The following is a 56,417-nucleotide window of genomic DNA, read 5'->3' as shown; positions in this document are numbered from 1 at the left end:
GACCGCCTGGGCCTCCGCTGACGACAGGAGCACCATGCCCACCGCCCGACTCCTGCCCGGCGCCCCCGTCGCCGAGCGCATCCTCACCGACGTCGCCGCCGGCGTCACCGCCCTACGCGCCGCCGGCATCACCCCCAGCCTCGCCACCATCCTCGTCGGCGACGACGACGCCAGTGCCGGCTACATCCGCATCAAACAGCGCCAGGCCGCCGAACTCGGCTTTGACTCACCCCACATCCACCTGCCCGCCACCGCCACCCAGGCCGACCTGCACCGCGCCATCGCCGACTTCAACACCGCACCCGACGTCCACGGCCTGCTCATCCAACACCCCATCCCCGGCCACCTCGACTACGACCGGGCCCTGCAGACCATGGACCCCGACCTCGACGTCGACGGCATGCACCCGCTCAACATGGGACGACTCGCCCTCGGCCTGCCCGGCCCCCTGCCCTGCACCCCCGCCGGCATCGAAGCCCTGCTCGCCTTCCACGACATCCCCGTCGCCGGCCGCGACGTCGTCATCCTCGGCCGCGGCGCCACCCTCGGCCGCCCCCTCGCCCTGCTGCTCACCCAGAAACGCCCCACCGCCAACGCCGCCGTCACCGTCGTCCACACCGGCGTCCCCAACTGGGCCACCCACACCCGCCGGGCCGACATCCTCATCGCCGCCGCCGGCGTCCCCGGCATCATCCAGCCCGAACACGTCCGCCCCGGCGCCACCGTCATCGGCGGCGGCGTCCGCTACGAAGGACGCCGCCTGCTGCCCGACGTCGACGAGACCTGCGCCGACGTCGCCGGCGCCATCACCCCCCGCGTCGGGGGAGTAGGCCCCACCACCGTCGCCATGCTCTTCCGTAACGCTCTCGACGCCGCCCGCCGCGCCACCGGCCACGCCTGACCCCCGCCGGCCCGGCGGCGAACGCCCTCGACGCCGGGCCGGACACGACGGACCCGTGGTGGACCGGACGCCGCGACCCCGGTCCACCACCCGAGCACCCCCGGGCCGCACCCGGCGCCGGCACCCCGGTTCCCGGATCAGGACGCCGGGGGAGCGGGACGCTCGTCCCGCTCCCCGCAGGCCGCATACACCGGCTCGGTGACCCCGCCGAGACCGGCGAACGCCCGCACGTGCCGGACGATCACGCCCCCTCCCGCGCCGCCGGCGTGATGTCCGCGCTGAAGAAGAACCGGGTCCGCGCCACCTGCGCCGCCACGTCGAACGTGCGCGCCAACCCCGCCAGATGCCCCGCCACCCGGCCCGCCGACCCCCCACCACCGTCCAACAGGTCCAGCACCGCGACATACCGGTCCACCAGGCCGTACGCCGCCAACACCTCCCGCGCCACCACGTACCGCCGCCGCACCGTCGGCTCCACCAGCCCCGCCACCAGCGGCAACACCGCCGTCAACGATGTCGGGAACAACCACCCCGTCACCTGCTCGTGCAACGCCCCCGAGCCGTCCACGCCCCGCAACCCGGCCTCGATCCGCACCGGCACCCCGGCACAACGCCGCCGCACCCACACCGCGTCGGCGAACCCCGCCGACACCCGCGCCCGCAACCACGCCAGCCGCCCCGCCGGATCCAGCAGCCCCCCGTCGCCCCGGAAACACCCCGCGAACACGAACGAGCCCAACACGTCCTCCGGCGACCCCAGGTCCTCCCACGTCACGAACGTGACCTCCAGCAGCACCCCACCCCAGCGGAACTTCCCCAACTTCTCCGCCGGCTCCGACCGCACCACCAGCACGTCCACGTCCGACCACGGCGGCACCACCTCGCCCGCCGCCATACCCAGCACCGACCCGCTGAGCACCGCGCCCTCCACACCCGGCTCCCGCGCCGCGTACGCCCGCACCCACGCCGCCACCGCGCGCGCCGCACCCGCCCTCACGACCCCGCCCCCCGCTCGACCGGGGCCAGCGCCGCCAACGCCCGGTTGGTACGGTTGGACCGCACCGCCTCCCGCTGCTGCCCGGCCGTCACCTCGATGTAGGTCTGCGACGACGCCAGCGACGCGTGCCCCAGCAGCCGCATGATCTCCGCCGCGCTCGCCCCGTCCTCCGCCAACCGTGTCGCGAACGTGTGCCGCAACGCATGCAACCGCGCCCCGCGCGGTACCCGGTCGGTGATGCCGGCCCGCCGGTAGCAGGACTCCACCAGATACTGCAATCCGCCCCGGCGCAGCGGCTCACCCCGGCGGTCCACCAGCAGCGGCGCGTCCGGCCGCACCGTCCGCGACCCGAACCGGCGGGCGCGGCTGTCCAGGTAGTCCGCCAGCACCCGGTCCAGTTCCGGCTCGACCGGCACCACGCGTGGACGCCCGCCCTTGCCGGCAACGTCGACGCGCCGCTCACCCGGGCGACCCGCCAGCGAACCCACCCGCAACGCCAGCAGTTCCGACAGCCGCAGCCCCGCGCACAGCGCCAACGCCAGCACCGCCACGTCCCGCTCCGGCCACGGGTCGCGCTGCCGGCCCTCCTGCCGCGCCACCGAGGCCAGCAGTTGCTCCGGGGTGTCCGCCCCGCGCAGGGGCTTGGGCTGGGGGAGCGGCGCCCGGGGCCGCCCGACCGCCGGCATCGGGTTGCCGGCGACGACGCCGTCGGCGACCAGGAAGGAGAAGAAGCTGTTCCAGGTGGACCAGGCCCGGTGCACCGAGGCGGCCGCCCGGGGAGCGGCGAAGCGGGCGAAGGCCGCCCGCATGACCCGGGGAGTGAGGGCGGTGAGCGGCAACTGGTCGAGGGGGAGGGGAGGGGCGGACTCCTCGGCCGCCAACGCGGCGACGGTGCGCAGGTCCCGCCGGTACGCCTCGAGGGTGTGGGGGGAGGGCTTGCGGGTGGCGCGGGCGGTCAGGAACTCCTCGATCAATCTCAGTACCGATTCGTCCTGTCTGTAATGCATAAGGACTATTATGCATGAATTTCGTGTTCGCCGGCAACGGCGGGAAGAGGGGGAGAGCGTGCAACGGTACGTGCTCACCGGCGCGCCCGGGGCGGGAAAGACGACGCTCGCCGACGCGCTGCGACGTCGCGGGTGGAGCGTCGTCGCCGAGGCGGCCACCGACGTCATCGCCGCGGGGCAGGCACGCGGCGACGACGAACCGTGGCGCGGGGCGGGCTTCGTCGACGCCGTGGCGCGGCTGCAGCGCGAACGACGGGAGGCGGCCGGGTCGCGGGGGCCGGTGCAGGTCCACGACAGATCTCCGCTGTGCACCCTGGCGCTCGCGCGGCACCTGGGCCGCCCCGTCGGGCCGACGCTCGCCGACGAGGTGGAGCGGGTGCTCCGGGAGGGGTCCTACCAGCGTCCGGTGTTCCTCGTCGAGCCGCTCGGCTTCGTGACCCGCACCGCCGCCCGCCGGATCGACTACGCCGAGTCACTGGCGTTCGCCCGCGTCCACGAGCAGGTCTACCGGGAGCACGGCCACGAACTCATCGCCGTCCCGCCCGCCCCGGTGGCGGCGCGGGTCGCGCTGGTGGAGACGCACCTGCGGCGGCTCGCCGGCCTCCCGCAGGGTCCCTGCTGACGGGGCGCCGGGGTATCGGCGTGGCGCGCTCGTGTGCCCGCCCGCCACGGCGATCGGTGGAAGGGGGTGGATTATGCAGGCAGACACCTGCATAATCGGCGAGGGTGAGCGCAGAGGCGGGAGAGATGGACCTGGTCTTCAAGGCACTGGCCGACCCCACCCGACGGCTTCTGCTCGACCGCCTGCGGGAACACAACGGGCAGACGCTGCGGGAGCTCTGCGAGCGCCTCGACATGGCGCGCCAGTCGGCGACCCAGCACCTCGACATCCTCGTCCGGGCCAATCTCGTCACCGTCGTACGGCGCGGACGCGAACGGCTGCACTACCTGAACCCGACGCCGATCCACGAGATCGAGGAGCGCTGGATCTCGGGCTTCGAGAGGCGCCGCCTGCAAGCAATCAGTGCCATCAGAAACCAGGCAGAGGAGCACGCCATGACCCGCGCACCCACGGCCCCGCCGACCTACGTCTACGTCACGTACATCCGCGCCAGCGCCGAACAGGTGTGGCAGTCCCTGACGGACGCGGACCTGACGGCCGCCTACTGGGGACACGCCAACGTCTCCGACTGGCAGCCGGGGTCCACCTGGGAGCACCGGCGCGCCGACGGGTCAGGCGAGGTCGACGTCGTCGGCCGGGTTGTCGAGGCGGAGCCGCCGGCACGCCTGGTGATCACCTTCGCGGCGCCAGGCGACGAGCCGCCCGGAGGCCCGTCGGTCGTCACGTTCCTCGTCGAGCCGCACCATGACTTCGTCCGCCTCACCGTGACCCACGAGAATCTCACCGACCAGGAGATGCACACCGGAATCTCGCAGGGGTGGCCCGCCGTGCTCGCGAACCTCAAGTCGCTGCTCGAAACCGGAGAGGTCCTTTCTCCGGCACCCTGGGAGATGTCCCCGACGAACGCCTGAGACCGCCCTCGCGCCACGCCGCCCTCGCCACCCGTTGCCGAAGGAGACCCTCGTGACCGCATCACCCCCGACCCCGCTCGCCGACAGTGTCGCGCTGTTCCAGCGGTCCGCCGACTACGCGCTCGGAGCGCTGTCGGCCGTCGGCGACGCCGACCTCGACCGGTCGACCCCGTGCGCCGGCTGGGACCTGCGGACGTTGGTGCTGCATCTCGCCGACGCCGCCGACGCCCTCACCGACTTCGCCGCCACGGGAGAACTGATCCTTCCGGCGTCACCCCGGGCGGGCGAGGCCGACCCCGTGGCCGTCGCGCGGAAGCGCACCCAGCGCCTGCTCGACGCCGTTCGTACGGCGGTGCACGACGACGCGCACCCCGCCAAGGCCGCGTGGGTGGGCGGTGCCGCGCGCGGCGGCGCGATCGAGTTCGCGGCGCACGGGTGGGACATCGCCACCGCCTGCGGCGCGGACCGGGAGATCCCCGCCGGGCTGGCCACCGAACTCCTCGCGTTGTCCGCGTCGCTGGTCGGCGAGCAGGCCCGCCAGTCCCGGTTCGGCCCGCCCGTGCCGGTCCCGTCCGGCGCGGCCCCGGGCGACCGCCTCGTCGCCTTCCTCGGCCGGCGCCCTGCCGCGCGTCCGTGAGGTTGCCTCGGTGTCATGAGGGCGGGTGGACGCGGTGGCCGGGGAGGGCGCCACCCAGTCAACTTGACATAATGTGCATTATCGAACCAGTCCGCACCGGCGCGTGACCTCGTCGTTTCTTCTCGTTCATCCTGGGCGTTCTCGGTAAGTTGAGCCGTGGTCAGCAGGCCGCCAAGGCGCGGCGCCGCCTGGCGGTCCTGCGTCACGCCGAGGAAGTTGCGGGCGACGTCGCGTGCGGCACTACGGCATCAGCCGGCAGACGTTCTACAACTGGCCACACCGCTCCAGGGCGAAGCATCACCGGCCTGCGCGACCGCTCGAGCGCTCTGCGTCACTGCCCGAACGCCCCCACACCGACCCAACTCCCGGCCTGCAACACCCTCGTGCGGCTGGGCCTGGACCGGCTACCAGCATCCCGGCGCTACCGATGCCGCGAGAGGTGGATCGATGTGCAGGTGGCCACCGCTCCCCCGTGTCCCAGGCCCCCCGCGCGGTCGGCTTTGATTCCGGCACCTTGCTTGGGCGCCAAGTTCGGCACGTTCTTTGAGCGCCATCGCGTAGTGCAGCGCCCCCTCATGCCTTGTCGTCGATTGGCGTGATCGGCACGTTCTTTCGGCGCCAACCTTGCCCGGCGTTCATGATCGACATGTTCTTCGGGCGCCACGCGGGAAAGGTGGTCGTTCGGCGGCGAAGGTTGCTTACGAAGCTTCGGCCATTACGCCGACCTGTCCCGACGTCCACGCCGACAGCCTGGCCCGACAGATCCACGATGGGTCGACAGATCGTCTCGCAAGCATCGGCGGCGGAGCCGTATGGCCCTGCGGTTGAGCGGGGCACGTCCTCGGTGGCTGGGTGTCGTCCCTACACCGCACGTTGTGACCATGATTGGCGACCACATTGCTGCGATCGATTCCGCCCTCATACTCTGGCGATCCGCACTCCGGTCAGGAGAGACGACATGCGCCGAGTTCTCGTCACCAACGTCACGCAGTATGCCGGGCCGGGTGCCGTGGACAGCTTGTTGCGTGCGGGCTGCGAAGTGCTTTGTCATGATCCGTCGTTTTCCGGCCCGGCCGAGCGGACTCAGTACGAGAGCACGCATGCTGGCGCGCGTTGCCTCGCTGCGCTGGACCCGGAGGAGATCTACGCGGCCGTGATGCAAGGCGGCGGAACGCTCGATGCGCTGGTGTCCAACGACGTCTACCCGATCACCCGTCATGCCATCGAAGACCTTCCGCTCGACGAGTTGAGGGCGACCTTCGAGGCCGTCCTGGTCTTCCCGGTGCGGCTGACGCAACTGTTCCTGCCGTCGATGAAGGCGCGGGGCGGCGGTGCATTCGTCTTTGTCACCTCGGCGCGTCCCCGACGGCCGGAGCCCGGCTTCGCCACTCCGACGACGATCCGGGCGGGCACGACCGCATTCGCTGTGGCGCTGGCCAAGGAGGCAGCGCCTGACGGCATTCAGGTCAACGTCGTGGCTCCGAACTATCTGTACAGCGAGATGTACTACCCTCGCGCCAGGTTCGTCGATGATCCGACCGGCCGGGAACTGATCGCGCAGACCGTGCCGGCAGGCCGGCTTGGCGAGCCAGAGGAAGTCGGCGAGCTCATCACCTTCTTGGCCTCCGGACGTTCGCCGTTCACCACTGGCCAGGTCATCGACTTCACCGGGGGCTGGTCGTAGCCATTCACCCCGTCGCTGGTGACCACGCCACGCGACCACGGGCCGCCGTCACGACCACCCATCCGGCGACGCCATCTCCCGCCCGCACGTGCTCCTACCGGCCGTCGCAGCCCGCTCCACGATTGACACCCCGCTCCAGCTCGAGGCGTTCTTCCGCCACCACGCCAGCAACACCGTCCACGCCGAACTCCGCACGTTCTGCGCCGACCTGGGCTGGCACCCGACATGCGGCGCCGAGACCCTCCTCGACCAGCTCGGCCTGCACGTGCTGCCACTACGCCGAGCGCTCGACACCGCTACACCAGCCGGGACCACCAGCACCGCCCGCGGCACAGCTTTCTGACCGCGCACTGCGGTCAGCCCCGATCAGCACCAGATCACCGCCGGTCCGTTCCGCAACGAAGGCACCGGGCTCTTCGAACCTGCATCGGGAGCAGGCACGAATTCCCGCCCTGGTGCCCAAACATCATGTCGATCATGCACGGCCAACTACTGGCGCCCGAAGAGCCTGACGAACGCCTAATGTGGATGTTCCAAGATCAACCCTGGTGCCGAAAGAACTGAACCTGCTGGTGTCCGATCAAGGTGCCGGAAACAGTCGGCTTCGTTGTCGTTGCATCGTTGACTGTGTCAATCAGGGCAAATGGGAGCGGTCGGAGTCCCGCCGCCCGACGATCGAGCAGTCGGGGCAGGCTCGCTACACCGCAGGGCTGTCAGGCCGCCGACTGGATGGTGATCACAATTCTGATGAGGGCCAGGCGCTGCGGAAGGTGCGACGGTAGGCGTCCGGCGGTACGCCGACGGTGCGGTTGAAGTGTCGGCGTAGCGTCGTGGCGGTTCCCATGCCAGCCGCCTCGGCGATGGCGTCGATGCTGTCGTCGGTGTTCTCCAGCAGCTCCTGGGCCCGACGGATCCGCTGCGTCGACAGCCACTGCAGCGGGGTGGTGCCTGTTGCCGACTTGAAGTGGCGGGCCAGGTTGCGCGAACTCATGTTCGCCTGGCGGGCCAGGTCCTCCACGGTCAGCGGACGGTTCAGCCGTTCCATCGCCCAGGGGAACAGGTCGGCGAGGGGGTGGTCGTCGCGGGCGGGCACCGGGGTGGTGACGAACTGGGCCTGGCCTCCGGCGCGATGCGGCGGCACTACCAGGCGGCGGGCGACGGCGTTGGCGACCGTCGCGCCGTGGTCGCGGCGGATCAGGTGCAGGCACAGGTCGATCGCGGCGGCTTTGCCGGCGGAGGCGAGCACGTTGCCGTTGTCGACGTAGAGCACGTCCGGGTCGACCTGGACCCGGGGGTAGCGGGCGGCCAGCGCCCCGGTGTGGGCCCAGTGGGTGGTTGCGCGCAGCCCGTCCAGCACCCCGGCGGCGGCCAGCACGAACGCTCCGGTGCACAGCGAGACCATCCGAGCGCCCGCCTTGTGGGCCGCGCGGACGGCGTCGAGCAGGTCGGTTGGCACGGCCGCGTCGATGTCTTGCACGCCAGGGATGATCACGGTGTCGGCGCGGGCGAGTCGGTCCAGCCCGTCGTCGGGTTCCATGCGGAATCTGCCGATCCGGACCGGGCTCGGGCCGCAGACCACGAGGTCGTACCACGGGTCTGCCAGGCCGGAGGGGTCGCGGACGAAGACCTCGCAGGCCATGGCGAGCTCGAAGTGCAGCATCGCGTCGGTGGCGGCGAGCGCGACAGTGGCCATGTCCGAAATTGTATGGGGCATGGCGTTCCAGACACTGGTTCGGGGCCGGTCGCTGCCGGGAGGATCTCCTCGGTCGATCTTTGCGGAGCGTGGAGGAACTGCAGATGGGTTCGGGTCAGACGGTGGCGGTGTTCGGTGCGTACGGACACACCGGGCGGTTCGTGGTGACGGAGTTGGGTGATCGCGGGTTCGTCCCGCTTCTCGTCGGTCGCGACGTGGGCAGGCTTCAGGCGCTGGCGGTGTCGCATCCGGGGCTCGAATTCCGGGTGGCGTCGGTCGATGATCCGGTCTCGCTCGACCAGGCGTTGAAGGGCGCTGGCGCGGTCGTCAACTGTGCCGGCCCGTTCGCCTCGACTGCGGCTCCCGTGATCGAGGCCGCCCTGCGCGCCGGGGTCCCGTACGTGGACGTGGCGGCTGAGATCGAGGCCAACCTTGACACGTTCACGCACTTCGCGGACCGCGCCCAGACGGCGGGCGTCGCGGTGGTCCCGGCGATGGCCTTCTTCGGCGGACTCGGCGATCTGCTGGTCACGACGGCGATGGGCGATTGGACGGCGGCCGACGAGGCGCACGTCGCGTACGGGCTGAGCAGTTGGCACCCCACGGCCGGGACCCTCGCCTCCGGCGCCGTCTCCCGGGAACGGCGCGATGGCCGACGGGTCCGCTACACCGGTGGCCGGTTGGAGTATTACGTCGACGAGTGCGACCTGCCGGCTGTGGAATGGGACTTTCCCGCTCCGATGGGCCGCCGGACCGTCCTCGGCGGGTTCACGATGGCTGACGTCGTCACGGTCCCCAGCCATCTGTCCATCCCCGAGGTGCGCACGTACATGACCACCGGAGCGGCCAGGGACCTGGCCGCTCCGGGTGCACCCGCACCGGCTGCGGTCGATGAGTTCGGCCGGTCCGCGCAGACGTTCACCGTCGACGTCGTCGTGTGTGCCGGCGACACCCGGCGACGCGTTGTCGCCAGTGGCCAGGACATCTACGCCGTCAGCGCGCCGCTGGCGGTCGAAGCGGTAGAGCGCATTCTCGGCGGTCGGACGAGGACGAGCGGCGTGGCCTCCGCCGGCGAGATCTTCGACGCGCCCGACTTCCTCCGCGCGCTGTCCGCGCACATCGCGCTCGAACCGTGCCACGAGTCTCGCGCGTCACGGTTCGCCTGATCGCCCGGCCGCAGGTGGCAGTCCGGATCGTTCCCGCTGTCGGCGTGCCGCACCCTGACGAGTCATGGGTTGCGGGAGGTCTTCGGTCAGTTGCCGACGTAGGCCGCCAGGTGCTCGCCGGTGAGGGTGGAGCGTGCGGCGACGAGGTCGGTGGGTGTGCCCGCGAAGACGATCCGGCCGCCGTCGTGGCCGGCGCCGGGACCGAGGTCGATGATCCAGTCGGCGTGCGCCATGACCGCCTGGTGGTGCTCGATGACGATGACCGACTTGCCGGAGTCGACGAGCCGGTCCAGCAGGCCGAGCAGTTGCTCGACGTCGGCGAGGTGTAGACCGGTGGTCGGCTCGTCGAGGACGTAGACGTCTCCCTTCTCTGCCATCTGCGTGGCCAGTTTGAGCCGCTGCCGCTCGCCGCCGGACAGCGTGGTGAGCGGCTGGCCGAGGCTGAGGTAGCCGAGCCCGACGTCCGCGAGCCGGTCGAGGATCTTGTGCGCGGCCGGCGTGCGCGCCTCGCCGTCGGAGAAGAACTCCTCGGCCTCGGTCACCGACATCGCGAGCACCTCGGCGATGTTCCGGCCGCCCAGCGTGTACTCCAGCACCGACGCCTGGAACCGCTTGCCCTCGCACTCCTCGCAGACGGACTCGACGGTGGCCATGACGCCCAGGTCGGTGTAGATGACGCCGGCGCCGTTGCAGGTGGGGCAGGCGCCCTCGGAGTTGGAGCTGAACAGCGCCGGCTTCACGCCGTTGGCCTTCGCGAACGCCTTGCGGATCGGGTCGAGCAGGCCGGTGTACGTCGCCGGGTTGCTCCGTCGCGAACCGCGGATCGCGCCCTGGTCGATGACGACCACGCCGTCGCGGCCGGCGACCGAGCCGTGGATCAGTGAGCTCTTGCCGGAGCCGGCGACGCCCGTGAGCACGCAGAGCACCCCGAGCGGGATGTCGACGTCCACGTCCTGGAGGTTGTGCGTCGACGCGCCGCGGATCTCCAGGGCGCCGGAGGACGAACGCACCGACTTCTTGAGGGTGGCCCGGTCGTCCAGGTGCCGCCCGGTGAGCGTGTCGCTGGCCCGCAGCCCGTCGACGGTTCCCTCGAACACCACCTCGCCGCCCCCGGTGCCGGCCCGCGGGCCCAGGTCCACGACGTGGTCGGCGATCGCGATCACTTCCGGTTTGTGCTCCACGACCAGCACGGTGTTGCCCTTGTTGCGTAGCTGCAGCAGCAGGTCGTTCATCCGCTGGATGTCGTGGGGGTGCAGGCCGATGGTGGGCTCGTCGAAGACGTAGGTGACGTCGGTGAGCGACGAACCGAGGTGGCGGATCATCTTGGTGCGTTGGGCCTCTCCCCCGGACAGGGTGCCGGCCGGCCGGTCGAGCGAGAGATAGCCCAACCCGATCTCCGTGAACGAGTCGAGGAGGTGTTGCAGCCCGGTGAGCAGTGGGGCGACCGACGGCTCGTCGAGGTCTCGGATCCATTCGGCCAGGTCGCTGATCTGCATCGCGCAGAGGTCGGCGATGTTCTTCCCCTTGATCTTCGACGACTGGGCATCCTTGCTGAGCCGGGTGCCGTCGCATTCGGGGCAGGTCGTGAACGTCACCGCCCGCTCCACGAAGGCGCGGACGTGCGGCTGCAGCGAGTCGACGTCCTTGGACAGGTAGGACTTCTGGACCTGCGGGATCAGCCCCAGGTACGTCAGGTTGATCCCGTCGACCTTGATCTTGGTGGGTTCCTTGTGGAGAAGGTCGTCCAGCTCCTTCTTCGTGTACTTGCGGATCGGCTTGTCGGGGTCGAACATGCCACCGTCGCGGAAGATGCGGCCGTACCAGCCGTCCATGCTGTAGCCGGGAACGGTGATAGCGCCCTCGTTGAGGGACTTGCTGTCGTCGTACAGCTGGGTCACGTCGATGTCGTTGACCGAGCCCATGCCCTCGCAGCGCGGGCACATGCCGCCGAGACGGGTGAAGGTCGCCTTCTCGGTCTTCGTCTTGCCGGCGCCCCGCTCGACGGTGATCGCGCCGCTGGCCTTCACCGAGGGGACGTTGAAGGAGTACGCGTTGGGCGGGCCGATGTGCGGCTGCGCGAGCCGGCTGAACAGGATGCGCAGCATCGCGTTCGCGTCGGTGGCGGTGCCGACGGTGGAGCGCGGGTTGGACCCCATCCGTTCCTGGTCGACGATGATCGCGGTCGTCAGCCCTTCCAGCCGGTCGACCTCCGGCCGTGCGAGTGTCGGCATGAAGCCCTGCACGAAGGCGCTGTAGGTCTCGTTGATCATCCGCTGCGACTCCGCGGCGATCGTGTCGAACACCAGGGAGCTCTTGCCCGAGCCGGAGACGCCGGTGAACACCGTGAGCCGGCGTTTCGGGATCTCGACGCTGACGTCCTTGAGGTTGTTCACTCGCGCGCCGTGCACGCGGATCAGGTCGTGGTTGTCGGCAACGTGCGGCGCAGGCGACTGCGTATCCGTCCTCGGGGCCATGCTCATGGTGTCTCCATCTGTTGGGCGGGCCGCCTTCGCGGTCTCCGTCGGCGTCGCCTGGCTCGATCTGACGCGCTTTGAGCAGTGTGTCTGGTTCTCCTTCGTCGGCGCGGTCGCGGCAACGGTCAGGTTGTCTGCCTGATCGTCCGGCTGACGCCGGCCGGAGTCGCGTTCGGCGCACGAACCAAGATATCCACGCCGCTTCGGACCCTGTAGCCTCCGACCGCCCGGCTGAGGTCAGACCAACCTGCGGCCGTCGCGCATCGGCTCGCGGTCGGGCATCTCGCTCACCTCAGCGCAGCTGCTGGATGCGGATCATGTTGCCCGCGGGGTCGCGGAACGCGCAGTCGCGGACGCCGTACGGCTGCTCGGTCGGCTCCTGGACCACCTCGGCGCCGCTGCCCGCCAGCTTGGCGAAGGTGTCGTCGAGGTCGGGGGTGGCCAGGTTGACGCCGAAGTAGCTGCCCTTGGCCATCAGTTCGAGGATGATGCGGCGCTCGTCGTCGGTGATGCCGGGGTTGGCGGTCGGCGGGTGCAGGACGATGGAGGTGTCGGGCTGGTCGGCGGGGCCGACCGTGATCCAGCGCATTCCCCCGTAGCCGACGTCGTTGCGGACCTCGAAGCCGAGGGTGTCGCGGTAGAAGGCCAGGGAGGCGTCCGGGTCGGTGTGTGGGAGGAAGCTCGAGTGAATGGTGACGTTCATGGCAGTCACGCTAGTTGCGGCTCGGGGCGGCGGGCTTCTCGATTCCTGATCGGTCTGGTCACCTGTTTCGCGATGCACGGCGGCATCTCCGCGCTCGCGGGAACTGCCTGGGCCCGATAGGTGCTGGGCGGCACGCCGACCAACTCGGTGAAGCGGGTGCTGAAGGTGCCCAGTGAGGAGCAGCCGACCGCGAAACAGACTTCGGTGACGCTGAGATCGCCACGACGCAGCAGCGCCATCGCGCGCTCGATGCGCCGCGTCATCAGATAGGCGTACGGCGACTCGCCGTACGCGGCCCGGAACTGGCGGCTGAGGTGTCCGGCCGACATGTTCACGCCGCGGGCGAGCGCCTCGACGTCCAGCGGCTGCGCGTACTCCCGGTCGATCCGGTCGCGGACGCGGCGCAGCCGCGCGAGGTCGCGCAGGCGCTGCTCCAAGTCCGGTCTGCCGGTCACATGCGGATCGTACGTCGCGGTCGACACCAGGTCCGCTGGTCGGCGCGGTCGGTGCCGGGTGGGTGGCAGGCGGGCCGTGGCGCCCGGGGGCGACGGCCCATGCTGCGGGTGGGCGGTATGGGCCGGTTGTGGCCGCCGCTGCCCTGCCGGCGTGTCGGTTCCCACCAAAAGATTCGGCGGGGATGCGCCTCGATGTTGACCGCTTGGGATAGCGTGTCGTCGCTCTGTCTGGGGAGATCTCCAGAGTCCTTCGGGGAAAGAAGCTGTCACGTGTCACTTTGGAAGAAGACCACTGTTCTGGCGGTCTCCGCGCTCACGGTACTCGCGGTGACTGCCTGCGGCTCGAAGCCCGGCTCGGACGCGCCGGTGCAGCCCAGCGTGCTGGAGTTGCTCGCCAGTGATCTCAAGGGTTCGTTGCAGAAGACGATTGACGCCACCGGCAAGAGCGAGTCGGTGACCGTGACGATGCAGGGCACGGCGGGCGGCGAGAAGATCTCGGTGAAGGGCGTGGTCGATCTGGGCGACCCGGTCAAGGCCGAGATGACGATGGCGGGCCCGGATGGCACCCCGACCACCGTCCGGATGATCAGCAGCGTGTTCTACGTCGAGATCCCGGCGAAGGACCGCGCGAGCATCGGTGGGAAGCGCTGGATGAAGCTGGACCTGGCCGCGGCCGGCGAGCAGGCGGGGATGGACTTCACCAAGCAGTTCGAGGACGTCGACCCGACCAAGCAGGTCAAGACGCTGCTCGCCCTCGAGGGTGTCACGGTCGTCGGCGAGGAGACGGTGAACGGGGCGCGCACGGTCCACTACACCGTCACTGCTCCGGTGGCGACCTACCTCGGGCAGCTCGACGCCGAGTTGCGGTCGGGCGTCGAGCAGCAGTACGCCAAGCAGGGCGTCAAGGAGCTCACGATCGACCTCTGGGTCGACGAGCAGTACCGGCCGCGCCGGGCGGGCTTGGACATGGGCAAGATGGGCGACATGACGGTCGACTACACCGACTACGGCAAGGCCGTGAACGTCGAGACGCCGCCTGCGGCGGAGACCGCCGACTTCGCCGAGATGCTGCAGGGCCTGAAGGGCGCTGCCGGCAACTGACCAGAGCCAGAATGCTGCCCGGCCGGTGGTCTCTCCGGCCGGGCAGTGCCGTCTCAAGAGGACGTCGTGCCGGCTCCAGGCGCGACCAGAAGGCGCACTCGTGGCGGCGCCGAGTGAACGGCCGCCAGCCACCCGCGCGGCGAGCGTGCGGAAGCGGCCGACAGCGCCGGAGGCGCCGTGCGACTGACGTTCTCAGCGAGGGCCGACCCGGCGGTTGCCGGTGACGTCGGCGTCGGGGGTCAGATGAGCACGCTCCACGTGACGGGGCCGACGATGCCGTCGGCGACGAGGCCGTTGCGGCTCTGGAAGCCGCGTACGGCGTTGGCGGTGACCGCGCCGAAGGAGCCGTCGACGAGGAGGTTGGCGCCGCGGGCGTTGAGGGCGGTCTGGAGGCCGCGTACGAGGTCGCCGGAGTTGCCTTCGAGCAGGGGCAGGATGAGGGCGGTCCAGGTGATCGGGCCGACGATGCCGTCGGCGTAGAGGCCGCGGCTGGTCTGGAACGACCTGACGGCGGAGGTGCAGGCCGGTCCGAAGACGCCGTCGACGACGACGGAGATGCCGCGGGCCCGCAGGAGGTACTGGATGGTGCGGGGCACCCATCCGGAGGCGCCCTGGCTGACGCTCGGGTAGCCGGTGCTGCCGACGGGGGCCGTCGCGCCGAGGGTGATGCCGCGGTTGGCGAGGAAGATCCGGGGGTCGGTGGAGGTCAGTCGGGGGCGATGGATCTCGAAGTGCAGGTGCGGGCCGCTGGAGTTGCCGGTGTTGCCCATGAGGCCGATCAGTTGTCCGCAGCTGACCCGCTGGCCGACGCTGACCAGGACGCGGTGGAGGTGGCCGTAGTAGGAGAAGTAGCTGTCGGCGTGGTTGAGGTGGACGCTGTTGCCGGTGCGTCCGGGCAGGGGCCCGCTGGTGGTGTCGCCGGGGTACGAGTTGGTCTTGATGTCGCGGACCGTGCCGTCGGCGGTGGCGTAGACGGGGGTGCCCTGGTTGTTGGCGACGTCCCAGCCGGTGTGGGTGGGACGGCTGGGGGTCTTGTAGCCGGAGGTCAGGGTGCCGAGGGTGGGGTTGCTCCAGCCGGCGACCGCCGCCATGGCGGGGCTCGGCATGCCGACGACGCCGATGCCGATGCCGGTGCCCAGTGCGGTGAGGAGGGTGCGGCGCCGGGCGGGCGTGTCGAGCAGGCGGCGTGTTTCCAGGTCGTCGCTCATCGGGTCTCCCCTGTTCGGGCCCGTGGTGTCCCCGGGCACCCGGTCGAGTGATGGGCGTCGATCGTAATGATTTGTATCGGTCGGGGCAATCGGTGAAACTTTCCTACCGATCGGGTGGCCGCGCCCCTGCCCGGACGCCTCCGCTCACGAGCCCGCGTCGACGAGCCGGGGACGGCGGTCGAGGACGAGGGTGGTGCGCAGGCGCAGCACCGCGACGGCTACAGGCCGCCGGCGACGCGGAGGACGGTGCCGGTGGTGTAGGTGGCGTCGGGCCCGAGGAGCCAGGCGATGGCGGCGGCGACCTCGTCGGGTTCGCCGGGGCGGCCGAGGGGGATGCGGTCGGCGGCGGTGTCGGGTCGGTCGGGTCGGCCGGACAGGGCGTGGATGTCGGTGCGGATGATGCCGGGAGCGACGGCGTTGACGCGGATGCCGCGGGGGGCGAGTTCCTTGGCGAGGCCGGTGGTGAGGGTGTCGGTGGCGGCCTTGACGGCGGCGTAGTGGACGTACTCGCCGGGGCTGCCGAGGGTGGCCGCGGCGGAGGAGACGTTGACGATGGCGGCGCCGCTACCCATCCGGCGGGCGGCCTGCTGGGCGCACAGGACGTAGCCGACGAGGTTGACGTCGACGACGTGGCGCAGGTCGGCCGGGTCGAGGTCGACGAAGGCGCCGATGGGGCTGGTGACGCCGGCGTTGTTGACCAGGCCGGTGATCGGGCCGAGGTCGGCGGCGGCGTCGAACAGGGCGGCGACCCGCTCGGGGTCGCGGGTGTCGGCGGGCACGGCGAGGCCGCGTACGCCGGCGGCGTGGATGTCGGCGAGCACCTTGTCGGCGGCATCGCGGTCGCGGCGGTAGCCGAACACGACGTGGTGGCCGGCGTGGGCGAGGCGGCGGGCGGTGGCCGCGCCGATGCCGCGGCTGCCGCCGGTGATGACGGTGACGGGATTCAATGCGCCTCTCCCCTGCCGTGGCTGCTGGGCTGACGTTACCGCGACCGGCACGCCCGACGCGGGAGGGGAAGGTCACACGCGCGGACGGTGGTGGCGGGTGTGGGGGTGGGCGGCCCGGTCGCCGCATACGCTCGGCGCAACCCGGGTGACGACGGTGGAGGTGTGCGGTGGCGGGTGTGGGTGTCGGGGACGTGGTGGAGGACTTCGCGCTGCAAGACGAGACGGGTACGCCGCGTCGGTTGTCGGAGTTCCTGGCCGCCGGCCCGGTGGTGCTGTTCTTCTACCCGGCGGCGCTGACCCGTGGGTGCACGGCGGAGAGCTGCCACTTCCGGGATCTGGCGGCGCAGTTCGCGGCGGTGGGTGCGCAGCGGGTGGGCATCAGCCGGGACCCGGTGGCGAGGCAGGCGGAGTTCTCCCGGTTGCACGGGTTCGACTATCCGCTGCTGTCCGACCCGGACGGTGCGGTGGCGGACCGGTTCGGGGTGCGGCGGCGGCTGCCGTTGGGCGCGTTGAGCACGCGGCGGATGACGTTCGTGATCGGCACGGACTGGCGGGTGATCGGGATGGTCCACAGTGAACTGGACATGAACGCGCACGCCGACGCGGCGCTGCGGGCGCTGGGGGGTTGATCTCGCGCGTGTCGGGGCCGGCTGGTATCAAGGCAGGCGTCTGAACAGGTGTACGAGGGAAGAGGTTACTGATGGGTGGCGCTGGCCAGGGGTTGTCCGACGAGGACGTGCGCACCATCCGGGAGGCGTTGGCGGCGGGGCGGAAACCGAAGGTGGTGTTCACCGCGGCGGCGGGCCAGATCGCCGGGCAGGTGGGGCAGGTGGTGGAGTTGACCGACCCGGCGGCCTCCGACGAGTTCGTGGTGGTCCGGTTCGGTCGCGACGAGCTGCCCTTCTCCCCCGCCGACGTGGCGGTGGCGCCGCGGGGCGTGGGCCGCAAGGTGGCGGAGCCGCAGCCGGAGCCCGAGCCGGCGCCGGCGCCGGCGGAGCCGGAGTTCGTGTTGGACCGGGCGCCGGTGCCGGCGCCGCGGGAGCAGCGGGAGGAGCCGAAGGTGGAGACGGCGGAGGCGAAGCCGGCGCGGCGGCCGGTGAAGGCGGCGAAGCCGAAGGGCCCGACGGGGCTGACGGTCACGCTGGCGTACGCCGACGGCGAGTGGACGGTCGCGGCGCAGCAGGGCAGCAAGTCCCTGGCGAAGCCGTACGTGGTCAAGCCGGCGGAGGCGCTGCGGATGGTGGCGCTGGTCGACGTGCCGGGGGTGCACGAGGCGGTGGAGCAGATCATGGCGGCGGAGCGTGCCGAGGCGGAGCAGCAGGCGGAGAAGCTGCGCGCGGAGCTGGCCGAGATCGAGGCGCGGCTGGCGGAGTTGCGCGAGGCCCACTGAGCGGTGGGCGCCGGCGGGGCGGGTGGCGGTGGCGCCGTCCGTCCCGCCGGCGTTTCGCCGGTCAGTGGCGCTGCCGGTGGTGTGCGAGGAGTTTGCCGAGCAGGCGGGTGAGCTGGCCGCGTTCGGTGGGGGTTAGCGGGGCGAGCAGGGTGTCCTGGACGCCGGCGAGGGTCTCCCCCATGCGTTGGAGTTCGCGCCGCCCGGTGGGCGTGATGGTGATGACGTTGCGCCGTGCCCTACTGGAACGCGAACTGGCCCGGCTCGGCACCACCTTCCACCAGTCGCTCGCCCTGAACGCCGCCGCCGAGGGCGGGGCGGTCGAGCGGGCACATCTCCTCCGGCGGATGACCGGCGCGCTGAAGGTCGACCAGGCGGTGGTGCTGGCCGCGGTGGACGGGCTCGTCGCCGGCGGCCTGCTGCGCGCGCTGCCCGCCGGCGGGTCCGGGCTGGCGCTCACCGACGCCGGCCGGGAGGTGCAGCGCCGCGTCGCCGACGCGGTCGCCGGCATCACCGCCCGGCTGTACGGGGACGTCCCCGCTGCGGACCTGGCCGTGGCCGGACGCGTCCTCACCCTGGTCAAGCAGCGGGCCGACGCCGCGCTGGCGGCGGCCGGGAACGGCACCCCCGCCGCGGCGTGACCCGCGCTGGTCACGTTCCGCGGCCCGGGTGCGCGGGTCGTGCCGGACGTGGCCCGGTCAGAGCGTCGCGGTCAGCCGCTCGACCACGGCGGCGGCGGGGCCGGTGGTGGCGTGCCGGTAGCCGGTGCCGGCCCACAGGTGCACCCGGTCCGCGTGCCCGGCCGCGGCCGCCGCCGCGCGCATGCCCCGGGTCAGGTGGTGCAGCTCCGGATAGCCGAGCGGCGCGACGGGCTCGTACCGGTCGATGAAGGCGTTGCGCAGCCCGCGCGCCGGCCGGCCGGTGAAGGCGCGGGTGAGCACGGTGCCGGTACGGGCCGGGTCGGCCAGGGCGTCGCGATGGGTGCGGCTGGCCCCGCTCTCGTCGGTGCGTAGCAGCAACGTTCCGACGGCCACCGCGGTGGCGCCGGCGGCGACCAGGTCACGGACGTCGTCGGGGCCGGCGACGCCGCCGGCGGCCACCACCGGCAGCCCGGTGGCCCGGAGCACGTCGTGGACCAGGGGTCGGGTCGAGGTCGGCGGGGCCGGCCGGTGCGGGGTGTGGGTGCCGCTGTGCCCGCCGGCCTCGGTGCCCTGGGCGACCAGCCCGTCGACGCCCAGCTCGCGTGCGGCGAGCGCCTCGTCCACCGAGGTCACCGTGACCAGCACCCGGGTGCCGGCGTGGCGCAGCGCGGTCACCGCCGCCGGGTCGGGCAGCCCGAAGGTGAAGCTGACCACCGGCACCGGGGCGGCCAGCAGCAGGTCGATCTTGTCCGGCCAGTGGTCGTCGTCGTGCACCAGCGGCGCGCCGGCCAGGTCGAGCCCGTACGGTGCGCCCTCGGCGGCGATCTGGTGGGCGTACCGGCGGAAGGCGGTCTCGTCGATGTCGCGGGCACCGGGCACGAACAGGTTCACCCCGTGCGGCGTCCCGGTGGCGCGCAGCTCGGCCAGCTCGGCGGCGACCGCCCCGGGGGTCTTGTAGCCGGCGGCGAGGAAGGCGAAGCCGCCGGCCGCGGCGACGGCGCGGACCAGGGCGCAGGTGGTGGCGCCCCCGGCAAGCGGGGCGGCGACGACCGGCGTCGCGCTGCCGAGCAGGTTGGTCCACGCGCCGCCGGTCACCGCCTCACCCTAGTCCCGGGCCGGGTCAGTGCTGCGGGATGTGGGCCACTCCGATGCGCTTGCGGAACACCCAGTACGTCCAGCCCTGGTAGGCCAGCACGATCGGGGTGAACACCACCGCCACCCAGGTCATGATCTTCAGGGTGTAGGGGGTGGAGGCGGCGTTGGTGGCGGTCAGCGTCCCCGCCGCGTCCAGGGTGGACGGCAGCACGTTCGGGAACAGCGCCGCGAACAGCGTCGCCACGGCCAGGCCGATCGCCACGGCGGTGCCGGTGAACGCCCAGCCCTCCCGGCGTACCCGGGCGGCGGCGAGACCGCCGAGCAGGGCGAGGGCCGCGCCGACGGCGAACACGACGGCGGCCGTGCTGGAGCGGATGGTCAACGTCCAGGCCAGGAACGCCACCGCGAGCACGGCGGTGGCCACGCCCAGGCGCACCGCGAGCGCGCCGGCGCGCTCGCGAACCTCGCCCACGGTCTTCAGCGCGATGAACACGGCGCCGTGGGTGAGGAACAGCGCCGCGGTGGTCGCCCCGCCGAGCAGGGCGTACGGGTGCAGCAGGTCGACCAGGCCGCCGACGTACTCGTGCTCGGCGTCCAGCGGCACGCCGCGCAGGATGTTGGCGAACGCCACGCCCCACAGCACCGCGGGCACCACCGAGCCGACGAAGATCGCCGTGTCCCAGCGCCGCTTCCAGGACGCCTCGGGGCGCTTGTGGCGGTACTCGAAGGCGACGCCGCGGGCGATCAGGGCCAGCAGGATCAGCAGCAGCGGCAGGTAGAAGCCGGAGAACAGGGTGGCGTACCACTCGGGGAAGGCGGCGAACATCGCGCCGCCGGCGGTGATCAGCCACACCTCGTTGCCGTCCCAGACCGGGCCGATGGTGTTGATCAGGACGCGGCGTTCCCGGTCGTTGCGGCCGAGCACGGGCAGCAGCATGCCGACGCCGAAGTCGAAGCCCTCCAGGATGAAGTACCCGGTGAACAGGACCGCGACGAGCAGGAACCAGATGGTGGTGAGTTCCACGGTTGTCTCCGGTGATCAGTAGGCGAACGCGAGCGGGCGCTCGGCGTCGTCGTCGGTGTCGTCGGTGTCCGGTGCCGGTTCGAGGTCGGGTACGCCGGCCTTGGCGTAGCGCAGCAGCAGCTTGACCTCGATCACGGCGAGGGCGGCGTAGATCAGGGTGAAGGCGGTGAACGAGGTGAGCACCTCGGTCATCGACACGCTGCGGGACACGCCGTCGCGGGTGAGCATCTCGCCGAACACGATCCACGGCTGGCGGCCCATCTCGGTGAAGATCCAGCCGAAGGAGTTCGCGGCCAGCGGCAGCAGCGGCATGGCCAGGCCGGCGCGCAGCAGCCACTTGCTGGTCGGGGTGCGGCCCTTGCGCTGGCTCCAGAGCACCAGCAGCGCGATCGCGGCGGCCGCCAACCCGAAGGCGATCATGAAGCGGAAGCTCCAGTAGGTGACCGGGATGATCGGGGCGTAGTTGCCGGCGCCGTACTGGGTGGCGTACTGGGCCTGCAGGTCGTTGATGCCCTGGACTGTGCCGTTGGGGTCGCCGGTGCCGAGGAACGACAGCAGGTACGGGATCTTGAGGGCGAACAGCTCGCGGCTGCCGTCGAGGCTGCCGACGGTGAGCACGGAGAACGAGGCGGGGCTCTCGGTGGTGTAGAGGCCCTCGGCGGCGGCCATCTTCATCGGCTGCACCTCGGTCATGATCTTGCCCTGGATGTCGCCGGTGATGATCACGCCGGCGGTGGCGACCAGGGTGACCCAGGAGCCGAACTTGGCGGCGAACCGGTAGGCCGGGGTGTCGGCCGAGTCGCGGTTGCGGATCAGGTGCCACATGGCGACGGCGACCAGCAGCGAGCCGGCGACCAGGAACGCGCCGGCGATGGTGTGCGGGAAGGTGACCAGGGCGACCTTGTTGGTCAGCACGGCGAGGAAGTCGGTGAGTTCGGCGCGGCCGGTGTCGGGGTTGATCCGGTAGCCGACCGGGTTCTGCATGAACGAGTTCGCCGCGAGGATGAAGTACGCGCTCAGGTTGGTGCCGATCGCGGCGGCCCAGATGGTGGCCAGGTGTAGCCGCTTGGGCAGCCGGTCCCAGCCGAAGATCCACAGGCCGATGAAGGTCGACTCGAGGAAGAACGCGACCAGCGCCTCGATTGCCAGGGGGGCGCCGAAGATGTCGCCGACGAAGCGGGAGTAGTCGCTCCAGTTCATGCCGAACTGGAACTCCTGCACGATGCCGGTGACCACGCCCATCGCGAAGTTGATCAGGAAGAGCTTGCCGTAGAACTTGGTGAGCTTCAGGTACTTCTCGTCGCCGGTGCGATGCCACATCGTCTGCAGGATCGCCACCAGCACGGACAGGCCGATGGTCAACGGTACGAAGAGAAAGTGGTAGACGGTGGTGACACCGAACTGCCAGCGGGCGACGTCCAACGCGTCCACCTGAAACCCCCAGCTGCGCATACTACGAGACGTAGTAAATACTACTTCCCGTCGTAGACGAATGGGCAGGGGCGGGGGTCCCTAACCAACCCGGGACCAATGACCCTGATCACCTCTGCCGAACGGCCCCCGACGGGCGCGGCGGCCGCCGCGCCCGTCGGGGGCCGAACCGACGCCCCCGCCCCCGCCGCCCGGTCCGCGCGTGCGACCATTGCCGGCTGATGGACACCGCCCAGCCGACGTGGCAGCCCCCGCTGATCTGGCGCGCCGCGCAACTGCTCGCCCGCGCCGTCGTCGCGCTGGTGGCCCGCCTCCAGGTCAGCGGGGATGTGCCCGAGGCGCTGCGCCGGGGCCCCCTGATCCTGGCCGCCAACCACATCAGCCCGTTCGACCCGGTCGTCCTCGCCGCCGCCTGCCAGGCCCGCGGCGTCGCCCCCCGGATCATGGCCACCGGCGGGCTGTTCCGCACCCCCGTCATCGGCACCGCGATGCGCCGCGCCGGGCACATCCGCGTCGACCGGGGCACCAGCGCCGTACACCAGGCCCTCGACGACGCCGCCGCGGCCGTCGCCGGCGGCTCGGTGATCCTGGTCTACCCGGAGGGCCGCATCGGCCTGGACCCCGGCATGTGGCCCGAGCGCGGCAAGACCGGCACGGCCCGCCTCGCCCTGGCCTGCGCCGCGCCGGTGATCCCGATCGCCCAGTGGGGGTCGCACGAGGTGTTGCCCTACCGCACCCCGAAGGGTCTGCTGCGCGGTGTCGCCCGCGCCATGTGGCGACGCCCCGTGGTCCGGGTGCACTTCGGCGACCCGGTCGACCTGGGCGACGTCACGCCCGTCACGCCCGGCACGGCCCGGCGCGCCACCGACCGGATCATCGACGCCATCACCGACGGCCTCGTCCCGCTGCGACCCGACGAGCCCGACCGGCCCCGACACGTCGACCCCGGCCGGCCCGCCGACACCAGCCGCTCGCACCGCCGCCGCCCCACGTCCTGAACCCGAGTCTCGTCCCGGCCGCAGCCGGAGCACGCGCCGCCCGCCACCCGCACGCGCCGCCCGCCATCCCACGCGACGGCCGCCTTGTCGTGCGAACCTGTCCTGCCACCCGAATCGTCACTGAGCGCACAGGCGGTCACTCCCCACTGGAGTACCCCTGTCGGCCCTTTGCTCTGCACCCATCGACGCACCAGCCACCGAGAGTGACGCCCGTGGACAGCGGCCAGCGCCAAGCCCCGGGAGAACCCGCAGGCCAACAGGGTGGTGCACATAGGGCTGCAGAGCAAAGGGGCAGAACCGGCACCCGCCCGGCCCTGACACCCCCGCACGCTGAGTGATTCATGGCGGCGTGACAGCCTGTGAGCGAACGACCGGCGCGACCGTGGGTTCGGCGCACGCCCGTGGGGCTTGGGCGGCGGCGCCCCGGGAAGCGGTCCGCACCGGCGATCAACGGTCACGGGCTGGTCGCCGCGCGGCAACCGGAGACCGGCATACTGCCTCGCGTGCTGACCCGTCACCCCTACCTCGACGCCCCCGCGCCGCTTGCCTTCGCCCACCGCGGCGGCGCCGCCGAGGGCGACGAGAACACCGCCGCGGCGTTCGCCCGCGCGATCGGGCTCGGCTACCGGTACGTGGAGACCGACGTGCACGGCACCGCCGACGGCGTGGCGGTGGTCTTCCACGACGCCACCCTGACGCGGGTCACCGGCGAGCCGGGGCGCATCGCCGACCTGCGCTGGGCGGACCTGGCCTCGGTACGCGTCGGCGGCGCCGCCGTGGTGCCCCGCCTCGACGAGGTCCTCGACGCCTGGCCCGAGGTCCGGTTCAACATCGACGTCAAGGCCGACGGCGGCGTCGACCCGACCGTGGCCACGGTCGCGCGCGCCAACGCCGGCGACCGGGTGCTGCTCGCCTCGTTCAGCGACGCCCGGCTGGCCCGGCTGCGCGCCAGCACCGGGGGCCGGATCGCCACCAGCCTCGGCATGCGCGGGGTGGCCCGGCTGCGGATGGCCTCGCTGACCGGCCGGGCGCTGCGGCTGCCCCCGTCGGTCGTCGCCGCCCAGGTGCCGGTGCGCTACGGGCGGGTGCGTGTGGTGGACGGACGGTTCCTGCGCTACGCCCACCGACTCGGCCTGCAGGTGCACGTTTGGACGATCGACGAACCTGCCGAGATGCACGAGTTACTTGATCTTGGAGTGGATGGCATCATGACCGATCACGTCGGCGTGCTGCGCGACGTCTACCGCAGCCGCGGCCACTGGGCCGCCTGACCCGCCTCGAAGGACCCCGATGGCCGAGACCGCCGCCCCCACGGTGGGCGACACCCCCGCCCCGGCGAGCACCCGCCGCGAACGCACCGGCTGGTACTTCTACGACTGGGCGATGTCCGCCTTCTCCACCACGGTGATCACCGTGTTCCTCGGCCCGTTCCTGACCACCGTCACCGAACTGGCCGCCGGCTGCGAACTCGGCGCCGACACCTGCTCCGGGTACGTGTACCCGCTGGGCATCAAGGTCGCCGCCGGCTCCTACTTCCCGTACCTGGTGTCGTTGTCGGTGTTCCTCACCGTGTTCGCGCTGCCGATCGTCGGCGCGATCGCCGACCGCTCGGCGCACAAGAAGCGGCTGCTGGCCGCCGCCGCCTTCACCGGCGCCGGCGCCACCGTCGGCATGCTCTTCGTCACCGGCGACCGGTACCTGCTCGGCGGGGCGCTGTTCGTGGTCGCGAACATCGCCTTCGGCGCCGGAGTCGTGGTCTACAACTCGTTCCTGCCGCAGCTCGGCGGCCCCGACGACCGCGACGGCATCTCCAGCCGCGGCTGGGCCCTCGGCTACCTCGGCGGCGGCCTGCTGCTGGCACTCAACCTGGTCGCGGTCAGCATGCTCGGCGAGGAGGGCAACCACCAGCGCACCCTCGACCTGGCCCGCTGGTCGATCGTGTCCGCCGGGCTGTGGTGGGCGGCGTTCACCCTGGTTCCGCTGCGCTGGCTGCGCGAACACCCCACCGCCGCCGCGCTGGCCGGCGGCAACCCGGTCACCGACGGGTTCCGGCAGCTCGGCCGCACCCTGCGGGAGATCAAGGCGTACCCGCTGACGCTGTTCTTCCTGCTCGCGTTCCTGGTCTACAACGACGGCATCCAGACCGTCATCGCCCTGGCCAGCCAGTACGGCACCGAGGAGCTGAAGCTCGGCCAGAGCACCCTGATCGTGACCATCCTGCTGGTGCAGTTCCTCGCCTTCGGCGGCGCGCTGCTGCTCGGCGCGCTCGCCAAGCGCATCGGCGCCTGGAAGACCGTCCTGATCAGCCTGGTGCTGTGGACCGGGGTGATCCTCGGCGCGTTCCGGCTACCCGCCGAGGCGCCGCTGCCGTTCATGGTTCTCGGCGCGGCCATCGGCCTGGTGCTCGGCGGCAGCCAGGCGCTGAGCCGGTCGCTGTTCAGCCAGCTCATCCCCGCCGGCAAGGAGGGCGAGTACTACGGCTTCTACGAGATCAGCGACAAGGGCACCAGTTGGCTCGGCCCGCTGGCCTTCGGCCTGGTGTTCCAGCTGACCTCCTCGTACCGGGTGGGCCTGGTCTCCCTGCTCATCTTCTTCATCGTCGGGTTCCTGCTGCTGCTGGCCGTACCGATCCGCCGCGCGATCGTCGCCGCCGGCAACACCCCACCCCGGGTGCTGTGAGGCAGCGCGGACCGCACCGACCGGATCGGGGGACGTCGATCAGCTAGGCTGCCCGACCGTGACCGACCACGCCGCCGCCCCGACCTGTCTGGCGCGCCCGCCGCTGGGCCCCGACGACTCCCCCGCCGGGTGCGCCGCGGCGCGGGGCGTGGACGGGCGTCCGCTGCACGCCGCGGCGTTGAAGTTCTTCTGGGGACCGATGGACTGCGGCAAGTCCACGATGGCGCTGCAGATGAACCACAACCACGCCCGGCAGGGCCGCCGTGGCCTGGTCACCACCCGCATCGACCGCTCGCTGGGCCCGCAGGTCACCACCCGCATCGGGCTGGCCCACGAGGCCGTCGAGGTCACCGACGACCTCGACCTGCGCACGCTGGTGCGCGACACGTGGGCCGAGGGGGTCCGCGTCGACTACCTCATCTGCGACGAGGCCTCCTTCTACAACCTCGAGCACATCGAGCAGATGGCCGAGCTGGTCGACAGCTACGACGTCGACGTGTACGCGTTCGGGCTGGCCACCGACTTCCGGTCCTGCCTGTTCCCGGCCGCGCAGCGGCTGTTCGAACTCGCCGACGAGGTGGCCCGCATCCAGGTCGAGGTGCTCTGCTGGTGCGGCCGGGAAGGGCTGCTCAACGCCCGGGTGGTCGGCGGGCGGGTCGTCCGCGAGGGCGAACAGGTCGTCATCGGCGACACGGTGGACAGCGCGGAGGTGCGCTACCAGGTGCTGTGCCGGCGGCACTACCGGGCCGGCGAGCTCGGCCCGCGCCGCTGACACGTCAGTACGGGTCGCCGCACACCCGCCAGTCGCCGCCCTCCCGCACCACCGACAGCTTCCGTTCCTCGGTCAGCCCGCTGTCGCGGGTCAGCCGCACCGTCACCGTGCCCTGCGGGCGGCCGCCGCGCGTCGCCACCGACACGTCGAGGATCTCGTAGCCGTTGACCAGCGGCGGCGTGCGTAGCCAGCTGGTGAACCCGATCGGGCTCCACCGGGTGCGCGCGTCGGCGCAGAGCCGGTCGTACGCGCCGTCGGTGTCGCCCGCGGCGACCGAGCGCAGGAACCCGTCGGCGGTCTCCCGCACCGGGCCGCTGGCCTGCGTGACCACCTGCACGTTCCAGGCGCCCAGCCCGGCCACCCCGACGCAGCACAGCAGCACGGCGACGCCCGCGAACACCAGCCCGGTGCGCATCGGGCGGCGCCGCCGGGCCGGCCGGCTCCACGGCTGTTCAGCGCCCACCCGTCGACCGTAGAGAACCGGTGGGGCCGCCCGCAGGAAAAGTCGGCCCGGTCCGGACGGGCACCGCGTCGTCTCCCGTCGGCGCGCGCCCCGCGAGCCGCCGACGCACCCACCCGGAAGGGCCCCCGCCGCGCCGGGCCGGCTCACGGCTCGATGAGGCCGGCCCGGATGGCGTAGCGGGTCAACTCGAGCCGGTCCCGGAGGCCGAGCTTCTGCAGCAGGTTGGCCCGGTGCCGTTCGACGGTCTTGACGCTGATGAACAGCAGGCGGGCGATCTCCTTCGACGAGTGGCCCTCGGCGACGAGCTTGAGGATCTCCTCCTCGCGTTCGGTGATGGCCCGGGCCGGCAGGCTCTCGCCCCGGGCGGTGCGTTCCAGGTAGGTGCGGATGAGGGCGTTGATCGCGCCGGGATAGAGGAACGGCTCGTCGCGTACGGCGGCGCGACAGGCCTCCACCAGGTCACGGTCGGCGACGGACTTGAGCACGTAGCCGTTGGCGCCGACCTTGAGGGCTTCGAAGAAGTACTGCTCGTTGTCGTACATCGTCAGGATCAGGATGCGTAGGTCCGGCTGCTGCCGGGACAGCTCCCGGGCCGCCTGCAGGCCGGTCATCCGGGGCATGGCGATGTCGAGGATGGCCAGGTCGGGGCGTTCGGCCTGGGCCAGGGCGACGGCCTCCGCGCCGTCGCCGGCCTCGGCCACGACCGTCAGGTCCGGTTCGCTGTCGAGGATGAGCCGGACCCCGCGGCGCACCAGGGCGTGGTCGTCGGCGAGCAGGATGCGGGTCGTCACGGCCGGCCGTCCCGGTCGGTCAGCGGCACCCGCAGCCGCACCTCGGTGCCGCCGGCGGGGCCGGGGGTCACGGCGAGCTGGGCGCCGATGAGCAGGGCCCGCTCGCGCATGCCGCGGATGCCGGCGCCCTCGGCCGCGTCGCCGATGCCCCGGCCGTCGTCGCGGATCCGCAGCTGCACGTGGCCCGGCTGAGCCGCCAGGGACACTTCGACGGTGGTGGCCCTGGCATGCCGGACGGTGTTGGTGAGGGCCTCCTGGGCGACCCGGTAGATCACCAGCTCGGCCTCGCCGTCGAGGGCCGGCAGGTCCGCGCCGAGATGTTGGCGCACGGCCAGCTCGGTGTGCCCGGTGACCTCCGTGACGAGCGCCTTCAGGGCACTGATCAGGCCGAGTTCCTCCAGCACCCCGGGGCGTAGCCGGCGGGCGATGCGGCGAATCTCGTCGAGGCTGTCGCGGGTGGTCTCCTGCACCTGGGCGAGCTGCGCGCGAACCGGGTCGGGCGCGTGGCGGGCGACCTGTTTCAGTTCGAGCAGGACCGCGGTCAGCGTCTGGCCGACCTCGTCGTGCAGCTCCTGGGCGATACGGCGGCGCTCGGCCTCCTGGGCGGACAGGGCGGCGGCCGCACTGGTCGCCCGTTCCGCCTCCAGACGGTCGATCATGGCGTTGAAGGCGCGGATCAGCTCCGCGATGCCGGCCTGCCCGGCCGGGACCGGGCGCGGCTCGGGCTGGAGCAGGTCGATGGTGGTCATGGCCCGGGTCAGGCGGCGCAGCGGCGCCAGGCCGACCCGCAGCAGCGCGGCGTTGGCGACCAGCATCGCGGCGAGGCCCACGGTCAGGACGACGGCCTCGGTGAGCAGCACCGGGGTGGACACCGTGACCGGGCCGAGCAGCAGCAACGTGGCGGTCACGAGCACCGCCGCGTTGAGCAGGAAGATCCGCCAGAACAGCGACACGACGACACCTCCCTTCCCGGCCCTGGTGCCCCGCCGGCCCGCGCCGGCATCGGCAGTTGTCGGCGGGCCGGCGGGCGGCGGGTGGTCACGCTCCGCAGCGGTCCCGCTCATCATGATCCAGCCTGCCCGCCGGCGCGCGTGGTGTAAATGCGTGCCCGCACCCATTTGCCCGCCGCGACCTGCGCCGGGCGGGGCCGACCGCCGGGGGACGACGGCGGCAAATGGGTGTCAGCCCCGATGTCGGCCCGCACCGGGCGGATGACCATGAAGTCAGGCCCGGACCGCTCGGGCCCCACCCCTGCGCACCCGGATGCACCGCCTGCCGGTGCGCTGCCCCGTTGCGCCGAACCCCTCCTGGGAGAACCCCGTGAACCGTCACCTCATGCTGTCAGCACCCGTGCCACCGGAAGCCGCGATCCACGCTGGTGAACACCGGCCCACCAGCACGGAGAACGGCCCGCCGGGCAGGCGCCCGTGAGCGTCTGGCCCGCCCTGGCCGCGACCGCCATCTTCGTGGTCGCGTTCGTGTTCATCGCCACAGAGAAAATCAACCGGGTCGCGGTGGTGCTGGGCGCCGCCGGCCTGATGGCCCTGCTCGGGCTCGTGCCCGGGTCGCACGTGTTCTACGAGCAGCACGCCGGCATCGACTGGGACGTCATCTTCCTGCTCCTCGGCATGATGATCATCGTCGGGGTGATCAAACAGACCGGGGTGTTCGAGTTCCTGGCGATCTGGGCGGCACAGCGCTCGCGGGGGCGCCCGTACCGGCTGATGGTGCTGCTCATGGCGATCACCGGTGCCCTGTCGCCGTTCCTGGACAACGTCACCACGGTCATGCTGGTCGCTCCGATCACCATCTCGGTGTGCCGCCGGCTGGGTGTCCCCGCCGCGCCGTACCTGATCGCCGAGGTGCTCGCCTCCAACATCGCCGGCGCGTCGACCCTGATCGGCGATCCGCCCAACATCATCATCGGTAGCCGGGCCGGGTTGAGTTTCAACGACTTCCTGGTGCACATGGCGCCGGTCACGGTGCTGATGTTCCTCGCGTTCCTGGTGCTGGCGCGGGTCATGTTCCGCCGCTCGTTCGTGTACCACCCGGAGCGGTTCGAGGCCGTACGCGACATGGATGCCCGCGCCGCCATCACCGACCCGAGGATGCTGGTCCGCTGCCTGGTCGTGCTCGGCCTGGTGATGGCCGGGTTCATGCTGCACACGGTGATCCACGTCGACGTGGCCGTCGTCGCGCTGCTCGGCGCCGGGCTGATGGTCCTGGTGACCCGGGCGGACACGTCGGCCTACCTCGCCGAGGTCGAGTGGCCGACGCTGGTTCTCTTCACCGGGCTGTTCGTGATGGTCGCCGGCCTCACCGAGACCGGGGTGATCGGGCTGATCGGGGAATGGGCCAGCGACGCCGTCGGCGACAACTTCCTCACGGCGGCCACCGGCCTGATCTTCGGCTCGGCGGTGCTCGGCGCGTTCTTCGACAACATCCCCTACACGGCGACCATGGCGCCGATCGTGGAGAACCTCGTCGCCGGCGCCCCGGATCCCGTCACCGGCGAGGCGCTGTGGTGGTCCTTCGCCCTCGGCGCCGACCTGGGCGGCAACGGCACGGCCGTGGCGGCCAGCGCCAACATCGTCGTGCTGGGCATCGCGGCCCGCGCCGGCGAGCCGATCAGCTTCTGGCAGTTCACCCGGTACGGCATCGTCACGACGGTGCTGACGACGGTGATCGCCTGGGGGTACGTGTGGCTGCGCTACTTCGCCGCGTAGCCGGCCCCGGGGGCGCGCGCGACGGCGCGTCCGCCGCGGGCGCGAGGGGGTCGACGTGAACCTCGGCGAGCTGTACGTGACGCTGGCCGTCGGCACCGGCGTGGTCCTGGCCAGCGTCGGCGCGGCCCGGCTGGCCGCCCGGCTGGGCATGCCGGTCCTGCTGGCGTACCTCGGCGTCGGCCTGCTGCTGGGCCAGGACGTCGCCGGTTTCCCCTTCGACGACGCGGCCCTGGCGCAGGCCCTGGGCCTGGCGGCGCTGGCGGTCATCCTGGTGGAGGGTGGCCTGACCACCAGGTTCAGCGACGTACGCGGCGTGCTGGCGCCCGCGTCGGTGCTGGCCACCGTCGGCGTGTTCGTCAGCGTCGCGGTCACCGCGGGGGCGGCGTACCTGCTGCTGGACGTCGACTGGCAGATGGCGCTGCTGCTGGGGGCGATCGTGTCGTCCACCGACGCGGCGGCGGTGTTCTCCGTCCTGCGGTCGGTACCGCTGCCCCGACGACTGACAAGCCTGGTGGAGGCCGAATCGGGGCTCAACGACGCCCCGACGCTGATCCTGGTGCTCACCTTCAGCGCCGCCACCCTCGACACCGTCGCCCCACTGTCTCTGATCGGCACGATGGCCTACCAGCTGGTCGCCGGCGGCGCGATCGGCGTGGTGACCGGGGCGGCCGGCGTGTGGCTGCTGCGGCGGCTGACCCTGCCGACCTCCGGCCTGTACCCCATCGCGACGGTCGCCTGCGGAGTGCTGGCGTTCGCGGTCGCCGGCCTGACCCAGACCAGCGGGTTCCTCGCCGCCTACCTGGCGGGGCTGGTGCTCGGCAACTCCGGCCTGGCACACCGTCGAGCCACCCACTCGGTCGCCGAGGGGCTGGGCTGGATCGCCCAGATCGGTCTGTTCGTGATGCTCGGCCTACTGGCCACGCCCAGCGAGCTGCCCGCCGCGATCGTCCCCGCGATCGTGGTCGGCACGGCCCTGCTGCTGCTCGCCCGGCCCGCGTCCGTGCTGGTCTCGCTGGCCGCGTTCCGCATCCCGCTGCGCGAACAGGCCTTCCTGTCGTGGGCCGGGCTACGCGGCGCCGTGCCGATCGTGCTGGCCACCATCCCGGTCGTCGCGGGGGCTCCGGGCAGCGAGCAGGTCTTCAACATCGTCTTCGTGCTCGTCGTGGTGTTCACGGTCATCCAGGCGCCCACCCTGCCCTGGCTGGCGCGCCGGCTCCGCCTCGCGTCGCGCGACGTCGGGCCCGACCTGCAGATCGAACTGGCGCCGCTGGACGCCATGGACGCCGACCTCATCCACGTCACCGTCGAGGCCGGCTCCCGCCTGCACGGCGTCTACCTGCCCGAGCTGCGGCTGCCGCCGCCCGCCGCGACCACCCTCGTCGTCCGCGGCGACGACACCTTCGTGCCCGACCACCACAACCGGCTACGCGTCGGGGACCAGCTCGTCGTGCTCACCACCCCACCCGTACGCGACGCCACCGAACGGCGCCTGCGTGCCGTCGCGCGCGCCGGACGGCTGGCCACCTGGTTCGGCGAGACCGGCCAGGCGCACACCGCACCATCCCAGGACAGGAGGCAATGATGCAGATCGAACGTGTCCCGCTGCCCGGCATCGGCGTCGGCTACACCGTGCACACCAGCGAGGGGCAGCTGCTCGGGGTCATCTGCTACCGCGGCGGGCGGCGCGACCTCGTCCTGTACGCGCCCGGCGATCCGGACACCGTCGAGCGGTCGCTGTCGCTCAGCCCCGCGGAGGCGCAGGAGGTGGCCGAGCTGCTACACCCGGTCGCCACCGTCGACCACGTCACGCACCTGGAGCGGCGCCCCGAGGCGATCAGCGTCGCCGAGCTGCCGGTCACGGCCGCGTCGCCCTACGACGGCCGGCCCCTGGCCGACGCCGTCGCGCGTACCGGCGGCGTGACCGTCATCGCCGTGCTCCGCGCGGGCCGCACGATCACGGCACCCGGGGACGGGTACGTCCTCGCTCACGGCGACGTCCTGGTCGCGGCCGGCACCCAGGAGGGCATCGCCGCGCTGAGCCGCCTGCTCGCCCTCGCGGACCCGTAGACCGCCGCGAGGTGGGCGCGTACCTGACAGTGGATGTCAGGTACGCGCGGCAGACTGCCGGGCATGACAGTCACCGCCGATCTGGCCATGGTCAACCTCGACAGTCCCGACCCCGTCGCCCACGCCGCGTTCTGGCAGCGCGTCCTCGGTGGGGAGATCACCCACAGCCAGCCGGAGTACGCGATGGTCACCGCCGGGGGCGTGGCCGTGGGCTTCGGCCTGGTCGAGGGGTACCGGCCGCCGTCCTGGCCGGACGAGGACGCCGGCAAGCGCTACCACCTCGACCTGTACGTCGACGACCTCGCGCAGGCCGAGAAGGAGTTCGCCGCCGCCGGTGCCACGAAGCCGGACTTCCAGCCCGGCGGCGACCGGTGGGTGGTGCTGACCGACCCGGCCGGGCAGCCGTTCTGCATCTGCCCCCGCCCGCAGGGCTGACCACCGCCGCCGGCGGCGGCCACCCGCAGGGCGGCCCACGGCAGGCGCCCGGGGGTGCCGCGCGCGAAGGAAACGCCGCGCGGCACCCCCGGGCGCGCTGACGCCGGTGTCAGCCGCGGCGGCGGGCCCGGGCCGCCCAGATGGCGTACGCGGGGTCGCGGTCGAGGTTGTGCCGGTCCCGGTCGTAGCGGCGGGTGGTGCGCGGGTCGGCGTGGCCCATCGCGTCCTGCACGTCCTCCAGCGGGACACCCTCGGCCCGGGCGGTGGTGGCGAAGGCGTGCCGCAGCGAGTGCGGCGACAGCTTCGCCCAGGCCGCAATGCCGGCCGCCCGGGCCAGCCGACGTACCAGCCGGAACACGGCGTGCCGGTCCAGCCGGGCCCCGGTCCCGGTGACCAGCAGCGGGCCGGTCAGTTCGTGCACCGCCACGCCCTGGGCGGCAGCCCGCTGGGCCAGGTACGCGTCGACCGCGTACGCGGTGCCGGGGGTCAGGGCGCGGCGGCGGGACTTGCCGCCCTTGCCGACGAACCGGACGCTGCGGTGGCCCCGCTCGGCGCCCAGATCGGTCAGGTCGAGCGAGACCAGCTCCCCGACGCGCAGCCCGAGGTCGGCCAGCAGCGCGATCGCGGCACGATTGCGGGCGGCCGTCGGCCCCGTGTCGGCCTCGGCGGCGGCGAGCAGCGCGTCCACCTCCTCCGGGCTGAGCCCCACCGTGGCGGAGTGGTCCCGGTCGATGCGGGGCCGGTCTGCGCCGGCGACCGGGTTGGCGTCCACGGCCCGCAGCTTGGCCAGGAAGTCGTACCAGCTCGACAGGGCCGAGAGCCGGCGGGCGACCGTGGCCGGGGTGAGCGGCTTGCCGCTGCGCGCGGCCAGCGTCGCCTCCAGCCCCCGGGCGTACTCGTTGACGTGCAGGAAGTTCGCGTGCAGCGGGTCCAGCTCGCGGGCGGCGCACCAGGCGAGCCACCCGGCGACGTCCCGCCGGTACGCGTCGCGGGTGTGCTCGGACAGCCGCCGGTTGCGCAGCCACGCCTCGGTGAAGTCGGCGGGCCCGACGGGCAGGGCCGGCGGGGGCGACTGGCGGGGCCGCGCCGGGGCGTTCGGGGACAGCATGTGAAAAAGGTTCCCAGCTCCGGCTGGCAAACGGGAGGAGGCGCGCCCTACTTGACATCCTCTCCCGCCTAGCGGCGGGGGATTCCCACCCTCGCGGCGGCCGGCTTACCACCGACCGGGGGCGGTACGGTCGGGCGGTGCGCGCGAGTCGGCTGGTCTCCCTGCTGCTGCTCCTGCAGACCCGGGGCCGGATGACCGCCCCGGAGCTGGCCGAGGCCCTGGAGGTGTCGGTGCGCACCGTCTACCGGGACGTGGAGTCGCTCGGCGCCGCCGGGGTGCCGGTCTACGCCGATCGCGGCCCCGCCGGCGGCTACCGGCTGGTCGACGGCTACCGCACCCGGCTCACCGGGTTGACCGCCGGCGAGGCGGAGGCGCTGTCCCTGGCCGGCATGCCCGGCCCCGCCGCCGAGCTGGGCCTCGGGTCGGTGCTCGCCGCCGCCGAGCTGAAGCTGCGGGCCGCCCTGCCGGCGGAGCTGGCCGACCGGGGCGGCCGGATCCGGCAGCGGTTCCACCTCGACGCCCCCACCTGGTTCCGGGAGCCCGAACCCACGCCGCACCTGGCCGAGCTGGCCCGAGCGGTGTGGGAGGACCGGCGCGTCGAGGTGCGCTACCGACGGTGGAAGGCTCCGCGGGAGGTGACCCGGACGCTGGCCCCGCTGGGCGTGGTGCTCAAGGCCGGCCGCTGGTACCTGGTGGCCGACGCCGACGGGCAGGTGCGCACCTACCGGGTCGCGGCGGTCCTGGCGCTGACCGTCCTCGACGAACGGTTCGACCGTCCGGACGGTTTCGACCTGGCCCGCTGCTGGCAGGAGCACGCCGACCGGTACGAGCGCGGCGTGTACCGGGACGAGGCCCGGGTGCGGATGACGACGGCCGCGCTGGAGCTGGCGGCGCACGTCCTGCCGCCGGCGATGAGCCGGGCGGCGCGGGCGGCAGCCTCCGAGCCGGACCCGGCCGGCTGGGTGCACACGACGGTGCCGATCGAGTCGGTGCAGCACGGCCACGTGGAGTTGCTCAAGCTCGGCGCGCAGGTGGAGGTGCTCGAGCCGGCCGAGCTGCGCGACCGGCTCACCGCCACCGCGCACGCTCTGGCCGCGCTCTATCCGCCCGCGTCGTGCCGCCAGGCCTGTCCCGGGACGTGACCGGGGGCGGGACGGCCGCGCCGGTCGTCCCGCCCCCGGCGGATGCTCAGGCGTTGATCTGCTTGCGGCCGTTGCCGTCGCCCGCGGCGGTGATGGTCACGCGGCGGGGCTTGGCCCGCTCCGCCACCGGGATCCGCAGGGTCAGCACGCCGTTGTCGTAGCCGGCCTCGAGCCTGTCGGTGTCGAGGGTGTCGCCGAGGAACAGCCGCCGGGTGAAGGTGCCCATCGGGCGTTCGGCGGCGACGAGCTCGATGCTGTCGCCGGTGGGCCGGCGCCGCTCCGCACGGACGGTCAGCACGTTGCGCTCCACAGTGCAGTCGATGCTGTCCGGGTCGACGCCGGGCAGGTCGAACGCCGCGTAGAACCAGTCACCGTCGCGGTAGGCGTCCAACGGCATGACCGCGGGGCGCGCGGCGGTGCCGAAGAACTGCTCGGTGAGCCGGTCGATCTCACGGAACGGGTCGGTGCGCATCAACATGGTCCTGCCTCCTCGGTTCTCCTGGCCGAAGGTCCTAAGTTGAGTCCTAGTGACTCAACCTGCCACTTCTCTATTTAGCGCGTGGCGCTGCCGTCGTCAACTGGAGGACCTTCTCGAACCAGTGCTCGGCGTAGACGCCGTCGTTGTACGCCGGGATCTCCCGGTAGCCGTGCCGGGCGTACAAGGCGCGGGCCTCGACGAGGTCGCTGCGGGTGTCCAGCCGGATCCGGGCGACGCCGGCGGCGCGCGCCCGTTCCTCCACGGCGGCGAGCAGGAGCGCGCCGCCGCCGCGACCGCGGTGCGCGGGACGCACGTACACCCGGGTCAGCTCCGCCCAGTCCGGCAGGAATCTCAGCCCGGCGCAGGCGGCCGGGTGTTCGTCGCGGTGGGCGACGAGGAGGAACCCGGTGGGGGCGGTCAGGTCGTGGCTCGGGTCGTCGGCCATCGCCGCCGCGACCTCGCCCGGGCGGACCGGCCGGCCGTGGTAGCGGCGGACCATCTCCTCGTAGTACGCCTCGAGCAGGATCGCCGCGTCCGGGTGGTCGGGATGGGTCGGGGCCACGGTCCAGTCTGTCGTCGTCACCCGTCGATCATCACGCGCCCGGCAAGGGAATATCCGCCGTGGCGGCGCCGCCGCCACGGCGGACGGGGCGGGTCAGGCGCGGCGGGCCGGCAGCAGCGGGATCAGCACCGCGGCCACCGCCAGGTGCATCGCGCCCAGGGCGACCTTGGCCCCGGCGGTGGCCTCGGTGGTGAAGACCGGGGCGAGGGAGAGCAGGGCCAGCACCACCGCGAGGACCGCCCAGACGACGGCGGCCCGCCGGCCGAGGAAGCGCTCCAGCACGACCAGCCCGACCCAGCCGACCAGGGCAGAGACGAGGGAGAATACGACGACGGGGGCGAGCCCGACGGTGAAGGCGGGCTGGCCGGGGTTCTCGACGGTGTAGTCGACCCCCGCGATCGCGCCGACGGTCCAGATCAGCGCGCAGGCCAGGACGGCGGCGCCGACGCCGAGCGCCCGCCGGCGGACGGACGGGGTGGTGGGGGCGGTTTCTGCGGTCGCGGTCACGGCTGCTCCTGGGTCAGGGGACACCAACGGATGCGACCGTATCAGATCGTCTTGGTCGGGACTATCTATCGCGGAACTAACATCCGTCGCGCCCGCCCGGGCCGCAGGCCCCGGTGCCGCTGAGCCGGCCGCCGACCAGGTTCGCGATCGACCGCAGGAAGACCGCGCGATCGGCCTCGGGCAGCGCGGCCAGCACGTCGTCCTGGATCCGGGCGGCGATCCGCTGCGCCTGGTCGAGGACCTTCTCGCCCTCCTCGGTGACCTCCACGAGGCGGGCCCGCCGGTCGCTGGGCGACGGGCGCCGCCGCGCCAGCCCGGCCGTCTCCAACTGGTCGAGGGTGACGACCATCGTGGTCTTGTCGATTCCGCACAGCTCGCCGAGCTGGCGCTGCGTCAGCCCCCCCGCCCGGGCCTTGAGCAGCACGCAGTGCGCCCGGGGCGAGATGCCGAGTTCGGCCAGGCCCGCGGCATGCTCCGCCATCAACGCGTGACTGGCCCAGGAGAGCATGAACATGAGGTCGGGGGTGCTGCCGCCCGGCGCACGCGAGGTCATGCGCCGAGGCTAACAAGGTGGTCCGGGGCAGCCGGTTCGCGGCGCGGACGATCAGCCGCCGATGCGCCAGTAGACGCCCTGCTCCCGGGCCAGCAACTGCTCGTCGACCAGATACCGCCGCAGCGTCACGTGGTCGGAACCCCCACCCTCGCACCACCGCCGCAGCACCTCGTCCACCGCCCGCTCCGGATAGCGCACCCCCGGCTCGAAGGACGTCGCGACGTGCGCCAGCAGCACCCGCCGCCGGCCGCGCTGCGCCGGCAACCCGACCAGGACGCCGTCGCGCAGGAACGTGCGCAGCACCCGGTCCGCGGGCTCCCCCGCCGGTCGGGGCTCCGCCGGCGTGCGGGCGGCCTCCCGCAGCCGGTCGGCGTCCACCCGCAGCTCACCGTCGCCGTCGGCCACCAGGCCCGCGTCGACGAGCCGCCGGACCGCGGTGACCACCTGCCGGGCGGGCAGCCCGGTGCGCTCGGCCACCGCCGGGGCGTCGGCGCCGCCCAACACGATCGCCGCGAAAACCCGCCGTCGTACGTCGTCGGCGAGCGCTCCCGCCAGAGCCTGCGCTGTCATGCCGGTCACCCTGCCAGCCGGCGTACGCCCGCCGCCACGGCATTTCCGGGCGGTCAGTCGCCCGGGGCCTCGGCGCGCAGCACGACCCGACGCAGCAGGTCGGACAGCAGTCGTCGCTCGTCCGGGGCGAGGGCGGCCAGCAGTCGGTGCTCCTCGGCGCCGCCGACGTCCATGGCCCCCCGCCAGGCGGCCCGGCCTGCCTCGGTCAACTCCACGTCGACCCGCCGCCGGTCGGTGGTGGACGGGATCCGGTGCACGAAGCCGCGCCGGACCAGCGCGTCGACGCGGGCGGTGACGGAGGCGGGAGCCATCGCCATGTCGCGCGCCAGGTCCGACGGCGCGGCCCGGCCCCCTCGGCCGGCCAGGGCGTGCAGGGTGTCGTACTCGTGGCCCTGCAGGTCCAGGTCGACGAGGCTCCGCTCCTTGACCTCCCGCAGGTGCCGGGTGAGGAACTGCATCCGCGTCACCGCGCCTTCGACGTCGGGGTCGAGGGTCGGCAGGATCGGCAGCCAGCGCTCGACGTGGCGGTCGACGCGGTCGCGGTCGGTCATGGACCCACCCTATGCCGTCGCCAAAATATTCGTTGTCGAAAGATTCGGTGTCGAAGTACCTTGGTCCGGTGACTCATCCCCTCCGCGTACGCCCGTTCCGGCTGCTCTTCCTCGGCCGCACCGTCTCCGCCGTCGGCGACGCCGTCGTGCCCGCCGCCCTGGCCCTGGCCGTGCTCCGCGCGACCGGCTCGACCGGTGCCCTCGCCCTCGTGCTGGCCTGCGCGATGGTGCCCCGCCTGCTCCTGCTGCCCCTCGGCGGCGTGCTCGCCGACCGGCTCGACGCCCGCCGCGTCGCGATCCTCGCCGACCTCGTACGCTGCGTCGCGCAACTCGTCGTCGGCCTCGAACTCCTCGGCCAGGCGTCGCTCGGCGTGATCGCGGTGGCCGCCGCCGTCGGCGGCGCCGCCGGCGCGTTCGCCCTGCCCACCGCCTCGCCCCTGGTCGCCGGCACCGTCGACGCGACGCAACGGCAACAGGCCAACGCGCTGATGGGCGTCACCGCCAACGCCAGCCGCCTCGCCGGGCCCGCCCTCGCGGGCGCGCTGATCTGGGCCGCCGGCCCCGGCTGGGCGTTCGTCCTCGACGCCGCGACGTTCGCGCTCAGCGCGCTGCTGCTCGCGGTCGTCCGGGTCCGCCACGTCCCGATGCCGAAACGAAGCGTCCTCGCCGACCTGACCCACGGCTGGCGGGAGGTCCGCAGCCGCGACTGGTTCTGGACCAGCCTGCTCGGCCACGGCGTCTGGAACGGCGCCGCCGCCGTCCTGACGACCCTCGGCCCGGCGGTCGCCGTGGGACGCCTCGGCGGCGAGGGCGTCTGGGTGCTGATGCTCCAGGCCGGCGCGGTGGGCATGCTCGTCGGCTCGCTGCTCGCCGCCCGGATCCGCCCCCGCCGCCCGGTGCTGGTGGCCAACCTCGGCCTCGCCAGCTACGCCGCGCCGCTGGCCCTGCTCGCCGTCGCCGCCCCCGCCCCGCTGGTCGTCGTCGCCTACGGCGTCGCGCTGACCGCCCTCGGCTACCTCAACCCCGTGTGGGAGACCGTCGTGCAGGGGCAGTTCCCGCCCCACGTCCTCGCCCGCGTCACCTCGTACGACTGGCTGGTCTCCCTCGGCGCGATGCCGCTGGGTTACGCCCTCGCGCCGGTCGCGGCGCGGGCCTGGGGAGAGGGCATGCCACTGCTCACGGCGGGCGCGCTGGTCCTCGTCGCCTGCGCTGGCACCGCCGTCGTGCCCGGCGTACGACGACTCACCACAGCGCCGCGCGACGGCGCCCTCGCGACCGCCGCGCGGTGAACGGTCGGGAGCGGGTGACCCGTCGTGGCGTCCACGTGGTCGGAGACCGGATCGTGCCGGTCCCCGACGCCGGGGTGCCCGACGGCTCGAACATCAGGATCGACGCGCCACCCGGCGACAACGGGCGGTGCTCCACAGCTCGGTGAAGCCGGCGAGCGCGCTCGGCTCGTTTCTCACCCGGGTCATCCTCGCGGCCCGCGACGACTCCCGCCAGCCCCCGACGTCGCCCGCCGGTCAGCGGCGGATCAACCCGCGGGCCCGGGCGGCGGCGACGGCGGCGGTGCGGGAGTCGACCCCGAGCTTGCCGTAGACGTGGACCAGGTGCGTCTTGACGGTGGCGTGGCTGACGTGCAGCCGCCTGCTGATCTGCTGGTTGGACAGCCCGTCGGCGACGAGCTGGAGGACCTCGGTCTCGCGTCTACTCAGCGCGGTGCCCGGGGCGCGCATCCGGTCCATCAGCCGGTGGGCGACCGCCGGGGCGAGAGCCGACCTGCCGGCGGCGGCGGCGCGCACCGCCGCGGCAAGTTCCTCTGGCGGGGCGTCCTTGAGCAGGTAACCCGACGCGCCGGCCTCGACCGCGGCGAGGATGTCGGCGTCCGTGTCGTACGTGGTCAGCACCAGCACGACCGGGCCGCCCGCGCGCGCGGTGATGGCGGCGGTGGCCTCGGCGCCGTGCATGCCCGCACCGAACTGCAGGTCCATCAGCACCACTTCCACCCGGTCCCGTTCGGCGAGCGCGACGGCCTGCTCGGCGGTGGCGGCCTCGGCGACCACCTCGAGGTCGGGTTCGGTGGCGAGGACGGCGCGCAGGCCGGCCCGGACGACCGGGTGGTCGTCGGCCAGCAGCAGCCGGATCGGATCGCTCACGCGCCCACCGGTGCCCCGTCGTACGGGTGGGCGAAGGCGACGGTCAGCGCGGTCCCCCGGCCGGACGTCGACTCCACGGTCAGCGTGCCACCCAGCTCCTCGGCCCGCGCCCGCATCGCCGCCAGCCCGAACCCGCCGTCACCGCGACCGGCGACGGCCCCGGGGTCGAAGCCGCTGCCGTCGTCGACCACGGCCAGGACGACGCCGCGCTCCCGGTACCGCAGCGTCACCTCGACGCGGGTGGCCCCGGCGTGGCGCACGGCGTTGGCCAACGCGGACTGGGCGATGCGCAGCAGCGCCACCTCGTGCGGGGTCGGCAGGCGCACCGCCGTCCCGTCGAGGTCGCAGTCCACCGCCATCCCCGACCGGGCGGCGGTCGTGGCGCACAACCGCCGCAGCGCCGCCGGCAGCGAGCCGCCGTCGAGACCGGGCGGCGCCAGGGCACGCACGAACCGTCGGGCCTCCACCAGGTTGTCCTGCGCCGTCCGGCGGGCCTGCTCGACGTGGTCGCCGGCGACATCCAGCCGCTCCGGCAGGGCCCGCTGGGCGGCGCGCAGCAACAGTTGGATGCTGGACAGCCCCTGCGCGAGGGTGTCGTGGATCTCGCGGGCCAGGCGTTCGCGTTCGGCCAGGACGCCGGCGGCGTGCTCGGCGGCGGCCAGCTCGCTGCGGGTGGCGGTCAGCTGCTCGATCAACTGCCGGCGGTGTTCGCTCTCCCGGTACAACGCCTGGTAGCCCAGCACCGTGCCGACGGAGACGGCGGCGCCGAGGACCGGCCCGAGCACCACGCCCGGCGTGACGGCACCCTGGTGCGCGACCACGCCACCCACCGCCGCCACCGTCGTCGCCGCCACCGCGACGATCCCCCACCGGACCGGCAGCAGGTGCAGGTGCAGCAGGAACAGGGGGAACGCGAGCCACACCCCGTCCGGGGTCAGGCCGAGCAGCACCAGCCACCCGACGGTCAGCGCCGCCAGCCACGCCGCCGCCGCGCGACGGGACCGGCGGACCAGCGGCAACGCGGCACCGACGGCGTAGCCGACGGCCAGCGCCGCCGACGCGGCGAGCACGGCGGCGCGGTGCGGGGCCTGCCCCGCCAGGGCACGTCCGGCGACCACCACGAGCAGAGCCCCGACCAGCAGGTGCAGGCAGACGCGCAGCACGCGCAGCGGCCGGGTGAGCGATTCCGGGTTCACGATGACTCCAGGCTAGGGCGTGCACGGCCGCCGCCATCAACCAAAGGGTTGATCCTGACGTGCGCACTTCGACGCCACGGGCCCGATCCGCGGCGCGATGCCGACCGGCGTGGATCGGGCGAGGGTTGGTGTCGGGCCGCCGCCGCGGCCTCGCCCACCAACGGAAGGTTGCTGCGCTCGTGTTCGTCGCGTGGAGAGATCTGCGGTTCGCCAAGGGCCGGTTCGCCCTGATGGGAACGGTCGTGACGCTGATGACGCTGCTGGTCGTCCTGCTGTCCGGCCTGACCGCCGGGCTGGGCCGGGACAGCACCTCGGCCATCACCGACCTGCCCGCCGACCACCTGGTGTTCTCCGCTCCGGCCGACGGGCAGAAGCTCTCCTTCACCGAGTCGACCGTCACCCGGGAGCAGTGGCTGCGCTGGCGGGCTGTCCCGGGGGTGCGCAGCGCCGCCCCACTCGGCATCACGACCACCAGGGTCAGCGCCGGCGACCGCACCGCCGCGCTGTCCGCGTTCGGCGTCGCGTCCGACTCGCGCCTGGCCCCCGGCACCGTCGCCGCCGGGCAGGCCGTGCTGTCCGAGGGGGCGGCCGAGGCCCTGGCTGCCCGGCCGGGCCAGGACGTGGTCGTCGGCGGTCGGCGACTGACCGTCGCCGCGGTGGCCGGCGACGCCTCCCACAGCCACACCCCGGTCATCTGGACCGACCTGGCCGACTGGCAGCACCTGGCCCCCGGCGCCGCCGACGACTCCGCCACCGTCATCGCGCTGACCACCGACTCCGACGCCGACCTCGCCGACGCCGACCGGCAGTTGGACACCCGCACCGTGACCCGTACGGCAGCGTTGTCCGCGATCGGCTCGCACACCGCCGAGAACGGCTCGCTCCAGCTCATGCGCGGCATGCTGTTCGCGATCTCCGCCCTGGTCATCGGCGCGTTCTTCACCGTGTGGACCATCCAGCGCGGCCCCGACATCGCCGTGCTGAAGGCGCTCGGCGCCACCACCGGCCACCTGCTGCGCGACGCCCTCGGGCAGGCCCTGGCGCTGTTGCTCGCCGGCACGGCCGTCGGCACCGGGCTCGCCGTCGCGATCGGCGCCGCGGCGGCCGGCGCCGTGCCGTTCGCGCTCACCGCCGGATCCGTCCTGCTGCCGGCCGCCGTGACGATCGCGCTCGGCGCTGCCGGCGCTGCCCTCTCCGTCCGCCGCATCACCTCCGTCGACCCGCTGACCGCCCTGGGGAGCGCCCGATGAGCCTCGAACTGTCCGACGTCACGCTGACCTACCCCGACGGGGACACCCGACTGACCGCGCTCGACCGCGTCAACCTGAGCGTGCCGGCCGGCACCACCACCGCCGTCATCGGCCCGTCCGGATCCGGCAAGTCCAGCCTGCTGGCGGTGGCCGCCACCCTGATCACCCCCGACTCGGGCCGGGTCGTCATCGCCGGCACCGACACCACCGGCCTCAGCCGGCGCCAGACGACCGCCCTGCGACGCGCGAAGGTCGGAATCGTCTTCCAGCAGCCCAACCTCATCGCCTCGCTGACCGCCGCCGAACAGTTGCAGGTGATCGCCCACCTCAGCGGCGGCTCCCGCCGCGCCGGGCGCGACCGCGCCGCCCGGTTGCTGGCCGCGGTAGGGCTGACCGGGCAGGCCGACCGCCGTCCGCACCAGCTCTCCGGCGGGCAACGCCAGCGGGTCAACATCGCCCGCGCCCTGATGAACGACCCGGCGGTGCTGCTCGTCGACGAACCCACCAGCGCGCTGGACCACGAGCGTGGCGCGGCGATCATCGATCTGCTCACCGAGCTCACCCGGCAGCGCGGCACCGCCACCGTCCTGGTCACCCACGACCGGGGGCACCTCGACCGCGTAGACGAGGTCGCCGAGATGGTCGACGGCCGACTGCGCGTCCCGACACGGACCTGACCCGCCGCGGGCAGCCGGCGCGGACGCCCGCGGGACCCACCCCGACGGGGCAGCGCGGGCCGGCCTGCGGGGCGATGATGTGCCGATGGCCGATCCCGTCGCCGACGTCGCCACCCGGACACGCCGCCGCGCGACGCCCGCGGACGGCCGTCCCACCCCACGTGGTCCCCGCGCCACCGGCCCCTGGGCGGTCGCGGCGGCCACGACGGTGGTGCTCCTGCTGCTCTCCGGCCGCTACGGCTACCACCGCGACGAGCTGTACTTCCTGCTCTGCGGCCGGCACCTCGACTGGGGCTACGTCGACCAGGGCCCCCTGGTCCCGGCGCTGGCCCGGCTGACGGACACGATCGCCCCGGGCAGCCTGGTGGCGCTGCGCACCCCGTCGGCGGTGATCGGCGGCGCGGCGGTCCTGCTGGTCGCCGCGATCGCCCGCGAGTTCGGCGCCGGGCGAGGCGCGCAGACATACGCCGCGTTTCTCGCCGCGACCGCCGGCATCGTCCTCGCCGGCGGTCACCTGCTCAGCACCACCAGCGTCGACCTGCTGGTCTGGTTGGCAGCCGCGCTGGGCACGGTGCGGATGCTGCGCACCGGGGACAGCCGTTGGGCTCTCGGCGTCGGGCTCGCGCTCGGCGTCGGCATGCTCAACAAGCTGCTGCCGGCCCTGCTCGCCGTGGGCCTGCTGGCCGGGCTCCTGATCGCCGGGCCGCGGCCGCTCCTGCGCGACCGGTGGGTGCTCGCTGCCGCAGCCCTCTTCCTGCTGCTCGCCGTGCCGACCGTGACATGGCAGGCGGCACACGACTTCCCGCAACTGTCGGTGGCCGCCTCGATTGCCGGCGGCGACAGCTCCTACAGTGGCCGGCTCGACGCGCTCGTCCTCCAGTTCGTCATCATCAGCCCCTTCACGGTGCCGATCTGGGTCGCCGGGCTGGTGACGCTGCTGCGCCGGCCGGCCTGGCGGGCTTATCGGGCCGTCGGGTGGGCCTGGCTGGTGGTGGTCGCCATCGTGCTGCTCGCCGGCGGCAAGGGCTACTACGACGCCCCGCTGCTGCTGGTGCTCACCGCCGCCGGGGCGGTCGTCACCGCCGGCTGGGCCGCCCGAGGTCGCGTGCTGCCGCGCCGGGCCCTGCTGACCGTGGGCGCCGTGCTGACCGCTGTCAGCAGCGCGGTGCTGCTGCTGCCGGTCCTGCCCGCCGACCGGCTGCCCGGCTTCGTCGTCGCCGCCAACTACGACGCCGGCGAGACCATCGGCTGGCCCGCCTTCGCCGACTCGCTCGCCACCGTCCACCGTGGCCTGCCCGCCGACCAGCGGCAGCGGGCCGTCATCCTCACCGCCAACTACGGCGAGGCCGGCGCCGTGGCCCGCTACGGCCCGGCGCGCGACCTGCCGCCCGCCTACTCCGGCCACAACAGCATGGCCGCCTTCGGCCGCCCCCCGGAAACCGCGGACGTGGTGCTCGCGGTCGGGTTCGCGCGGCCGGACCGGCTGCGCGGCTGGTTCTCCGAGGTCACCCTCGCCGGCCGGGTGGACCAGCGGGTCGAGGTCGACAACGACGAGAACGGCGGGCCGATCTGGCTCTGCCGCGGCCTGCGGCGTCCGTGGGCCGCGATCTGGGACACCGAGGTACGCCACCGCGGCTGACCGGCGACCGGGGGCGCTCTGGCGACTCACGGCTCGTACGCCCGCGTCGGGCCCGCTCTGCGCCGCGCAACCGGGTACGGCAGAGTGGCACCCGACGACCGAGGGCGGCCCGACGGGCCGGGCGGAAGGATGGTGGCCGTGGAGGGTCCGACCGGGGTGGTGTTCCCCAAGACCGACGCGGGGCGCAGCACCTCCGCGCTCGGGCGGGCCGTCGTCGCCGACGCACTGCGGGCCGTCGACGCGGTCGGCGCGCGCTCGGCCGAACACGAGACGAACTGGCGGCACGGATACCTCGGGCACTTCCGGCGGCTCGTCGAGGCCGGGCTGCTCTCCCGCGACGCCGCGGTCACCATCGCCCGGGACGGGCTCGCCGCGCTGCACCGCCGGATGAGCGTGGTCCACGCCGACGGCACCGAGATCGGCCTCGGCGAGGTGTTCACCACCGCCACCGACGTCGCGCCGCTGCACACCGCGACGGTCGCCGGCACCGGTGAGGTCCAGCGGGAGCTGTCCCTGCCGTACCGGGGCCAGCGGCTGCGCGGCGACGACCTGCGCCGCCGGCTCGACGCCTGGGTCACCGCCGGCGTCGTCGAGCCGTCCTGTGCCGAGGCCGTACGCGCCGTCATGGCGAACCCCGACTGGCTCGACCTGCGCGACCAGCGCATCGTGGTGCTCGGCGCGGGCGCCGAGATGGGTCCGCTGCCGTCCGTGCTGCGCTGGGGTGGCGACGTGGTCGCCGTCGACCTGCCGCGGCCGGAGATCTGGCGGCGGCTGCTGCACACGACGCGCCGCTGCGGCGGCCGGCTCCACCTGCCCGTGCCTGCCGGCACCGGCCCCGACGACGAGGCGCTGGCCGCCCGCGCCGGCGCCGACCTGCTGCACAACCTCCCGCAGGTGGCCGACTGGCTGCTCGGCGTCGACGGCCGGCTCGTGCTCGGCAACTACGTCTACGCCGACGGCGCGACCAACGTCCGGGTCGCCACGGCCGTCGACGCGCTCACGCTGCGGCTGCAGGACCGCCGCGACGACGTGGCGCTCGCCTTCCTGGCCACCCCCACCGACGTCTTCGCCGTCCCCGGCGACGCGGTACGCCACGCCGAACGGGGCTACGCGGCGCGCGGGATCGTCCGCCGGTCGCTGCGGGTCGCCTCCGGGGGCAGGCTCCTGCACCGCAACTACCCGCCGGGCGTCGACCCTCGCGTCAACGACAGCCTCGTCCCGCAGCAGGGGCCCAACTACGCGCTGGCGAAGCGGCTGCAACGGTGGCGGGCGACGGTGGCCCGCGACGCCGGGTCCACCGTGTCGTTCGCGGTGGCGCCGCCCACCCGCACCCGCTCGGTGCTGCGCAACCGCGCGCTGGCCGCCGCGTACGCGGGCGCGCACCGGTTCGGCATCGAGGTGTTCGAGCCGGCGACCAGCAACACGCTGATGGCCGCGCTGCTGGTGCACGCCCTGCGCACCGGCGGGCCGTCGCTGCCGCTCCCGTGGCAGGACGAGGCGTACGCCGCGGCGCACGGCGGCCTGTGGCGGGTGCCGTACGCCCCGCGCAGCGCCCTGGGCCTCGCCGTCCTGCTGGGCTTCGGGGGCGCGCGCACCTGACCGCTTCCCGCGGCGGCCCACCGCTCCTGGAACCCCGGGCGTGACGTCGCCTGGCTCAGCTGCCGGCCGCGTTCCTCAGCCAAGCCGTGGAAATCCGCCGAAGCAGGAGCAGCATCACTCGCACCAGGGTGGGTCGGCCTCACCCGGATCGGGTGGAACCTGGGCTGCGACCGCGGGCGGCGTGGGGAAATCATCCGATCCGGGTGATGCAACAGTGCCTCGCTCCCGGTCAGGGTGGGTACGCGGCTCATCCTGGCTCGGCACCCATTCGAGGGAGGCGGACGTGTCGAATCCCACCACGAGCTTCTTCCAAGCGCTCGGCCGGCGCGGCCACGAAGCCCTCCTCGAGGAGGTCACCGGGACCATCCGGTTCGACCTCACCCACGAGCAGGGCGTCGACCGCTGGTTCGTGGCGATCGAACGGGGCGATGTCCGCGTTTCGCGGGACGGGGGCGAGGCCGACTGCGCCCTCCACGGCAGCCGGGCGACCTTCGACCGCATCGTCAGTGGCCAGTCGCAGCTCTACCCGGCGTGGCTGCGCAACGAAATCAGAGCGGAGGGCGATCTCCTGCTGTCCCGCACCTTCCTACGGCTCATGCCGGGGCCGCCTGGAGCCCAGCACCCTCGGGATCTCGGCCGCGAGCGGAGACGTGCGGCATGAGCGACGGCCTCGTCCGACTGCTGGACGGCAACATGTTCGTGGTCAGCGAGGAGACCGGCGACATCGACGCGTCCCCCACCATCCCGACTGGTTTCTTCTCGTTCGACACCCGATTCCTGTCGAAGTGGATCCTGTCCATCAATGGCCAACGGGTCAACGCGCTCACCGTCGAGGAGGTCGAATACTTCGAGAGCCGCTTTGTCGTCGTCCCGATACTCCCCAATCCGCTCCTCGACGTCGGCGTTTCGGCCATTCGCGACCGTTCCATCGGCGGAAGCTTCAACGAGCGACTGACGGTGATCAACCACCAACCCGAGCCCGTCGACCTGCGGATCCGGATCGACGTCGAGAGCGACTTCGCCGACCTTTTCGAGATCAAGGATGTGCGGAACAAGAGGGGGAGGTACTACTTCCGGATCGACGGCGGGTGCCTGCGTCTCGGCTATCAGCGGGAGGCGTTCTGCCGGGAGACCCTGGTTTCGTCCAGCGCGCCGGCCCGAGTCGATGAGCGGGGCCTGACGTATCACGTTCGGCTCGGACCGCACGGCCAGTGGTTCACCGACCTACACGTGCGGGCGCTGGGCCTGGGCGGGCGCGACCTTCGGGAGAGCTTGGAAGGCAGACCCGGTCGGACCACAGAGCAGATTCGACAGGACCTGGCCGACCGACTCGCGGAGGCACCCAGCCTCACCTGCGACTCCCCCACGTTGGCGATGACCTACCGGCGCAGCCTGGCTGACCTCGCCGCGCTGCACTTCGCGCCGTTGATCGCCGGCACACATGCCATCCCCGCCGCCGGCCTGCCGTGGTTCATGGCGATCTTCGGCCGGGACAGCATCCTCACCAGCATCCAGGCGCTGCCGTTCGCGCCCGACCTCGCCGCCACGACGCTACGCATGCTGGCCGTGCGCCAGGGCTCCGTTCTGGATGACTTCCGCGAGGAGGAGCCGGGCAAGATTCTCCACGAGATGCGGTACGGGGAGACGACCGCGTTCGAGGAGCAGCCGCACGCGCCGTACTTCGGTAGCGCCGACGCGACACCTCTCTACGTCATCCTGCTCGACGAATACGAGCGGTGGACCGGCGACGGCGCCCTGGTGCGGTCTCTCGAGCGTTCCGCGAGAGCCGCCCTGCACTGGATCGACGAGTACGGCGACATCATGGGCGACGGCTACGTCTGGTACCAGCGCCGCAACGAGCTCAACGGGCTGGAGAACCAGTGCTGGAAGGACTCCTGGGACTCGATCTCCTTCCGGGACGGCCGGCTGCCCAGCCTGCCGCGGGCGACCTGCGAGCTGCAGGGCTACGCCTACGACGCCAAGATCCGCGGCGCGCGGCTGGCCCGCGAGTTCTGGCACGATCCGGCGTACGCCGACCGCCTCGAACAACAGGCGGCCGACCTCAAGCAACGCTTCAACCGCGACTTCTGGGTCTGCGACGGCGAGTACTACGCCCTCGCCCTCGACGGCGACGGCCGCCAGGTCGACGCCCTCTCCTCGAACATCGGCCACCTCCTGTGGAGCGGCATCGTCGACGAATCCCGAGCCGGAAAGATCGCCGAACACCTGCTCGGCCCCCAACTGTTCTCTGGCTGGGGCGTACGCACCCTCGCGCAGGGGCAGGGACGCTACAACCCGATCGGCTACCACGTCGGCACCGTCTGGCCGTTCGACAACTCCTTCATCGCCTGGGGGCTACGCCGCTACGGCTTCCACCAGGAGGCTGGGCACATCGCCGAGGGAATCATCGACGCCGCGGAACACTTCGACGGGCGGCTGCCCGAGGCGTTCGGCGGCTACGAGCGGACGCTGACCAGATATCCCGTGCTGTACCCCACGGCGTGCAGCCCGCAGGCGTGGTCCACCGGCACTCCGCTGTTGCTGCTGCGAACCATGCTCGGCATGGAGCCACGCGGCGAGCACCTGGTGACCAGACCGGCCGTGCCTCCGAGCATGGGCCGGATCGAACTGCTCCACATCCCCGGACGGTGGGGCAGAGCCGGTGCCCTGGGACGCGCCCACCCGAAGTGACCCTGATGCGGCAGGGCGCCCGCCGGGCCGACGCCGACGGCAACGCCGTGGAGAGGGTGGCGACCCCGTCACCGCCACCAAGCTGGTCAGCGCAACGGGCGGCACCTGGGGTTGCTACGCCCCGCGGGGTCGGTAGCCGATCTCGGCCAGGTCGTCCGCCAAGTCTTCCATCGTCAGCTCAGAGTTCAGGTGTACGTTCTCGTTGAACATGTCGCCTTCTCATGGAGATGTCACCCGAGATGTCGCTTGCGACATTTCCGTGAGACGCGATTCGGCGTGGCGTCCATCGATCTCGATCCAGGGCAGCGAGGCCATCCCACACGCGGCGTGGGATGGTGACAGTCAGGGAGGCAGCGACATGTCCAGCGGGCAGTTGTACGACACCATCGGAGCCACTTACACCGTGACGCGGCGCACCGAGCCGCGGATCGCCGCAAGGATCTGGGCCGCGCTCGGCGATGCACGGACGGTACTGAATGTCGGGGCCGGCACCGGCTCCTACGAGCCCCCCGACCGCGACGTCACCGCGGTGGAACCGTCGGCGCTCATGCGGGCGCAGCGCCCCGCAGACGCAGCGCCGTGCGTGGCTGCCGCCGCGGAGAGCCTCCCGTTCGAGGACCAGTCCTTCGACGCCGCGATGGCTGTTTCCACCGTTCACCACTGGCCGGACCCGATCGGCGGGCTGCGCGAGATGCGGCGTGTGGCCCGCCGCGTGGTGGTGTTCACGCACGACGCCAGTGACACCGGATGGCGCCGCCGGTTCTGGCTCACCCGCGACTACCTGCCCGAGGTCGCAGACATTCTCGCCGGCCGACCTTCGCTGACCGAGCAGGCCGGCGCCATCGGAGCCCGCATGGAGCCGGTGCTCATTCCGTGGGACTGCGCCGACGGCCTCTTCGAGGCCTACTGGCGCCGGCCCGAGGCATACCTGGACGAGAACGTCCGTCGCGGGGTATCGGTCTGGGCCAGAGTCGGCCCGGAGGCCGAGCAGCGGGCAGTGCACAGCCTCCGTGATGACCTCGCCTCAGGCCGGTGGGCCGAACGCAACCGCGACCTCGTCGCTCTCGACGCAGCAGAGCTCGGCCTTCGCCTGCTCGTAACCTGAAACCGCCGCAGACTGGCGGTCGGCTGGGTTTCGAGTCATGGGCGGGCTGCGCACTGCGATGGCTGTACGGCGGTCATGCGTGGCACCCGCACCTGACGGTCTTCGGCGCCGGGTCGGCGCTCTGGTGCTGCCCTGTCGATGCGCGGGCCCAGCCGGGGGTGATGTCGAGGGCCGAGGGCGGCGGCGATCTCGGCCGCCGTCCCCCGGTGCGTACCGTCCCGCCAGATCACGCTTCCATTGCAGGGCTCGGCCCTGGCATGAGCGGCGCGTCCCGTGCGAGGAGGTAGCGGGCAGCCGCCATGAGCGCCTCGGGCGAGTCCTGGAACGCGCCGAGGCCAACGGTGCACTCGGTGCAGAGTAGGCCGCGCACCCGCCGGGAGTTGTGGCAACGGTCCACGACGAGGCGGAACGGCTCGGAGTTCGGCGTCCCGTCAAGTCGTGGCCGGCCTCGGGACCTGACCCTTAGTTCGCTCTCGTGTTTGCCGCAGATGGCGCACCGATAGTCCTGGGCCTCGCGCCACGCGTCGTACTCCTGCGGCCTGATTCGGTAGAAGGACCAGAGGTTGTCGGCTCGGACCTTGTCCGGATTGGCCCTGCGGTTCTTGTGGTTGTTGGCGCGGGCGTACTCGCGGCACGGGGCGCACGAGAGCAGCTCGCGTCCGGCCTTCATGAAGCTGTCGAGCGGTCGCGTCTTCTCGCATCGGCTGCACACTTTGGACACGTCGCAACAATATCGCGTTCTGTTGTTACCCAAGAACAGTCATTATGATGTGCGTCCGGTTTGTCGGCCTTGTCCGTGCCTGTTTCCGGATTGTCATTACTGATAATCCGATAATCGATGGGCGGCGCAGAGTTGGGCGCTCCCGGGTTGAGGAACATCGCAACGGAAGCCGGCGGTGAGCCCCAGCCGCTGCTGTTCGGTCGGTGGTGCGGTGGATGTGGGCCAGGGCGATGTCCCGTGGACGGTTCTGGCCGACCCGGAGGGCAACGAGTTCTGCGTCCTCACCCCCGGCTGACACGGAGCCTTGCGACCCTCACCGTGGCACCAGCGACGGCTACCGGCCGGGCCTCGACGACACCATCGCCTCTACCACCGAGGGTCTGGAGAGATCGTGTCGCGAGCGCCGGTCTGGTCCTTCGATCCGGCCGAACTCCACGGCTACCGTGTCAACGATCCGGCAAGTCGGCCTGTCTCCGGGCCGGGTCCAGTCGGCAGCCGAGGTAGGCGTCCAGTGCTGCGGCACCGGTGAGCATGGCGCGGCTGCGGGCCGAAAGGCGGGCATGCCAGTCGCGCAGCATCGATCCAAGGGGTGCGACGCCTCCGGCGGAGCGGACTTGGACGATCAGCGGGGCGATCTGCTCCAGCAGGTAGCCGCCTCGTCTGAGCTGGTGGATGAGTAGGGCGTCGCGTACGTCGGCCGCGCTGTAGACCCGGTAGCCCGTCTGCGGGTCGCGGCGCGGCCGGACCAGGCCGGCGCGTTCCCATTTGCGCAGGGTGGCTGGGCGTACGCCGAGCCTCCTCGCCAGGGGGCCGACGAACGTGTCGCCGCGTTCTTGCGGTACGGGACTGAGGTCGCAAAGCGCGGCTTCGACGGCCTGGAGGGTGTGGCGGTCGTCGAGAAGCTGGGCGTGACTTTCGTCGATGAGCCGCAGGGCGTCCTCGGTCGCGTCGCGGTTGATCGCCTGCATGATCGCCGCGGCCGTCTGATGGCCATGCCCGGCCACGAGGGCGAGGAACGCGTGCAGGGCGTGCGCGTGCAGCGGAGTGTAGGTGCGGTAGCCGTGCGGGGTGCGTTCGGCGTCCGGAAGGATGCCAGCCGCCTCGTAGTTCCTGATCGCCTGTGTGGACAGACCGTGCCGGCGCGCCAGGTCAACCGGCCTGAGCTGTCTGTCGTTTTGAAGGTTTCGCCGCACTGTCCTGCCGATGTCGCGCACAACTTTCAACCGTCGGTTCAACGATACCGTTGATGGTATGACCACCGGTATCACAGACACCGCTCATGTCGTTGACGCTGCCTCTGTCATGGGGCTGCTTCCGGCTCGGCCCCGATTGCTCGCCTTGGGCGAGCCCACCCACGGCGAGGACGTTCTGCTCGACGTGCGAAACGAGCTCTTCCGGCAACTCGTCGAGCGGGAGGGCTACCGGACGGTCGCGATCGAGAGCGACTGCCTGATGGGCGTGGTCGTGGACGACTACGTCACCTCGGGCACGGGCACCCTCGACGAGGTCATGGAGCGCGGCTTCAGCCACGGGTTCGGCGCGTCCGCAGCCAACCGCGAGCTGGTGAGCTGGATGCGCGCGTACAACGACGGACGGTCCGCGTCCGAGCGGCTGCGCTTCGCCGGTTTCGATGGCCCGCTGGAGATCACCGGCGCCGCGAGCCCTCGGCAGGCCCTCACCGCACTCCACGCCTACCTCACCGCCTGGGTTGACGCCGACCTGCTTCCCTGCACCCCGGAAACGCTCGACCGCCTGATCGGCGCCGACGACCGGTGGACCAGTCCCGCCGCGATGATGGACCCGTCCCAGTCCGTGGGGCAGACGGCCGAGGCCAAACAGTTGCGGCTGCTCGCCGACGACCTGGTAGCCCTGCTCGACGCGCAGACGCCACACCTGGTCGCGGCGTCCGCGCCAGACGACTGGGACCGGGCACGCATGTACGGCCGTACCGCCACCGGGCTGCTGCGGTACCACTTCTGGATGGCCGACCCGTCACCGAGCCGCATGGCGCGGTTGCTGGGCGCGCGGGCTTCGATGATGGCCGCCAACCTGCTCGCCATCGCCGAGCGCGGTCCGGCGCTGGCGCACGCCCACAACGGACATCTGCAGCGGGACAAGAGCATGATGCAGATGGGCGGCCTGCCGGTGGAATGGTGGAGTGCCGGGGCGATCGTCAGCGCCCGACTGGGCGAGGGGTACGCCTTCATGGCCACGGCCCTCGGCACGATCCGCCACCACGGCGTGGACACCCCACCCCCGGACACCATCGAAGGACTCCTGTACGCGCTCCCGGAGGACCGATACGTCGTCGACGCCCGCCGGCTGGCCGTCGCCCTCGACGACGTGACGCCCGCTCCCCGCGTGTCCCCCTGGTTCGGCTACTCCCCGCTCGACCCGGCCCACCTGGCAAGCAATGACGGGATCGTGTTCGTCAAAGACGCCCCTGCGGGGCGAACGTGGTGGCCGGTGGCGTGAGCATCGACAGGTCGTCAACGGTCCGGGTGGCGACCGGGCATCCGGGACGCCCCGGCGGTTCACCGGGGTCAGCCCGACGTTGCAGCCATCGGCGACCAGCCCGGCGATTACCATGATCGGTTTGTGGATGTTACGGCGCCGTGGGTGCGGACGTCGTGGACCAAGCGGTCCCGGGGCGGGCCAGCGGCGGCGCGTCGGAACGCGGCACCGGTGGGTTTCGTTCTGCCGACGCTCAGGTGCCCCGCCGTCCACGAGGTGTTGATGGACGAGGCGCGCGGATTCGAGCCGCGGGAGTCGTCGCGGGACGGGCAGCCGGACCGGGCCGACGTGCTGATGAAGGAGACCGACGGCCGGCTGCGCGTGGAGCTGGTGGTGACGCCCTGGGCCCTCGATCGTGGCGTCGTACGCCTCCTTGCCCTTCAGATGGAAGGTGCCGAAGACCGTCCACTCGGTGTCGTCGGTGAGACAGGACAGGATCTGCGCGTGGTCAGGACGGGGTACGGCGGGCCCGATGGTTGGCGTGCTTGCGGACCGCGAAGTCGTACGCGTCGGCCAGCAGCGTGCGCACCGTGCCCAGGGTCGCCTCGCCGGGGTTCACCACGCACACCCAGTGCTGCGCCGCGTAGACCGGATGCGGCAGGACGACGTCCGTCGCCGCGTGGTCGACGCGCGCGTCCGTCTCGCCGTGCTCGCCCCGCGTCGACGGGGCCCCGAACAGGGCCGCGTACCCGGCCCGGGTCAACCCGATGTTGAGCCGCCAGAAGCCCTGCCGGCTCAACGCGGAGGCGGTGTCGTAGTGGTCGCCGGTCACGATCGTCGCGAACGGCAACTGCCGCTCGGCCGGCAGGTCCCGTTGCGGGTCGTAGAGAAAGAAGGTATCCCCGTTCGCCTCGGGTGCGGTCACCCCGGCGAAGGTCCGGCAGATGTAGAGCTTCATTTCGTCGACGTCCATGCCTCAAGTTTTTCATTTAAATGCTTATTGAGACCTGCGCGCCATTTGTCCGCATTTGGAAGCACTGAACCCTCAACTCGGGGCGCAACCCGGCCGTGCGCCGCGGCGACCGTGCGCCCCGGCGGCGGGCGAGGCCGCCGGAGCGCACGCACCACGGGCCGCCGCTAGCCGGTCGCGTCGAGAACGGGGATGAGCTGCTCCTCCTCGTACGCCAGATGGGCCTCCAGCTCGGTGATGAGCCGCGCGACCTCCCGGCGGACCTCGACCGGGTCGGCGTCGGGTGCGCCGACGACCTGCTGGAGACGCGCGACGAGCGCCGCGATCCGTTGGTGTTCCTCGCGCAGCCGCGCCAGGGTAGGGGCGAGGTCGGGGCGCTGCCCGTCGAGGGCGGCGAACATGCCCTCGTCCTCGTTGGTGTGGTGGTGGTGCAGGCCCTGGCAGACGGTCAGGCAGTTCACCCGCAGCTGCGCGCCCAGGCCCGCACCGCAGCGGTCGACCTCGTCGCGAATCAGCGCGAGTTCCCGCCGGAACGCGTCGTGGACCAGTTTGAGCGCCGCGCCCCAGGACGGCGCGTTCGGCGGCCCGCCCGCCACCTGGTGTAACGCCAGCACCGGGATCACCCGCGACGTCTTCGCCTGGTACGCGGCCCAGCCCGGGTCGGCCTCCACGGCCCGGGCGAAGACCGCGTCGCGTTCGTTCCCGGTCAGCACCTCCGCGCGCGCCTGGTAGGTGAAGACGCCGTCCTCCACAGTGGCGAGCGGGTCGGCGCGCAGGTTGTGGTACCAGTCCGGGTGCTTCGGGCCGCCTCCGGCGGAGGCGATGACCAGGATGCGGTCCGAGTCGGGCAGGTAGCCGACCGGGGTGGTGTGCGGGGCTCCCGAGCGGGCCCCGGTGGTGGTGAGCAGGATGAGCCGGGCGCCCTCGAAGGGGCCGCCGACGCGGCCGGCGTTGGCGCGGAACTCGTCGATGATCTGCTGGTTGAAGTCGTTGGGCATGCTCTGCTTTCTGCTGGGCAGGAGGAGTGCGGCCACAGTGGATCGCCCGCCCGGCGACCGGTGGCGGCGAAGGTGGAGTCGCGCCGGCGTACGACCGGCGTGGACGGTGGGAAGGGCGCGCGAAGCGGTGGACGCGACGTCGACACCGGAAGATGTGGCGCATCGGCGGGCCGCGGGCCCGCCCCCGGCTCACCGGATGGCCGGGTGCCCTGTCCGCTCGTGGCCCATGGCCGACCCGGCAGTCACGGGTCCGACCCTAGCGGCCCGCGACGGCCGAGGGCAACGATGTCCGGTTGCGCCGTGCGTGGGGTGCTGGCACGGTCGGGGATTGACATCCTCCCCGTCCTAGAGGACGGGGATTCCCTGGGTCGCCCCAGGGGTTCCTGTTTCATCGCCGACCGCCCCGTTCGGGAGGGTTCCCGTTGAGGTCTTACACCGGCTCCACAGGCAGACACCGCCAGCCCGGCGGTCAGGA

At 72.5% G+C, this 56,417-nt stretch carries 55 protein-coding genes, 2 pseudogenes and 1 riboswitch (1 of these 58 running past the window's edge); of the genes and pseudogenes, 30 read left to right on the top strand and 27 right to left on the bottom strand.

Going from position 1 to position 56,417, the window contains the following annotated elements:
- Positions 1–19: riboswitch (ZMP/ZTP riboswitch) on the top strand; it begins 66 nt to the left of the window's first position.
- A 15-nt stretch (positions 20–34) separates the two neighbouring features.
- A complete protein-coding gene (locus ACGF5C_RS24345; protein WP_393305120.1) occupies positions 35–901 on the top strand; it encodes a bifunctional 5,10-methylenetetrahydrofolate dehydrogenase/5,10-methenyltetrahydrofolate cyclohydrolase in 867 nt (288 codons plus the stop codon).
- A gap of 241 nt (positions 902–1,142) precedes the next feature.
- On the opposite strand, the gene ACGF5C_RS24340 is transcribed toward ACGF5C_RS24345, so the two are convergent.
- Together ACGF5C_RS24340 and ACGF5C_RS24335 are read right to left on the bottom strand one after the other, a co-directional pair.
- Entirely contained in the window at positions 1,143–1,898 is a 756-nt protein-coding gene (locus ACGF5C_RS24340) for a hypothetical protein (RefSeq protein ID WP_393305118.1), read from the bottom strand.
- A complete protein-coding gene (locus ACGF5C_RS24335; protein WP_393305116.1) occupies positions 1,895–2,905 on the bottom strand; it encodes a tyrosine-type recombinase/integrase in 1,011 nt (336 codons plus the stop codon). The genes ACGF5C_RS24340 and ACGF5C_RS24335 overlap by 4 nt, the downstream gene beginning before the upstream one ends.
- Positions 2,906–2,963: 58 nt before the next feature.
- On the opposite strand from ACGF5C_RS24335, the gene ACGF5C_RS24330 reads away from it, so the two are divergent.
- From ACGF5C_RS24330 to ACGF5C_RS24310, 5 genes are all read left to right on the top strand, one after another.
- The gene (locus ACGF5C_RS24330; RefSeq protein ID WP_393305114.1) at positions 2,964–3,527 is read left to right on the top strand and encodes an AAA family ATPase; all 564 of its coding nucleotides are present in this window, start codon (positions 2,964–2,966) and stop codon (positions 3,525–3,527) included.
- Between the two features lie 104 nt (positions 3,528–3,631).
- Positions 3,632–4,438, top strand: coding sequence for an ArsR/SmtB family transcription factor (locus ACGF5C_RS24325; protein ID WP_393305112.1), 807 nt, complete (start codon positions 3,632–3,634; stop codon positions 4,436–4,438).
- A 52-nt stretch (positions 4,439–4,490) separates the two neighbouring features.
- Positions 4,491–5,075 (top strand): TIGR03086 family metal-binding protein, encoded by a 585-nt coding sequence (locus ACGF5C_RS24320; RefSeq protein WP_393305110.1) that lies wholly within the window; start codon positions 4,491–4,493, stop codon positions 5,073–5,075.
- 958 nt (positions 5,076–6,033) lie between these two features.
- On the top strand, positions 6,034–6,759 hold the full coding sequence (locus ACGF5C_RS24315; RefSeq protein ID WP_393305108.1) for an SDR family oxidoreductase: 726 nt from the start codon (positions 6,034–6,036) through the stop codon (positions 6,757–6,759).
- Between the two features lie 88 nt (positions 6,760–6,847).
- Positions 6,848–7,102, top strand: coding sequence for a hypothetical protein (locus ACGF5C_RS24310; protein ID WP_393305106.1), 255 nt, complete (start codon positions 6,848–6,850; stop codon positions 7,100–7,102).
- A 393-nt stretch (positions 7,103–7,495) separates the two neighbouring features.
- On the opposite strand, the gene ACGF5C_RS24305 is transcribed toward ACGF5C_RS24310, so the two are convergent.
- Complete coding sequence (locus ACGF5C_RS24305) at positions 7,496–8,452, bottom strand: helix-turn-helix domain-containing protein (RefSeq protein ID WP_393305104.1); 957 nt, start codon at positions 8,450–8,452, stop codon at positions 7,496–7,498.
- A 104-nt stretch (positions 8,453–8,556) separates the two neighbouring features.
- Here ACGF5C_RS24305 and ACGF5C_RS24300 point away from each other — a divergent pair, with 104 nt between their 5' ends.
- Positions 8,557–9,618 carry a saccharopine dehydrogenase family protein gene (locus tag ACGF5C_RS24300; RefSeq protein ID WP_393305102.1) on the top strand — a complete coding sequence of 354 codons (1,062 nt, stop codon included), beginning with the start codon at positions 8,557–8,559 and terminating at the stop codon, positions 9,616–9,618.
- 86 nt (positions 9,619–9,704) lie between these two features.
- On the opposite strand, the gene ACGF5C_RS24295 is transcribed toward ACGF5C_RS24300, so the two are convergent.
- From ACGF5C_RS24295 to ACGF5C_RS24285, 3 genes are all read right to left on the bottom strand, one after another.
- Positions 9,705–12,098, bottom strand: coding sequence for an ATP-binding cassette domain-containing protein (locus ACGF5C_RS24295; RefSeq protein WP_393305101.1), 2,394 nt, complete (start codon positions 12,096–12,098; stop codon positions 9,705–9,707).
- Between the two features lie 286 nt (positions 12,099–12,384).
- Entirely contained in the window at positions 12,385–12,795 is a 411-nt protein-coding gene (locus tag ACGF5C_RS24290) for a VOC family protein (protein ID WP_393305098.1), read from the bottom strand.
- 5 nt (positions 12,796–12,800) lie between these two features.
- Positions 12,801–13,250, bottom strand: coding sequence for a helix-turn-helix transcriptional regulator (locus ACGF5C_RS24285; RefSeq protein WP_393305096.1), 450 nt, complete (start codon positions 13,248–13,250; stop codon positions 12,801–12,803).
- Positions 13,251–13,520: 270 nt separating this feature from the next.
- On the opposite strand from ACGF5C_RS24285, the gene ACGF5C_RS24280 reads away from it, so the two are divergent.
- Entirely contained in the window at positions 13,521–14,351 is an 831-nt protein-coding gene (locus ACGF5C_RS24280) for a hypothetical protein (protein ID WP_393305093.1), read from the top strand.
- Between the two features lie 239 nt (positions 14,352–14,590).
- Here ACGF5C_RS24280 and ACGF5C_RS24275 read toward each other — a convergent pair whose 3' ends face one another.
- Together ACGF5C_RS24275 and ACGF5C_RS24270 are read right to left on the bottom strand one after the other, a co-directional pair.
- The gene (locus ACGF5C_RS24275; protein WP_393305091.1) at positions 14,591–15,559 is read right to left on the bottom strand and encodes a peptidoglycan-binding protein; all 969 of its coding nucleotides are present in this window, start codon (positions 15,557–15,559) and stop codon (positions 14,591–14,593) included.
- A 218-nt stretch (positions 15,560–15,777) separates the two neighbouring features.
- Complete coding sequence (locus ACGF5C_RS24270; protein WP_393305089.1) at positions 15,778–16,506, bottom strand: SDR family NAD(P)-dependent oxidoreductase; 729 nt, start codon at positions 16,504–16,506, stop codon at positions 15,778–15,780.
- Positions 16,507–16,673: 167 nt separating this feature from the next.
- Between ACGF5C_RS24270 and ACGF5C_RS24265 the strand changes: the two genes are divergently transcribed.
- The 3 genes from ACGF5C_RS24265 (at position 16,674) to ACGF5C_RS24255 (ending at position 18,534) form a co-directional block, all read left to right on the top strand.
- Entirely contained in the window at positions 16,674–17,135 is a 462-nt protein-coding gene (locus ACGF5C_RS24265; RefSeq protein ID WP_393305087.1) for a peroxiredoxin, read from the top strand.
- A 71-nt stretch (positions 17,136–17,206) separates the two neighbouring features.
- On the top strand, positions 17,207–17,896 hold the full coding sequence (locus tag ACGF5C_RS24260) for a hypothetical protein (protein ID WP_393305085.1): 690 nt from the start codon (positions 17,207–17,209) through the stop codon (positions 17,894–17,896).
- A gap of 179 nt (positions 17,897–18,075) precedes the next feature.
- Positions 18,076–18,534: a hypothetical protein gene (locus ACGF5C_RS24255; RefSeq protein WP_393305083.1), complete on the top strand. Its 459-nt coding sequence runs from the start codon at positions 18,076–18,078 to the stop codon at positions 18,532–18,534.
- A 57-nt stretch (positions 18,535–18,591) separates the two neighbouring features.
- Here ACGF5C_RS24255 and ACGF5C_RS24250 read toward each other — a convergent pair whose 3' ends face one another.
- Genes ACGF5C_RS24250 through ACGF5C_RS24240 form a run of 3 tightly spaced genes read right to left on the bottom strand, consistent with a single transcriptional unit; the run spans position 18,592 to position 22,084 of the window.
- Entirely contained in the window at positions 18,592–19,629 is a 1,038-nt protein-coding gene (locus ACGF5C_RS24250; RefSeq protein ID WP_393305081.1) for an NAD(P)H-dependent flavin oxidoreductase, read from the bottom strand.
- A 25-nt stretch (positions 19,630–19,654) separates the two neighbouring features.
- On the bottom strand, positions 19,655–20,653 hold the full coding sequence (gene cydB / locus ACGF5C_RS24245) for a cytochrome d ubiquinol oxidase subunit II (RefSeq protein ID WP_393305079.1): 999 nt from the start codon (positions 20,651–20,653) through the stop codon (positions 19,655–19,657).
- Between the two features lie 15 nt (positions 20,654–20,668).
- The gene (locus ACGF5C_RS24240) at positions 20,669–22,084 is read right to left on the bottom strand and encodes a cytochrome ubiquinol oxidase subunit I (RefSeq protein WP_393305222.1); all 1,416 of its coding nucleotides are present in this window, start codon (positions 22,082–22,084) and stop codon (positions 20,669–20,671) included.
- Positions 22,085–22,305: 221 nt separating this feature from the next.
- Here ACGF5C_RS24240 and ACGF5C_RS24235 point away from each other — a divergent pair, with 221 nt between their 5' ends.
- The 4 genes from ACGF5C_RS24235 to ACGF5C_RS24220 all read left to right on the top strand — a co-directional run bounded on the left by ACGF5C_RS24235 (position 22,306) and on the right by ACGF5C_RS24220 (position 26,533).
- Positions 22,306–23,082 carry a lysophospholipid acyltransferase family protein gene (locus ACGF5C_RS24235; protein ID WP_393305077.1) on the top strand — a complete coding sequence of 259 codons (777 nt, stop codon included), beginning with the start codon at positions 22,306–22,308 and terminating at the stop codon, positions 23,080–23,082.
- A gap of 503 nt (positions 23,083–23,585) precedes the next feature.
- Positions 23,586–24,353 carry a glycerophosphodiester phosphodiesterase gene (locus tag ACGF5C_RS24230; protein ID WP_393305075.1) on the top strand — a complete coding sequence of 256 codons (768 nt, stop codon included), beginning with the start codon at positions 23,586–23,588 and terminating at the stop codon, positions 24,351–24,353.
- Positions 24,354–24,372: 19 nt separating this feature from the next.
- Positions 24,373–25,761, top strand: a complete 1,389-nt coding sequence (locus ACGF5C_RS24225; protein WP_393305073.1) for an MFS transporter — start codon at positions 24,373–24,375, stop codon at positions 25,759–25,761.
- A gap of 58 nt (positions 25,762–25,819) precedes the next feature.
- The gene (locus ACGF5C_RS24220) at positions 25,820–26,533 is read left to right on the top strand and encodes a thymidine kinase (RefSeq protein ID WP_357697327.1); all 714 of its coding nucleotides are present in this window, start codon (positions 25,820–25,822) and stop codon (positions 26,531–26,533) included.
- Between the two features lie 4 nt (positions 26,534–26,537).
- Here ACGF5C_RS24220 and ACGF5C_RS24215 read toward each other — a convergent pair whose 3' ends face one another.
- From ACGF5C_RS24215 to ACGF5C_RS24205, 3 genes are all read right to left on the bottom strand, one after another.
- The gene (locus ACGF5C_RS24215; RefSeq protein ID WP_393305071.1) at positions 26,538–26,996 is read right to left on the bottom strand and encodes a hypothetical protein; all 459 of its coding nucleotides are present in this window, start codon (positions 26,994–26,996) and stop codon (positions 26,538–26,540) included.
- 143 nt (positions 26,997–27,139) lie between these two features.
- A complete protein-coding gene (locus ACGF5C_RS24210) occupies positions 27,140–27,787 on the bottom strand; it encodes a response regulator transcription factor (RefSeq protein ID WP_350705562.1) in 648 nt (215 codons plus the stop codon).
- Positions 27,784–28,740 (bottom strand): HAMP domain-containing sensor histidine kinase, encoded by a 957-nt coding sequence (locus ACGF5C_RS24205; RefSeq protein WP_393305069.1) that lies wholly within the window; start codon positions 28,738–28,740, stop codon positions 27,784–27,786. The genes ACGF5C_RS24210 and ACGF5C_RS24205 overlap by 4 nt, the downstream gene beginning before the upstream one ends.
- Before the next feature lie 474 nt (positions 28,741–29,214).
- Between ACGF5C_RS24205 and ACGF5C_RS24200 the strand changes: the two genes are divergently transcribed.
- The 4 genes from ACGF5C_RS24200 (at position 29,215) to ACGF5C_RS24185 (ending at position 33,015) form a co-directional block, all read left to right on the top strand.
- Positions 29,215–30,513: an SLC13 family permease gene (locus tag ACGF5C_RS24200; protein WP_393305067.1), complete on the top strand. Its 1,299-nt coding sequence runs from the start codon at positions 29,215–29,217 to the stop codon at positions 30,511–30,513.
- A gap of 55 nt (positions 30,514–30,568) precedes the next feature.
- A complete protein-coding gene (locus ACGF5C_RS24195) occupies positions 30,569–32,095 on the top strand; it encodes a potassium/proton antiporter (RefSeq protein WP_393305065.1) in 1,527 nt (508 codons plus the stop codon).
- Complete coding sequence (locus ACGF5C_RS24190) at positions 32,095–32,580, top strand: cation:proton antiporter regulatory subunit (RefSeq protein ID WP_393305063.1); 486 nt, start codon at positions 32,095–32,097, stop codon at positions 32,578–32,580. The genes ACGF5C_RS24195 and ACGF5C_RS24190 overlap by 1 nt, the downstream gene beginning before the upstream one ends.
- Before the next feature lie 63 nt (positions 32,581–32,643).
- Positions 32,644–33,015 carry a VOC family protein gene (locus tag ACGF5C_RS24185; protein WP_393305061.1) on the top strand — a complete coding sequence of 124 codons (372 nt, stop codon included), beginning with the start codon at positions 32,644–32,646 and terminating at the stop codon, positions 33,013–33,015.
- Positions 33,016–33,124: 109 nt separating this feature from the next.
- On the opposite strand, the gene ACGF5C_RS24180 is transcribed toward ACGF5C_RS24185, so the two are convergent.
- On the bottom strand, positions 33,125–34,123 hold the full coding sequence (locus ACGF5C_RS24180; protein WP_393305059.1) for a tyrosine-type recombinase/integrase: 999 nt from the start codon (positions 34,121–34,123) through the stop codon (positions 33,125–33,127).
- Positions 34,124–34,260: 137 nt separating this feature from the next.
- Here ACGF5C_RS24180 and ACGF5C_RS24175 point away from each other — a divergent pair, with 137 nt between their 5' ends.
- Positions 34,261–35,265, top strand: a complete 1,005-nt coding sequence (locus tag ACGF5C_RS24175; protein WP_393305057.1) for a helix-turn-helix transcriptional regulator — start codon at positions 34,261–34,263, stop codon at positions 35,263–35,265.
- Positions 35,266–35,311: 46 nt separating this feature from the next.
- Here ACGF5C_RS24175 and ACGF5C_RS24170 read toward each other — a convergent pair whose 3' ends face one another.
- The 6 genes from ACGF5C_RS24170 to ACGF5C_RS24145 form a co-directional block, all read right to left on the bottom strand.
- The gene (locus ACGF5C_RS24170; RefSeq protein WP_393305055.1) at positions 35,312–35,743 is read right to left on the bottom strand and encodes an Hsp20/alpha crystallin family protein; all 432 of its coding nucleotides are present in this window, start codon (positions 35,741–35,743) and stop codon (positions 35,312–35,314) included.
- Positions 35,744–35,813: 70 nt separating this feature from the next.
- Positions 35,814–36,326 (bottom strand): GNAT family N-acetyltransferase, encoded by a 513-nt coding sequence (locus ACGF5C_RS24165; protein ID WP_393305053.1) that lies wholly within the window; start codon positions 36,324–36,326, stop codon positions 35,814–35,816.
- 72 nt (positions 36,327–36,398) lie between these two features.
- On the bottom strand, positions 36,399–36,812 hold the full coding sequence (locus ACGF5C_RS24160) for a DUF6069 family protein (RefSeq protein WP_393305051.1): 414 nt from the start codon (positions 36,810–36,812) through the stop codon (positions 36,399–36,401).
- Positions 36,813–36,888: 76 nt separating this feature from the next.
- Positions 36,889–37,365 (bottom strand): MarR family winged helix-turn-helix transcriptional regulator, encoded by a 477-nt coding sequence (locus tag ACGF5C_RS24155; protein WP_393305049.1) that lies wholly within the window; start codon positions 37,363–37,365, stop codon positions 36,889–36,891.
- A 51-nt stretch (positions 37,366–37,416) separates the two neighbouring features.
- Positions 37,417–37,935 (bottom strand): DUF2087 domain-containing protein, encoded by a 519-nt coding sequence (locus ACGF5C_RS24150; protein WP_357697300.1) that lies wholly within the window; start codon positions 37,933–37,935, stop codon positions 37,417–37,419.
- 53 nt (positions 37,936–37,988) lie between these two features.
- The gene (locus ACGF5C_RS24145; protein ID WP_393305047.1) at positions 37,989–38,486 is read right to left on the bottom strand and encodes a MarR family winged helix-turn-helix transcriptional regulator; all 498 of its coding nucleotides are present in this window, start codon (positions 38,484–38,486) and stop codon (positions 37,989–37,991) included.
- A gap of 68 nt (positions 38,487–38,554) precedes the next feature.
- Here ACGF5C_RS24145 and ACGF5C_RS24140 point away from each other — a divergent pair, with 68 nt between their 5' ends.
- Entirely contained in the window at positions 38,555–39,775 is a 1,221-nt protein-coding gene (locus ACGF5C_RS24140) for an MFS transporter (RefSeq protein WP_393305045.1), read from the top strand.
- A gap of 234 nt (positions 39,776–40,009) precedes the next feature.
- Here ACGF5C_RS24140 and ACGF5C_RS24135 read toward each other — a convergent pair whose 3' ends face one another.
- Entirely contained in the window at positions 40,010–40,642 is a 633-nt protein-coding gene (locus ACGF5C_RS24135; RefSeq protein ID WP_393305043.1) for a response regulator, read from the bottom strand.
- Complete coding sequence (locus ACGF5C_RS24130) at positions 40,639–41,838, bottom strand: sensor histidine kinase (protein WP_393305041.1); 1,200 nt, start codon at positions 41,836–41,838, stop codon at positions 40,639–40,641. Before ACGF5C_RS24130 ends, ACGF5C_RS24135 begins: the two co-directional genes overlap by 4 nt.
- Before the next feature lie 179 nt (positions 41,839–42,017).
- Here ACGF5C_RS24130 and ACGF5C_RS24125 point away from each other — a divergent pair, with 179 nt between their 5' ends.
- From ACGF5C_RS24125 to ACGF5C_RS24095, 7 genes and pseudogenes are all read left to right on the top strand, one after another.
- Positions 42,018–43,088 carry an ABC transporter permease gene (locus tag ACGF5C_RS24125; protein WP_393305039.1) on the top strand — a complete coding sequence of 357 codons (1,071 nt, stop codon included), beginning with the start codon at positions 42,018–42,020 and terminating at the stop codon, positions 43,086–43,088.
- Positions 43,085–43,765, top strand: a complete 681-nt coding sequence (locus ACGF5C_RS24120) for an ABC transporter ATP-binding protein (protein ID WP_393305037.1) — start codon at positions 43,085–43,087, stop codon at positions 43,763–43,765. Before ACGF5C_RS24125 ends, ACGF5C_RS24120 begins: the two co-directional genes overlap by 4 nt.
- A gap of 85 nt (positions 43,766–43,850) precedes the next feature.
- Positions 43,851–45,404 carry a glycosyltransferase family 39 protein gene (locus ACGF5C_RS24115; protein ID WP_393305035.1) on the top strand — a complete coding sequence of 518 codons (1,554 nt, stop codon included), beginning with the start codon at positions 43,851–43,853 and terminating at the stop codon, positions 45,402–45,404.
- A gap of 138 nt (positions 45,405–45,542) precedes the next feature.
- Complete coding sequence (locus ACGF5C_RS24110; RefSeq protein ID WP_393305033.1) at positions 45,543–47,003, top strand: hypothetical protein; 1,461 nt, start codon at positions 45,543–45,545, stop codon at positions 47,001–47,003.
- Between the two features lie 283 nt (positions 47,004–47,286).
- Complete coding sequence (locus ACGF5C_RS24105; protein WP_393305031.1) at positions 47,287–47,664, top strand: SCP2 sterol-binding domain-containing protein; 378 nt, start codon at positions 47,287–47,289, stop codon at positions 47,662–47,664.
- On the top strand, positions 47,661–49,694 hold the full coding sequence (locus tag ACGF5C_RS24100; RefSeq protein ID WP_393305029.1) for a glycogen debranching N-terminal domain-containing protein: 2,034 nt from the start codon (positions 47,661–47,663) through the stop codon (positions 49,692–49,694). The genes ACGF5C_RS24105 and ACGF5C_RS24100 overlap by 4 nt, the downstream gene beginning before the upstream one ends.
- A 370-nt stretch (positions 49,695–50,064) precedes the next feature.
- Positions 50,065–50,799, top strand: a pseudogene (locus ACGF5C_RS24095) (class I SAM-dependent methyltransferase); the annotation flags it as partial.
- Between the two features lie 226 nt (positions 50,800–51,025).
- Here ACGF5C_RS24095 and ACGF5C_RS24090 read toward each other — a convergent pair.
- The gene (locus ACGF5C_RS24090; protein ID WP_393305027.1) at positions 51,026–51,520 is read right to left on the bottom strand and encodes an endonuclease domain-containing protein; all 495 of its coding nucleotides are present in this window, start codon (positions 51,518–51,520) and stop codon (positions 51,026–51,028) included.
- 175 nt (positions 51,521–51,695) lie between these two features.
- Here ACGF5C_RS24090 and ACGF5C_RS24085 point away from each other — a divergent pair.
- Positions 51,696–51,803: pseudogene (locus tag ACGF5C_RS24085) on the top strand (VOC family protein); the annotation flags it as partial.
- A 163-nt stretch (positions 51,804–51,966) separates the two neighbouring features.
- On the opposite strand, the gene ACGF5C_RS24080 reads toward ACGF5C_RS24085, so the two are convergent.
- The gene (locus ACGF5C_RS24080; protein WP_393305025.1) at positions 51,967–52,734 is read right to left on the bottom strand and encodes a TioE family transcriptional regulator; all 768 of its coding nucleotides are present in this window, start codon (positions 52,732–52,734) and stop codon (positions 51,967–51,969) included.
- A 124-nt stretch (positions 52,735–52,858) separates the two neighbouring features.
- Between ACGF5C_RS24080 and ACGF5C_RS24075 the strand changes: the two genes are divergently transcribed.
- Positions 52,859–53,995, top strand: coding sequence for an erythromycin esterase family protein (locus ACGF5C_RS24075; protein WP_393305023.1), 1,137 nt, complete (start codon positions 52,859–52,861; stop codon positions 53,993–53,995).
- Between the two features lie 487 nt (positions 53,996–54,482).
- Here ACGF5C_RS24075 and ACGF5C_RS24070 read toward each other — a convergent pair whose 3' ends face one another.
- Together ACGF5C_RS24070 and ACGF5C_RS24065 are read right to left on the bottom strand one after the other, a co-directional pair.
- Complete coding sequence (locus tag ACGF5C_RS24070) at positions 54,483–54,947, bottom strand: DUF6194 family protein (protein ID WP_393305021.1); 465 nt, start codon at positions 54,945–54,947, stop codon at positions 54,483–54,485.
- A gap of 164 nt (positions 54,948–55,111) precedes the next feature.
- A complete protein-coding gene (locus ACGF5C_RS24065; protein ID WP_393305019.1) occupies positions 55,112–55,942 on the bottom strand; it encodes a nitroreductase/quinone reductase family protein in 831 nt (276 codons plus the stop codon).
- Between the last annotated feature and the right edge of the window lie 475 nt (positions 55,943–56,417).

Source organism: Micromonospora sp. NPDC047620, assembly GCF_043205005.1.
Classification (GTDB): domain Bacteria; phylum Actinomycetota; class Actinomycetes; order Mycobacteriales; family Micromonosporaceae; genus Micromonospora.
The sequence above is the reverse complement of the archived record's forward strand: the minus strand, read 5'-3'. Positions and strand labels throughout refer to the sequence as shown.

Coding starts and splice junctions, on each gene's coding strand:
- ACGF5C_RS24345 (WP_393305120.1), top strand. CDS start 35: ATGCCCACCGCCCGACTCCTGCCCGGCGCCCCCGTCGCCGAGCGCATC.
- ACGF5C_RS24335 (WP_393305116.1), bottom strand. CDS start 2,905: ATGCATTACAGACAGGACGAATCGGTACTGAGATTGATCGAGGAGTTC.
- ACGF5C_RS24315 (WP_393305108.1), top strand. CDS start 6,034: ATGCGCCGAGTTCTCGTCACCAACGTCACGCAGTATGCCGGGCCGGGT.
- ACGF5C_RS24305 (WP_393305104.1), bottom strand. CDS start 8,452: ATGGCCACTGTCGCGCTCGCCGCCACCGACGCGATGCTGCACTTCGAG.
- ACGF5C_RS24300 (WP_393305102.1), top strand. CDS start 8,557: ATGGGTTCGGGTCAGACGGTGGCGGTGTTCGGTGCGTACGGACACACC.
- ACGF5C_RS24295 (WP_393305101.1), bottom strand. CDS start 12,098: ATGAGCATGGCCCCGAGGACGGATACGCAGTCGCCTGCGCCGCACGTT.
- ACGF5C_RS24290 (WP_393305098.1), bottom strand. CDS start 12,795: ATGAACGTCACCATTCACTCGAGCTTCCTCCCACACACCGACCCGGAC.
- ACGF5C_RS24275 (WP_393305091.1), bottom strand. CDS start 15,559: ATGAGCGACGACCTGGAAACACGCCGCCTGCTCGACACGCCCGCCCGG.
- ACGF5C_RS24260 (WP_393305085.1), top strand. CDS start 17,207: ATGGGTGGCGCTGGCCAGGGGTTGTCCGACGAGGACGTGCGCACCATC.
- ACGF5C_RS24255 (WP_393305083.1), top strand. CDS start 18,076: ATGCGTTGGAGTTCGCGCCGCCCGGTGGGCGTGATGGTGATGACGTTG.
- ACGF5C_RS24235 (WP_393305077.1), top strand. CDS start 22,306: ATGGACACCGCCCAGCCGACGTGGCAGCCCCCGCTGATCTGGCGCGCC.
- ACGF5C_RS24225 (WP_393305073.1), top strand. CDS start 24,373: ATGGCCGAGACCGCCGCCCCCACGGTGGGCGACACCCCCGCCCCGGCG.
- ACGF5C_RS24190 (WP_393305063.1), top strand. CDS start 32,095: ATGCAGATCGAACGTGTCCCGCTGCCCGGCATCGGCGTCGGCTACACC.
- ACGF5C_RS24185 (WP_393305061.1), top strand. CDS start 32,644: ATGACAGTCACCGCCGATCTGGCCATGGTCAACCTCGACAGTCCCGAC.
- ACGF5C_RS24180 (WP_393305059.1), bottom strand. CDS start 34,123: ATGCTGTCCCCGAACGCCCCGGCGCGGCCCCGCCAGTCGCCCCCGCCG.
- ACGF5C_RS24170 (WP_393305055.1), bottom strand. CDS start 35,743: ATGTTGATGCGCACCGACCCGTTCCGTGAGATCGACCGGCTCACCGAG.
- ACGF5C_RS24155 (WP_393305049.1), bottom strand. CDS start 37,365: ATGACCTCGCGTGCGCCGGGCGGCAGCACCCCCGACCTCATGTTCATG.
- ACGF5C_RS24150 (WP_357697300.1), bottom strand. CDS start 37,935: ATGACAGCGCAGGCTCTGGCGGGAGCGCTCGCCGACGACGTACGACGG.
- ACGF5C_RS24145 (WP_393305047.1), bottom strand. CDS start 38,486: ATGACCGACCGCGACCGCGTCGACCGCCACGTCGAGCGCTGGCTGCCG.
- ACGF5C_RS24120 (WP_393305037.1), top strand. CDS start 43,085: ATGAGCCTCGAACTGTCCGACGTCACGCTGACCTACCCCGACGGGGAC.
- ACGF5C_RS24115 (WP_393305035.1), top strand. CDS start 43,851: ATGGCCGATCCCGTCGCCGACGTCGCCACCCGGACACGCCGCCGCGCG.
- ACGF5C_RS24100 (WP_393305029.1), top strand. CDS start 47,661: ATGAGCGACGGCCTCGTCCGACTGCTGGACGGCAACATGTTCGTGGTC.
- ACGF5C_RS24070 (WP_393305021.1), bottom strand. CDS start 54,947: ATGGACGTCGACGAAATGAAGCTCTACATCTGCCGGACCTTCGCCGGG.
- ACGF5C_RS24065 (WP_393305019.1), bottom strand. CDS start 55,942: ATGCCCAACGACTTCAACCAGCAGATCATCGACGAGTTCCGCGCCAAC.